The organism is Nocardioides sp. NBC_00368, from assembly GCF_036090055.1.
Lineage (GTDB): Bacteria > Actinomycetota > Actinomycetes > Propionibacteriales > Nocardioidaceae > Nocardioides.
Genome location: NZ_CP107970.1, coordinates 1,645,071 through 1,699,517, shown reverse-complemented (window position 1 = coordinate 1,699,517; position 54,447 = coordinate 1,645,071). Strand labels below are relative to the sequence as shown.

At 69.8% G+C, this 54,447-nt stretch carries 59 protein-coding genes (2 of these 59 running past the window's edge); 31 read left to right on the top strand and 28 right to left on the bottom strand.

From position 1 onward, the window contains the following. The 4 genes in view from OG984_RS08145 to OG984_RS08130 are tightly spaced (at most 31 nt apart) and all read left to right on the top strand, a layout consistent with a single transcriptional unit that may run on beyond the window. Window positions 1-279, top strand: the 3' end of a protein-coding gene (locus OG984_RS08145; RefSeq protein WP_328531083.1) for a universal stress protein. It extends 672 nt beyond the left edge of the window; only the last 279 of its 951 coding nucleotides appear in the window; its start codon lies off the left edge, out of view; it ends in the stop codon at window positions 277-279. A 31-nt stretch (window positions 280-310) separates the two neighbouring features. After that, a complete protein-coding gene (locus OG984_RS08140) occupies window positions 311-1,792 on the top strand; it encodes a CYTH and CHAD domain-containing protein (RefSeq protein WP_328531082.1) in 1,482 nt (493 codons plus the stop codon). Continuing rightward, window positions 1,789-2,502 (top strand): hypothetical protein, encoded by a 714-nt coding sequence (locus OG984_RS08135; RefSeq protein ID WP_328531081.1) that lies wholly within the window; start codon window positions 1,789-1,791, stop codon window positions 2,500-2,502. Before OG984_RS08140 ends, OG984_RS08135 begins: the two co-directional genes overlap by 4 nt. After that, window positions 2,492-2,956 carry a GyrI-like domain-containing protein gene (locus OG984_RS08130; RefSeq protein ID WP_328531080.1) on the top strand — a complete coding sequence of 155 codons (465 nt, stop codon included), beginning with the start codon at window positions 2,492-2,494 and terminating at the stop codon, window positions 2,954-2,956. The genes OG984_RS08135 and OG984_RS08130 overlap by 11 nt, the downstream gene beginning before the upstream one ends. A 12-nt stretch (window positions 2,957-2,968) precedes the next feature. Here OG984_RS08130 and OG984_RS08125 read toward each other — a convergent pair whose 3' ends face one another. Then, entirely contained in the window at window positions 2,969-3,784 is an 816-nt protein-coding gene (locus OG984_RS08125; RefSeq protein ID WP_328531079.1) for an SDR family NAD(P)-dependent oxidoreductase, read from the bottom strand. Between the two features lie 166 nt (window positions 3,785-3,950). Here OG984_RS08125 and OG984_RS08120 point away from each other — a divergent pair, with 166 nt between their 5' ends. From OG984_RS08120 to OG984_RS08080, 9 genes are all read left to right on the top strand, one after another. After that, entirely contained in the window at window positions 3,951-4,643 is a 693-nt protein-coding gene (locus OG984_RS08120; RefSeq protein WP_328531078.1) for a hypothetical protein, read from the top strand. Between the two features lie 169 nt (window positions 4,644-4,812). Then, window positions 4,813-5,709 (top strand): universal stress protein, encoded by an 897-nt coding sequence (locus OG984_RS08115; RefSeq protein WP_328531077.1) that lies wholly within the window; start codon window positions 4,813-4,815, stop codon window positions 5,707-5,709. 171 nt (window positions 5,710-5,880) lie between these two features. After that, entirely contained in the window at window positions 5,881-6,819 is a 939-nt protein-coding gene (locus OG984_RS08110; RefSeq protein WP_328531076.1) for a universal stress protein, read from the top strand. A gap of 239 nt (window positions 6,820-7,058) precedes the next feature. Further along, complete coding sequence (locus tag OG984_RS08105) at window positions 7,059-8,003, top strand: universal stress protein (protein WP_328531075.1); 945 nt, start codon at window positions 7,059-7,061, stop codon at window positions 8,001-8,003. A gap of 138 nt (window positions 8,004-8,141) precedes the next feature. Further along, on the top strand, window positions 8,142-8,729 hold the full coding sequence (locus OG984_RS08100; RefSeq protein ID WP_328531074.1) for a hypothetical protein: 588 nt from the start codon (window positions 8,142-8,144) through the stop codon (window positions 8,727-8,729). A 51-nt stretch (window positions 8,730-8,780) separates the two neighbouring features. Further along, window positions 8,781-11,150, top strand: a complete 2,370-nt coding sequence (ppsA, locus tag OG984_RS08095; protein ID WP_328531073.1) for a phosphoenolpyruvate synthase — start codon at window positions 8,781-8,783, stop codon at window positions 11,148-11,150. 74 nt (window positions 11,151-11,224) lie between these two features. Further along, the gene (locus OG984_RS08090; protein ID WP_328531072.1) at window positions 11,225-12,199 is read left to right on the top strand and encodes a universal stress protein; all 975 of its coding nucleotides are present in this window, start codon (window positions 11,225-11,227) and stop codon (window positions 12,197-12,199) included. 14 nt (window positions 12,200-12,213) lie between these two features. Beyond that, window positions 12,214-12,630, top strand: a complete 417-nt coding sequence (locus tag OG984_RS08085; RefSeq protein ID WP_328531071.1) for a pyridoxamine 5'-phosphate oxidase family protein — start codon at window positions 12,214-12,216, stop codon at window positions 12,628-12,630. A 38-nt stretch (window positions 12,631-12,668) separates the two neighbouring features. Continuing rightward, the gene (locus OG984_RS08080) at window positions 12,669-13,565 is read left to right on the top strand and encodes a universal stress protein (protein WP_328531070.1); all 897 of its coding nucleotides are present in this window, start codon (window positions 12,669-12,671) and stop codon (window positions 13,563-13,565) included. Here the strand turns inward: OG984_RS08080 and OG984_RS08075 are convergent. The 6 genes from OG984_RS08075 to OG984_RS08045 form a co-directional block, all read right to left on the bottom strand. Continuing rightward, window positions 13,514-14,719 (bottom strand): NAD(P)/FAD-dependent oxidoreductase, encoded by a 1,206-nt coding sequence (locus OG984_RS08075; protein WP_328531069.1) that lies wholly within the window; start codon window positions 14,717-14,719, stop codon window positions 13,514-13,516. The genes OG984_RS08080 and OG984_RS08075 overlap by 52 nt on opposite strands. A gap of 2 nt (window positions 14,720-14,721) precedes the next feature. Then, window positions 14,722-14,916, bottom strand: a complete 195-nt coding sequence (locus OG984_RS08070) for a ferredoxin (RefSeq protein ID WP_328531068.1) — start codon at window positions 14,914-14,916, stop codon at window positions 14,722-14,724. Then, on the bottom strand, window positions 14,913-16,328 hold the full coding sequence (locus tag OG984_RS29505; protein WP_442940973.1) for a fatty acid desaturase: 1,416 nt from the start codon (window positions 16,326-16,328) through the stop codon (window positions 14,913-14,915). Before OG984_RS29505 ends, OG984_RS08070 begins: the two co-directional genes overlap by 4 nt. Window positions 16,329-16,415: 87 nt before the next feature. Next, window positions 16,416-17,633, bottom strand: a complete 1,218-nt coding sequence (locus tag OG984_RS08055) for a PucR family transcriptional regulator (protein WP_328531067.1) — start codon at window positions 17,631-17,633, stop codon at window positions 16,416-16,418. A gap of 79 nt (window positions 17,634-17,712) precedes the next feature. After that, entirely contained in the window at window positions 17,713-18,228 is a 516-nt protein-coding gene (locus tag OG984_RS08050; protein WP_328531066.1) for a GNAT family N-acetyltransferase, read from the bottom strand. A 73-nt stretch (window positions 18,229-18,301) separates the two neighbouring features. After that, window positions 18,302-18,940, bottom strand: a complete 639-nt coding sequence (locus tag OG984_RS08045; protein ID WP_328531065.1) for a TetR/AcrR family transcriptional regulator — start codon at window positions 18,938-18,940, stop codon at window positions 18,302-18,304. Window positions 18,941-19,022: 82 nt separating this feature from the next. On the opposite strand from OG984_RS08045, the gene OG984_RS08040 reads away from it, so the two are divergent. Continuing rightward, window positions 19,023-19,982 (top strand): zinc-binding dehydrogenase, encoded by a 960-nt coding sequence (locus tag OG984_RS08040; RefSeq protein ID WP_328531064.1) that lies wholly within the window; start codon window positions 19,023-19,025, stop codon window positions 19,980-19,982. A 122-nt stretch (window positions 19,983-20,104) separates the two neighbouring features. On the opposite strand, the gene OG984_RS08035 is transcribed toward OG984_RS08040, so the two are convergent. Genes OG984_RS08035 through OG984_RS08020 form a run of 4 tightly spaced genes read right to left on the bottom strand, consistent with a single transcriptional unit; the run spans window position 20,105 to window position 22,305 of the window. Then, a complete protein-coding gene (locus OG984_RS08035) occupies window positions 20,105-20,542 on the bottom strand; it encodes a DoxX family protein (RefSeq protein WP_328531063.1) in 438 nt (145 codons plus the stop codon). 30 nt (window positions 20,543-20,572) lie between these two features. Then, window positions 20,573-21,199 carry an alpha/beta hydrolase gene (locus OG984_RS08030; RefSeq protein WP_328531062.1) on the bottom strand — a complete coding sequence of 209 codons (627 nt, stop codon included), beginning with the start codon at window positions 21,197-21,199 and terminating at the stop codon, window positions 20,573-20,575. Further along, on the bottom strand, window positions 21,196-21,705 hold the full coding sequence (locus OG984_RS08025) for a VOC family protein (RefSeq protein ID WP_328531061.1): 510 nt from the start codon (window positions 21,703-21,705) through the stop codon (window positions 21,196-21,198). Before OG984_RS08025 ends, OG984_RS08030 begins: the two co-directional genes overlap by 4 nt. A 24-nt stretch (window positions 21,706-21,729) precedes the next feature. Continuing rightward, a complete protein-coding gene (locus tag OG984_RS08020; RefSeq protein ID WP_328531060.1) occupies window positions 21,730-22,305 on the bottom strand; it encodes an NADPH-dependent F420 reductase in 576 nt (191 codons plus the stop codon). Window positions 22,306-22,412: 107 nt separating this feature from the next. Here OG984_RS08020 and OG984_RS08015 point away from each other — a divergent pair, with 107 nt between their 5' ends. The 4 genes from OG984_RS08015 to OG984_RS08000 all read left to right on the top strand — a co-directional run bounded on the left by OG984_RS08015 (window position 22,413) and on the right by OG984_RS08000 (window position 24,412). Continuing rightward, complete coding sequence (locus OG984_RS08015; RefSeq protein ID WP_328531059.1) at window positions 22,413-22,904, top strand: MarR family winged helix-turn-helix transcriptional regulator; 492 nt, start codon at window positions 22,413-22,415, stop codon at window positions 22,902-22,904. A 73-nt stretch (window positions 22,905-22,977) separates the two neighbouring features. After that, window positions 22,978-23,736, top strand: coding sequence for an ArsR/SmtB family transcription factor (locus tag OG984_RS08010; RefSeq protein ID WP_328531058.1), 759 nt, complete (start codon window positions 22,978-22,980; stop codon window positions 23,734-23,736). Between the two features lie 35 nt (window positions 23,737-23,771). Next, window positions 23,772-24,140 (top strand): VOC family protein, encoded by a 369-nt coding sequence (locus OG984_RS08005; protein ID WP_196874397.1) that lies wholly within the window; start codon window positions 23,772-23,774, stop codon window positions 24,138-24,140. Beyond that, window positions 24,137-24,412: a DUF1905 domain-containing protein gene (locus tag OG984_RS08000; RefSeq protein ID WP_196874396.1), complete on the top strand. Its 276-nt coding sequence runs from the start codon at window positions 24,137-24,139 to the stop codon at window positions 24,410-24,412. Before OG984_RS08005 ends, OG984_RS08000 begins: the two co-directional genes overlap by 4 nt. On the opposite strand, the gene OG984_RS07995 is transcribed toward OG984_RS08000, so the two are convergent. Then, window positions 24,396-25,007: a TetR/AcrR family transcriptional regulator gene (locus OG984_RS07995; protein ID WP_328531057.1), complete on the bottom strand. Its 612-nt coding sequence runs from the start codon at window positions 25,005-25,007 to the stop codon at window positions 24,396-24,398. The genes OG984_RS08000 and OG984_RS07995 overlap by 17 nt on opposite strands. A gap of 61 nt (window positions 25,008-25,068) precedes the next feature. On the opposite strand from OG984_RS07995, the gene OG984_RS07990 reads away from it, so the two are divergent. Beyond that, a complete protein-coding gene (locus OG984_RS07990; RefSeq protein ID WP_328531056.1) occupies window positions 25,069-26,337 on the top strand; it encodes an oxygenase MpaB family protein in 1,269 nt (422 codons plus the stop codon). 5 nt (window positions 26,338-26,342) lie between these two features. Here OG984_RS07990 and OG984_RS07985 read toward each other — a convergent pair whose 3' ends face one another. The 4 genes from OG984_RS07985 to OG984_RS07970 form a co-directional block, all read right to left on the bottom strand. Continuing rightward, the gene (locus tag OG984_RS07985; RefSeq protein WP_328531055.1) at window positions 26,343-26,924 is read right to left on the bottom strand and encodes a TetR/AcrR family transcriptional regulator; all 582 of its coding nucleotides are present in this window, start codon (window positions 26,922-26,924) and stop codon (window positions 26,343-26,345) included. A gap of 62 nt (window positions 26,925-26,986) precedes the next feature. Next, window positions 26,987-27,451: a GNAT family N-acetyltransferase gene (locus OG984_RS07980; protein WP_328531054.1), complete on the bottom strand. Its 465-nt coding sequence runs from the start codon at window positions 27,449-27,451 to the stop codon at window positions 26,987-26,989. An 8-nt stretch (window positions 27,452-27,459) separates the two neighbouring features. Beyond that, on the bottom strand, window positions 27,460-27,918 hold the full coding sequence (locus tag OG984_RS07975) for a hypothetical protein (protein ID WP_328531053.1): 459 nt from the start codon (window positions 27,916-27,918) through the stop codon (window positions 27,460-27,462). Further along, on the bottom strand, window positions 27,915-29,333 hold the full coding sequence (locus tag OG984_RS07970) for an MFS transporter (protein WP_328531052.1): 1,419 nt from the start codon (window positions 29,331-29,333) through the stop codon (window positions 27,915-27,917). Before OG984_RS07970 ends, OG984_RS07975 begins: the two co-directional genes overlap by 4 nt. A gap of 89 nt (window positions 29,334-29,422) precedes the next feature. Between OG984_RS07970 and OG984_RS07965 the strand changes: the two genes are divergently transcribed. Continuing rightward, on the top strand, window positions 29,423-29,992 hold the full coding sequence (locus OG984_RS07965) for a hypothetical protein (protein ID WP_328531051.1): 570 nt from the start codon (window positions 29,423-29,425) through the stop codon (window positions 29,990-29,992). A gap of 138 nt (window positions 29,993-30,130) precedes the next feature. Continuing rightward, complete coding sequence (locus tag OG984_RS07960; protein WP_328531050.1) at window positions 30,131-30,529, top strand: hypothetical protein; 399 nt, start codon at window positions 30,131-30,133, stop codon at window positions 30,527-30,529. On the opposite strand, the gene OG984_RS07955 is transcribed toward OG984_RS07960, so the two are convergent. Beyond that, complete coding sequence (locus OG984_RS07955) at window positions 30,474-31,385, bottom strand: helix-turn-helix domain-containing protein (protein ID WP_328531049.1); 912 nt, start codon at window positions 31,383-31,385, stop codon at window positions 30,474-30,476. The two genes, OG984_RS07960 and OG984_RS07955, sit on opposite strands and share 56 nt — an antisense overlap. A 77-nt stretch (window positions 31,386-31,462) precedes the next feature. Between OG984_RS07955 and OG984_RS07950 the strand changes: the two genes are divergently transcribed. Next, window positions 31,463-32,263 carry an alpha/beta fold hydrolase gene (locus OG984_RS07950; RefSeq protein ID WP_328531048.1) on the top strand — a complete coding sequence of 267 codons (801 nt, stop codon included), beginning with the start codon at window positions 31,463-31,465 and terminating at the stop codon, window positions 32,261-32,263. 11 nt (window positions 32,264-32,274) lie between these two features. Here the strand turns inward: OG984_RS07950 and OG984_RS07945 are convergent, their stop codons facing one another. After that, window positions 32,275-32,766 (bottom strand): Lrp/AsnC family transcriptional regulator, encoded by a 492-nt coding sequence (locus OG984_RS07945; protein WP_328531047.1) that lies wholly within the window; start codon window positions 32,764-32,766, stop codon window positions 32,275-32,277. A 105-nt stretch (window positions 32,767-32,871) separates the two neighbouring features. Here OG984_RS07945 and OG984_RS07940 point away from each other — a divergent pair, with 105 nt between their 5' ends. Next, entirely contained in the window at window positions 32,872-34,107 is a 1,236-nt protein-coding gene (locus tag OG984_RS07940; protein ID WP_328531046.1) for a trans-sulfuration enzyme family protein, read from the top strand. Between the two features lie 120 nt (window positions 34,108-34,227). Beyond that, on the top strand, window positions 34,228-34,938 hold the full coding sequence (locus OG984_RS07935; RefSeq protein WP_328531045.1) for a hypothetical protein: 711 nt from the start codon (window positions 34,228-34,230) through the stop codon (window positions 34,936-34,938). A 155-nt stretch (window positions 34,939-35,093) separates the two neighbouring features. Here OG984_RS07935 and OG984_RS07930 read toward each other — a convergent pair whose 3' ends face one another. The 7 genes from OG984_RS07930 to zwf all read right to left on the bottom strand — a co-directional run bounded on the left by OG984_RS07930 (window position 35,094) and on the right by zwf (window position 44,182). Then, window positions 35,094-35,276 (bottom strand): hypothetical protein, encoded by a 183-nt coding sequence (locus tag OG984_RS07930; protein ID WP_328531044.1) that lies wholly within the window; start codon window positions 35,274-35,276, stop codon window positions 35,094-35,096. A gap of 36 nt (window positions 35,277-35,312) precedes the next feature. Further along, a complete protein-coding gene (locus tag OG984_RS07925; protein ID WP_328531043.1) occupies window positions 35,313-35,801 on the bottom strand; it encodes a barstar family protein in 489 nt (162 codons plus the stop codon). Next, window positions 35,801-40,513: a putative T7SS-secreted protein gene (locus OG984_RS07920; RefSeq protein ID WP_328531042.1), complete on the bottom strand. Its 4,713-nt coding sequence runs from the start codon at window positions 40,511-40,513 to the stop codon at window positions 35,801-35,803. Before OG984_RS07920 ends, OG984_RS07925 begins: the two co-directional genes overlap by 1 nt. Continuing rightward, window positions 40,513-41,157: a hypothetical protein gene (locus tag OG984_RS07915; RefSeq protein ID WP_328531041.1), complete on the bottom strand. Its 645-nt coding sequence runs from the start codon at window positions 41,155-41,157 to the stop codon at window positions 40,513-40,515. The genes OG984_RS07920 and OG984_RS07915 overlap by 1 nt, the downstream gene beginning before the upstream one ends. After that, window positions 41,157-41,615 (bottom strand): hypothetical protein, encoded by a 459-nt coding sequence (locus OG984_RS07910; protein ID WP_328531040.1) that lies wholly within the window; start codon window positions 41,613-41,615, stop codon window positions 41,157-41,159. Before OG984_RS07910 ends, OG984_RS07915 begins: the two co-directional genes overlap by 1 nt. 132 nt (window positions 41,616-41,747) lie before the next feature. Beyond that, the gene (locus OG984_RS07905) at window positions 41,748-42,740 is read right to left on the bottom strand and encodes a 5'-3' exonuclease (RefSeq protein WP_328531039.1); all 993 of its coding nucleotides are present in this window, start codon (window positions 42,738-42,740) and stop codon (window positions 41,748-41,750) included. After that, complete coding sequence (zwf, locus tag OG984_RS07900; RefSeq protein WP_328531038.1) at window positions 42,737-44,182, bottom strand: glucose-6-phosphate dehydrogenase; 1,446 nt, start codon at window positions 44,180-44,182, stop codon at window positions 42,737-42,739. Before zwf ends, OG984_RS07905 begins: the two co-directional genes overlap by 4 nt. A 110-nt stretch (window positions 44,183-44,292) precedes the next feature. On the opposite strand from zwf, the gene OG984_RS07895 reads away from it, so the two are divergent. Further along, on the top strand, window positions 44,293-44,505 hold the full coding sequence (locus OG984_RS07895; RefSeq protein ID WP_328531037.1) for a dodecin: 213 nt from the start codon (window positions 44,293-44,295) through the stop codon (window positions 44,503-44,505). Here the strand turns inward: OG984_RS07895 and OG984_RS29500 are convergent. After that, window positions 44,474-44,653, bottom strand: a complete 180-nt coding sequence (locus OG984_RS29500; protein WP_442940972.1) for an HAD hydrolase family protein — start codon at window positions 44,651-44,653, stop codon at window positions 44,474-44,476. The two genes, OG984_RS07895 and OG984_RS29500, sit on opposite strands and share 32 nt — an antisense overlap. A gap of 195 nt (window positions 44,654-44,848) precedes the next feature. Then, entirely contained in the window at window positions 44,849-47,290 is a 2,442-nt protein-coding gene (locus OG984_RS07885) for a GmrSD restriction endonuclease domain-containing protein (RefSeq protein ID WP_328531035.1), read from the bottom strand. 250 nt (window positions 47,291-47,540) lie between these two features. Between OG984_RS07885 and OG984_RS07880 the strand changes: the two genes are divergently transcribed. The 3 genes from OG984_RS07880 (at window position 47,541) to OG984_RS07870 (ending at window position 51,601) form a co-directional block, all read left to right on the top strand. Continuing rightward, window positions 47,541-48,614 (top strand): class I SAM-dependent methyltransferase, encoded by a 1,074-nt coding sequence (locus OG984_RS07880; protein ID WP_328531034.1) that lies wholly within the window; start codon window positions 47,541-47,543, stop codon window positions 48,612-48,614. 169 nt (window positions 48,615-48,783) lie between these two features. Further along, window positions 48,784-50,700: an LVIVD repeat-containing protein gene (locus OG984_RS07875; protein WP_328531033.1), complete on the top strand. Its 1,917-nt coding sequence runs from the start codon at window positions 48,784-48,786 to the stop codon at window positions 50,698-50,700. A gap of 208 nt (window positions 50,701-50,908) precedes the next feature. Further along, on the top strand, window positions 50,909-51,601 hold the full coding sequence (locus OG984_RS07870) for a class E sortase (RefSeq protein WP_328531032.1): 693 nt from the start codon (window positions 50,909-50,911) through the stop codon (window positions 51,599-51,601). A gap of 3 nt (window positions 51,602-51,604) precedes the next feature. Here the strand turns inward: OG984_RS07870 and OG984_RS07865 are convergent, their stop codons facing one another. Beyond that, the gene (locus OG984_RS07865; protein WP_328531031.1) at window positions 51,605-52,345 is read right to left on the bottom strand and encodes a nucleotidyltransferase domain-containing protein; all 741 of its coding nucleotides are present in this window, start codon (window positions 52,343-52,345) and stop codon (window positions 51,605-51,607) included. 116 nt (window positions 52,346-52,461) lie between these two features. Between OG984_RS07865 and OG984_RS07860 the strand changes: the two genes are divergently transcribed. The 3 genes in view from OG984_RS07860 to OG984_RS07850 are tightly spaced (at most 18 nt apart) and all read left to right on the top strand, a layout consistent with a single transcriptional unit that may run on beyond the window. After that, on the top strand, window positions 52,462-53,115 hold the full coding sequence (locus tag OG984_RS07860; protein WP_328531030.1) for a TetR/AcrR family transcriptional regulator: 654 nt from the start codon (window positions 52,462-52,464) through the stop codon (window positions 53,113-53,115). Then, window positions 53,112-54,347: an NADH:flavin oxidoreductase/NADH oxidase family protein gene (locus OG984_RS07855; RefSeq protein WP_328531029.1), complete on the top strand. Its 1,236-nt coding sequence runs from the start codon at window positions 53,112-53,114 to the stop codon at window positions 54,345-54,347. Before OG984_RS07860 ends, OG984_RS07855 begins: the two co-directional genes overlap by 4 nt. Before the next feature lie 18 nt (window positions 54,348-54,365). After that, a protein-coding gene (locus OG984_RS07850; RefSeq protein WP_328531028.1) for an enoyl-CoA hydratase-related protein crosses the window boundary here: on the top strand, window positions 54,366-54,447 show its beginning. 578 nt of this gene lie beyond the right edge of the window; the window shows 82 of its 660 coding nt (coding positions 1-82); it begins with the start codon at window positions 54,366-54,368; the stop codon falls past the right edge of the window.

The following is a 54,447-nucleotide window of genomic DNA, read 5'->3' as shown; positions in this document are numbered from 1 at the left end:
CCGCGCGCGTCCGGTGTGGAGGTCAGCGTCGACGTCCGCCACGGGCAGCCCGCTCGGGTGATCGTGAACGCGGCGGCGAACGCCGATCTCCTGGTCATCGGCCGTCGTCGCCACTCGTTCCCGCTGGGTCGCCTGGGCAGCACGGGTCGTGCGCTGCTGCGCGAGAGCCGCTGCCCGGTCGAGATCCAGCCTCCCGTTCCCGACGTCATCACCATCGACGACCTCGTCCTCGAGCACGAGGGCCGGATCGAGAAGGCCGAGGAGGCACCCGCCCTCTGACATCCGGAGGCGGAGAACGAGGGAGACGGCGATGGCGACCACGGTGATCGAGATCGAGCGGAAGTACGACGTGGACGAGCACGTGCCGCTTCCCGACCTGATCGGTCTGCCCGATGCCACCCGGGTCGACCCGCAGACGCCCTTCACGTTGTCGGCGACCTACTACGACACCGAGGATCTCGACCTGATCCGGGCCGGGATCACGCTGCGCCGCCGCACCGGTGGCGAGGACGCGGGCTGGCATCTCAAGCTCCCGGTCGGCGGGGATCGACACGAGCTGCAGGTGCCTCTCGACGGCGTGAGCGAGGAGCCACCGCCGGAGCTGACGGGGATCCTGCGCGGTGTGGTGCGCGACCGGCCGCTCATCCGTGTCGGGGCGGTCGACACCCGACGTACGTCGACGCTGCTTCGGGCAGCCGACGGTCGCCTGCTCGCCGAGGTGTCCGACGACCGGGTGACCGCGCGGCGCCTCGGCGCCGATCGGCGCGAGCCCGAGGACTGGCGGGAGTGGGAGGTCGAGTTCGACGTGGAGCGCGACGGGCTCGCCGACGAGCTCGAGCGCCGCCTGCTGGCCGCCGGCGCACAGCCGTCGGCACGGCGCGCGAAGCTGGCTCGGATCCTCACCGCACCCGCGCCGGTCGATGCCGCCGGCGTCGCCCCGAAGCCGAAGCACGCGACCGCGGGAGAGGTGCTGGCTCCGTACCTTGCGACGCAGGTGGCCGAGCTCGCCCGGCTCGATCCCCTGGTCCGGGCCGACGTCCCCGACGCGGTCCACAGGATGCGCGTGGCCGGCCGCCGGGTCCGTGCCGTCCTGGGCACCTATCGCGGCTTGTTCGACCGTGCGCGAACCGCACCGCTGCGGGTCGAGGTCAAGTGGTTGGTCGACGAGCTCGGCCGTCCCCGAGACCTGGAGGTCCTGCGCGATCGTCTCGATCTTCTGCTGAACGGGGAGGACTCGCGGATCGGTGCCGACATCGTCGCCGAGCACGAGGCCGCGCACCGTGCGGCGGTCGAGGCGATGACCTCTCCCCGATACTTCTCGCTCGTCGACTCGCTGCACGACCTCGTCGAGAGGCCGCCGTGGTCCCCGAGGGCAGGCAGGCCCGCGCGCAAGCAGCTGCGAGCCGCGCTCCTCCAGGACATCCGCCGCCTGCAACGTGCGGTGACCGAGGCGGCGCGGACCAGCGAGGACCACGACCGCGCGCTGCGTCTGCACGACGTGCGCAAGGCCGCCAAGCGGATCCGTTACTCGGTCGAGGCGGTCGTGCCGGTCTTCGGCGCGGGGGCCGAGCGGTTTGCCGCCGACCTCGCCGATCTGCAGGACATCCTGGGAGACCATCACGACGCCGTCGTCGCTCACCGCGAGGTTCGGCGCATCGCCGAACGTCGTCCCGAGCTCCCGGTCGCCTCGGCGTTGTCCGAGCTCGACGCTGCCACGGCAGCCGGTGAGCGCGCGTACGACCGTATGGTGCGCCGGCTGTCGAAGCCGAAGTCGCTGCGCTGGCTGCGATGATCCGCGACCCGGTATGGCAGCGGCTGCACCGAGCGGGTGCGGTCTCGGCCGGCCTGGCCGTGGTCCTGTACGTCGCGGCCCTGGTGATCTTCGCCGTCGTGGCGCCGCCGCCGACGGCAGGTGGCGCGGCCATGCTCGAGTACGTCGACGCCCATCGAACGGTCTACATCGTGCGCCAGGTGCTATGGCTGACTCCGAGTCTGCTGCTGATGGTGGTCTTCCTCGCCCTCGCGGTGGCGCTGCGGCACCTGGACAAGAGCTTCGCCGCGATCGCAGGGATGATCTCGGTCGCCTCCTGGGCCGTGTCGTCGGCCTGGCCGACGACGGGTGACGGTTCGTTGGCCATGGTGCTGCTGAGCGACGAGTACGCTGCCGCCCCGACGAGCGCGGCTCAGGCGCCCTTCGTCGCGGGGGCGGAGGTTCTGATCGCGCTCAACGACGTGCCCGCCGTGATCGGGGTGCTTCAGACCCTCGGCCTGTTGCTGATCTCCCTGCTGATGCTGAAGGGAGAGTCCTGGCGTGGCCTGGCATGGCTCGGCGTGTCGACGGGCGCCATCGGGATCGTCTCGGAGGTGCTCCGCCCCGTCCTCGGCTGGGCGTACGCGCTCTACGGGGTGCTGCTGTTCGTCTGGCTGATCTGGACGGCGATCGCGTTGTGGCGACTGTCGACGGGCAAACCGAGAATCGGAGGAGCGTCGGATGGACTATGAGATCACTCGGTCGGACGAGCCGGGGCATCACCTCGCGGTGACGCGGTTCACGGCAGAGGCAGCCGAGATCGGCACGAAGATGGCCGCCGCGTTCGGCACGTTCTTCGGCTACCTCGGCCACCACGGCATCGAGCCGCTGGGCCCGCCGATGGCGTACTACGTGATGGGCGACGGGACCTTCGAGGTGCGCCTCGGCTGCGCGGTGGGTGGCCCGATCACGGACGCGGAGATTCTCGAACCGTTCGATGTCCCCGCCGCGACGACGCTGTCGACGGTGCACGTCGGCACCTATGACGAGCTACCCCAGGCGTACGACGCTCTCCGGGTCCGCGCGAGCGAGCTCGGCCTCCGGCTCGACCCGGTGCACATGTGGGAGGAGTACCTGACCGGCCCCGAGGTCCCACCCGAGGAGCAGCGCACCGTGATCCACTGGCCGGTCGACCCCGAGGTCTGACCTCGGCACCGCTCAGGACAGGAGTACGCCGCCGTCCACCACGATCTGGGTGCCGGTCATGTAGGAGGACAGGTCGGAGGCGAGGAAGAGCGCGGCGCGTCCGATGTCGTCCGGCTCCCCGAAGCGACCCATCGGGATCCGGGCGGTGAACCGCTCGATCAGCTCCGCCATGTCGACGCCCTTGGGCAGCTGCGCACCCTCCTGCGCATTCCTGACCCCGGGAGTGGCGATGCCGCCGGGAGCGATCGCGTTCACCCAGATGCCGTGGGGAGCCAGCTCGAGCGCGACGTTCTTCGTGAAGCCCCACTCACCGTGCTTCGAGGCGTCGTAGTGAGCGAGGCCGGCGGAGGACGGGTGCAGCGCGTCGACGGAGGTGACGTTGATGATCCGGCCGCCCTGCCCGCGTTCGATCATCCGCTCGGCCACCAGCTTCGTGCACAGGAAGACGCCGTTCAGGTTGATGTCGAGCACGCGCCGGAAGTCGTCGGCCGTCATGTTCATGACCAGGATGTTGGGATAGATCCCGGCGTTGTTGACCAGGATGTCGATCGCGTCGTACGCGTCGATGACCGTGTCGACCATCTGCCGGACGCTCGTCTCGTCGGAGACGTCGACGGTCACGGGCATCGCCTCGAAGCCGTCGGCGACCAGCTGTTTCGCAGCTGATGCGGCGGCTTCCTCCTCGATGTCAGCCACGGCCACCCGTGCGCCCGCCTCCGCGAGCCGGTAGGCGATGCCGAGACCGATCCCCATCGCGCCACCGGTGACGACGGCGGTCTTTCCTCTCAGGGTGATCAGGTCGTCGATCGGTCGCAGCTCCTGCTTCATCGTGCACTCCCTCTGTTTCTGTTCAGGTCGGTGTATGCCTCGACACTGGGCCCGAGCTGACGGGCGCTGCGAGTGGCCAACGACTGGGGGAGCCGGGGCCTTGGTCCCTCACCGACGGGATCGTCGCCCCTTCGCAGGGCGCGCGCCGGTGGGAAGAGTGACTCTCATGAGACGTTGGGTCTGGTGCGTGGTGGCCGGCATGGTCGGCGTTGGTGGTCTGGTCGCGCTCATGTCGTGGTCGGTGGCGGCGACGGTCGCCTGGTGGCTGGCGGGCTGGCTGGTCGCGGTGGCGCTGTGGGTATGTCAGTGGCCCGAGAAGCAGCCGATCCAGTGGCGTGTGGTGCTCCTCAGGAGCCTGCCGTGGCCGACGGTCCCGCTGGCCGCCGGAGGGCTCGTCGTGGCGCTCGGAGTCGTGACCGCCCTACTGGTGTCGGCGATGGGGCTGGCGGCGGCGTGGGAGGCGGGATGGCTCGACCGACGCGTCCGGGAGGCGGAGCCGCGGGTGAAGACCCCCCGGAGGGCCGGGCGGCGTGCTCGGGCCGGCGACGGCGTCGCACCGGCCGCAGTGATCGGTCCACGGGTCGTGGATCCGGCCGAGGCGGTCCTGGAGATCCCCGACGAGGTGACCGACTCAGATCTGTGCATGGCCTGGCGCTCGAGCTATGTCGCCCTCGACCGGGCCGCCGACCCGGCCGAGAAGCTGCGGGCCGTGCAGATCAGAGAGGTGCTCCTCGACGAGCTCGGGCGCCGCGACGCGCCGGGCCTGGAGGCGTGGTTCCGCTCGGGGGCCCGCGCAGCAGGTTGGCCGGACCGCTATCTCCGGAGCGTACGGCCGCAGCAGCGTCGAGGAGCGTGCTGAGCCGGGACGGCCAGGGACCTTCGCCCCGACCTGTTCGACCTACTGCCCTGGCCCGCACGAGCGCCGGCGGGGTTCGCTGGTGACCACCTGGAGCGACGGATCGCGCGTGGGAGGCGACATGACCGCAACCTCGAGTCCTGGCTCGCCGGACGTAGCGGGCCAAGGGCTTATGGACCGACCCGTCCGGCCGATACCGCCGCTCGAGCCCAGGGTCGTGGTCGGCGTGGACGGCTCCGAGCCCAACCGGGCCGCGGTGGCCTACGCGATCGCCGAAGCGGCGGCCTCGGGCCGGCCGCTCGTCCCGGTCGGCGCCGTTCAGCATCTGGTACGGCACGCCGAGGACGCCTTGGACGGGCGCCACTGGTCCGTGCTGGCCGAGATCGAGCGCCAGGTCGCAGCCGAGCATCCCGAGGTGAGCACGGTGCCGCTGATCGAGTTCGACCATCCGGTACCGGCGCTGCTGGGGTACGCGGACGTGGAGGATCTGCTGGTCGTCGGGAAGCGCGGCCTCGGGGGCGCCCGCCGCTTGCTGGTCGGGTCGACGGCGATGCGGGTCGCCGGACGCTCGCTCGGGACCGTGGTGGTCGTACCGCCGGGATGGAGCACCGCCGAGCATCAGGGCGAGCCGGTCATCGTGGGTGTCGACCCGGACAGTCACTGCGAGCCGGTGCTGCACGTCGGGTTCGAGCGGGCCTTGCGCGACCGGGTCGAGCTGGTCGTGCTGCACGCGGTCAACCTTCGTCCGGTGCTCATCTGGGACCCGACCGTCAACGCACCGCTCGTACGCGACGGCCAGGAGCACAGCAGCGTGGACCTGGAGTCGGTGGTCAAGCCGTTGCGCGAGAAGTATCCGCGGGTCCGGGTCACCATCGAACGAGACCGTGGCCGCGCAGCCGGAATCCTCCTGGCGAGGTCGATCGGCGCACAGCTGATCGTGCTCGGACGACGTCACGACGGGCGCGGCACCTGGGGCCTCGGACCGGTCGCGCGCGAGGTGATCCACCACGCAGAGGTTCCGGTCGCTGTGGTTCCCTGCCCGGCCGATCGCGACGACCGTGATCGCTGAGCGGGCGCGGTCATGGACCTTGATCCCGACGTGTCCGGACCATGGCCTCTCCTGGTGTCTCGTCGGTGAAGGTTGGCTGGAGATGTCCGAGAGAGCGAACCGGAGGATCTCTGTCATGTCTGCCTCTTCGATCAGCAGGTGCCGACGGCGGCACCCGCGTGGAGCGCTGCGATGACGCGCGAGCATGACCGGGCGAAGGTCGTGGTCGGCGTCGACGGTTCCGAGCGCAACCTGGCCGCGATCGACTACGCCGTGAGCTCAGCGCTGACGACGAGCCGGCCGCTGATGCTGGTCGGGGTGGTCGACGTCGGCGTCCCGGAACAGCCGGAGGCCGCTGCGGCGCCGGGCCATGAATGGGTGCTCCTGGAAGACCTCCGCGATCGCCTGCTGGCGGAGCATCCGCGACTGAGCGTGCGTACGCTCGTCCGGTTCGGCCACCCGGTGTCCGCGTTGCTGGCGAGCATCGGTGAGGACGACCTGCTCGTCGTCGGGAAGCGCGGGATGGGCCCGTCCCGCAGCATGCGCATCGGGACCACCGCGCTCCGGCTCGCCGCCCGCGCGTCGTCGCCGATGGTGGTCGTTCCTCCGGCGTGGAGGGCAGGGTCCCGCCACACCGGCGCCATCGTCGTCGGTGTCGATCCGGCGGCGGACGAATCGGAGTCGCTCCGGCTGGCCTTCCTGGAGGCGGTGCGGTCGCAGGCTCCGTTGCACGTCGTGTCCGCAGTGGACCTGCGGCCGATGCTCGTCTGGGACAAGGTCCTCGGTGCCCCGCTCTACCGGCAGTGGGAGCAACGCAGTCTGGCGTCGCTGCAGGAGCTGGTCGACCCGTTCCGAGACGAGTTTCCCGGCGTGGCGGTCACCGTCGTGCGCGACCACGGCCACGCCGCCGACGTGTTGACCGACCGTGCCGGAGACCCCCAGCTGATCGTGCTGGGCCGAGACCATCACAACGGTGACTCCATCGGGTTGGGCGCGGTGGCGCGGGAGGTGCTCAACATCGCCGACGTCCCGGTGCTGGTGGTTCCCGTCACTCGGTCCAAGGACCGCGACCGATCGGTACCGATGTCGACCACCGCGTCGGTCCCAAGCCTCCGGGAGCCGGCCACATAGGGGGTTGGCCGGAGCCGGGGAAGACGCCTGGTGGGGGAGGATTACGCATCAGCCCCCACCAGGCGGTTCCTCGATCGAGCGCGCCGGCCCTGGGCCTGTCGGCAGGAGGCCGGATGATCGCCTGCGCCGTGGACCAAGGTCCCGGAGGTCGGCACCGATGCCCCTGTCCTCGGCATCGCGGTTCCCGTGAGAGTCGGAGCGGGCCGGGCCGGAGGTGCCCGTGCCGAAGGAGGGTGGACATGTCCGAGACAGCACGGATCCTGGTCGGCATCGACGGCGGGGAAGGTGGTCGGGCGGCGCTCAGATATGCGGCTGCCGAGGCCGAGCGCAGGGGGGACGAGCTGTGGCTGGTCCACCTGGTGCCGCCTCCGACCGTCCCCGGGGTCATCGACCCGTACGTCGGGCAGACAGCTATCAGCCACGACCGTGAGATCGGGGCAGGACTGCTGGAGAGGGCGGCGAAGGAGGCGATGACCCTGGTGCCGGCCGACCGCGTCACCTCGACGCTGGTGCGCGGTGACGCCGCCGACGGACTCGTCCAGATGGCGGCGGCGACGCGGCTCGTCGTGCTCGGCGGCCAGCACCGCTCCGTCGTCGAGCGGATCTTCACCGGCTCGGTGGTCAACCGGGTCGCCGGGCACGCACCCGTCGCGGTCACCGTCGTCCCGGAGGTGTGGCCCTCGGGCGCGGGCGCCGACCGTGTCGTCGTCGCGGTCAAGGACTGCGACGACGCCGCCGGGCTGGTCGCGCGGGCGATGAGCGAAGCCGCCGACCGCGGTGCCGAGCTGGTCATCCTGCACGTGTGGCAGGTGCCCACCCCGTACGACGGCTTGTCCATCTCGCCGCGCGAGCTGACCGAGTGGGATGCCGCGCTCCGCAAGGAGCTCGAGCAGACGCTCGACCGGGCCCGAAACCACCGGTCAGCACCAGAGGTGCTGGTCGAGACTCGTGTCGAGGTGCGCCGGGGTCAGCCGGCGCAGGTGATCGCCGCCGCCGCGGCCGAGTCCGACCTGCTGGTCATCGGCCGACGTCGGCACGCGTTCCCTGCCGGTCGCCTGGGGAGCACCGGCCGGGCGCTGCTGCGGGAGAGCCGCTGTCCCGTCGAGGTGCTGCCTCCGGTGCTCGACATCGTCGAGACGGACGAGGCCTCGGCGTCGCGGCCGGCGGAGATGGCCGGCTCGTGACGCACGGTCGACCGTCCCGTCGCCCCGGGGACGAAGGGCCTGCCGCGCGCGGACCCCGTTCCCTCGCTGCGACGGGGGCGGCGGCGGTTGGCTGAAGGTGTCCGGCCAAGACGGGCCGGCGCGACCGATGGAGGGATCATGACCTCAATCTCGACACCCGGCTCCACGACGACGCTGCCCGGGCACTTCCCGTTGCCCGCTGCGCGGCTGCTCGCGACGCTGCGGATCGCCTTCGGGCTCACGTTCCTGTGGGCCTTCTTCGACAAGCTGCTCGCACTGGGCTTCCACACCGGTGCCATCACCAACGAGGCCGGCACCCGTACCGGCATCGACTTCTTCGCCGAGGACGCCGCCTGGATCAACGGCGGCAGCCCCACCGAGGGCTACCTGTCCAACGTGCCCGAGAACAACTGGCTGCAGGGCATGTGGAACGACATGGCCGGTCAGTGGTGGGTCGACGGGCTGTTCATGCTCGGCCTGCTGGGAGTGGGGCTCACGCTCACGTTCGGCGTCGGGATGCGGGTCGGCGCCATCGCCGGCGCGGCGATGTACGCGCTGATGTGGTTCGCCAGCTTCCCGCTCGAGAACAACCCGATCATCGACGAGCACCTGCTCGGTGCGCTCACCGTGGGCGTCCTGGCGATGACGTACGCCGGTGACACCTGGGGCTTCGGCAAGCAGTGGGCCCGCAGGCCGGTCGTCATGCACCACCCGTGGCTGCGGTGACCCGCGCCGAGCCGTGAGCCGTATCCAACCCCGGACAGTGAAGGTCTGAACATGAGCTACACACGTACGTTCGGGGAGGTCGGCATCGCCGATGTCCCCCTGGTCGGCGGCAAGAACGCCTCTCTCGGTGAGATGTATCGCCGCCTTCACGACCGCGACATCCGCGTGCCCGACGGGTTCGCCGTCACGGCCGACGGCTATCGCCACTTCCTGCGTGCCTCGGGCACCGACTCGGCTCTCGCGACGGTCTTCGCCGACCTCGATGTCGACGACCGCGAGAACCTCGCCGAGCGGGCCGCCCGGGCACGCAGTCTGCTGCTCTCCACGGAGCTGCCCCTGGACCTGGCCGACGAGATCCGGGCGGGCTACCAGGCCCTTCGGGAGGAGTACGGCAGTGACGTCACGCTCGCGGTCCGGTCCTCCGCCACGGCCGAGGACCTGCCGGACGCGAGCTTCGCCGGTCAGCACGAGTCGTTCCTCCACATCCAGGGCGAGGAGGCGCTGCTCGACGCCGTGCACCGCTGCTTCGCCTCGATCTTCACCGACCGGGCGGTCGACTACCGCGCCCGGCACGGTTACGACCAGCTCTCGGTGGCGCTGTCGGTCGGAGTGATGAAGATGGTGCGCTCCGACATCGCCTGCTCCGGGGTCTCGTTCACGCTCGACACCGAGTCGGGCTTCCGGGACGTCGTCTTCGTGACCGGCTCCTACGGCCTCGGGGAGAACGTCGTCCAGGGGCTGGTCGAGCCCGACGAGTTCTACGTGCACAAACCGACGTACGCAGCCGGCCACCGTGCCGTGCTGAGCCGCCGCCTGGGGAGCAAGGCGGTGCGGATGGTGCTGGGGGAGACGGCGCTGGTGGGGCCGGTGCAGAACGAGCCCACACCGCCGGAGGACCGCGGCCGCTACTGCCTCACCGACGAGGAGGTGCTCGAGCTGGCCGGCGCGGCGATGACCATCGAGCGCCACTACGGCAAGCCCATGGACATCGAGTGGGCCAAGGACGGCACCGACGGTCTGCTGTACGTCGTCCAGGCACGCCCCGAGACGGTCGCTGCCCGGCGACGGCCGACCGCGACGACCCGGTACGTGGTCGAGGCGCACGGCGACCTGATCACGACCGGCCGTGCCGTCGGTGCGAGGGTCGCGGCGGGCCGCGCCCGGATCGTCCGCGGGATCGAGGACGACGGCGGCTTCGCCCCCGGCGACGTGCTGGTCGCGCCCAGCACCAGTCCCGACTGGGAGCCCCTGATGAAGATCGCCTCCGCGGTCGTCACCGAGCACGGCGGCCGCACCTGTCACGCCGCCATCGTCGCCCGCGAGCTGGGCATCCCGGCCGTGGTCGGCACCGGCGACGCGACCAGCACGATCACCGAGGGCGAGGAGGTCACCGTCTCCTGCGCCGAGGGCGACGAGGGCCACGTCTATCGCGGGCTCGCCGACTTCCACGCGAACGACGTCGCCACCACGCTGACGACGCGTCCACGGACGCACGTCATGCTCAACCTCGGCAACCCCGGGATCGCGTTCGAGTCGTCCTTCCTGCCCAACGACGGGGTCGGCCTGGCCCGGATGGAGTTCATTCTCGCCGAGCACGTGCGGGTTCACCCGCTCGCCGCTCTCCATCCCGAGCGCATCACCGATGCCGGGCAGCGCGCGGAGGTCGAGCGCCTCGTCGGCGAGGACGGTGCGGCGTACGTCGTCGAGCGGCTGGCCGAGGGCATCGGCACCATCGCCGCCGCCTTTCACCCCAAGCCCGTCGTCGTGCGGCTCTCCGACTTCAAGACCAACGAGTACGCCACCCTCCTCGGCGGATCGGCCTTCGAGCCCGGCGAGGCCAACCCCATGCTCGGCTTCCGCGGTGCCGCCCGCTACGCGCACCCGGCCTACACCGAGGGATTCGCCCTCGAGTGCGCCGCGCTGCGCCGGGTCCGGGAGGAGATGGGTCTGGACAACGTCGTCGTGATGGTGCCGTTCGTGCGCCGCCTCGACGAGGCCGATCGCGTGCTGGCGCGGATGGCCGAGCTCGGTCTGCGGCGCGGCGAGCACGGCCTGAAGGTCTTTGCGATGTGTGAGATCCCCGCGAACGTCATCCTGGTCGACGAGTTCGCCGAGCGGTTCGACGGGTTCTCCATCGGAAGCAACGACCTGACCCAGCTCACCCTCGGCGTCGACCGCGACAGCGAGCTGGTCGCCTTCGACTACGACGAGCGCGACCCGGCGGTGCAACGGATGATCGCCCTCGCCGTCGAGGGCTGCCGGCGCAACGGCATCCACTCCGGCATCTGCGGCCAGGCGCCCTCCGACCATCCGGAGGTCGTCCGTGTCCTGGTCGGACTCGGGATCGACTCGATCAGCGTCACCCCGGACTCGGTGGTCGCCGTGACGCAGACGGTCCTCGCGGCCGAGGAGGAGTCGTGATGAGCGACCAAAGGCCTTTGGCCGGGGCCGACGGTCCCTGTCGCGGGAGGGCCCTGCAGAGCGACGCTGGAGCCATGGCTGAAGTAATCAAGGGAACCAGGAACATCGTCCTGGCAGGAGTCGACGGCACCGAGGCCGGGATCGCCGCCGCCCGCTACGCCGCCGCGGAGGCGGTCCGATCGAGCTCCGCGTTGCACCTGGTCTACGTGGTCGACCCGTACGCGCCGCCGCTGCCGACCTGGCCGCCGGCCCACACCGACCCCGACTCGAGGATGGGCAAGCTCGGCCGCGCGATCCTCGCCGAGGCGGAGGAGGCCGTGGCGAACAGCGGCGCGGTCGTGAGCACGTACCTGCTGCTGGGGAAGCCGTCGGCGGTGCTGGCCCAGGAGGCGGCCAAAGCACGTCTCCTCGTGCTCGGTGACCAGCCACGTGCCCGGCTCGACCGGATCATCACCTCCTCGATCATCGGCCCGGTCGCGGCCCACTCGCCGGTGCCCATGGTCGTCGTCCCGGCGGCCTGGCCCCGGGAGGGCTCGCCGCACGAGATCGTCGTGGGGGTCCATGACGCGGCCACATCCATCGCCCTCGTACGCCGCGGGCTGGAGGTGGCGGCCGCGCGCGGCGCCGGGCTGCGCCTCCTGCACGCGTGGCACACGTTCGGGGCGTACCAGGACTACCTCACCGTCGGGAGCGAAGAGCACCAGTGGACGGAGCGGGCCGAGCGGGAGCTCGGCGTCGCCCTCGAGGCGGCTCGGGCCGAGTGCGGCCCGGAGGCGGCAGCGGTCGACGCCCATGTCGAGGTGGTGCACGCCCAGACGGCCTTCGCACTGGTGGAGGCCTCGCGCCGGGCCGAGCTCCTGATCCTGGGTCGTGCCCGCGACTTCCTCGGCTTCGGACACCTGGGCGGCACCGCCCGGGCTGTGCTCCGTGAGAGCACCTGTCCGGTCGAGATCGACCCGCACGTGGCCCCGGCGTTCGAGGGGGGCGCCGGGGCCACGGACGGCCCCACCACAGCGAACAACCGGTCGGCCGGAGCCGGACGACGGTGATGAAGGAGACGACGATGTACCTCGCAGCACGATGGTTCCCCGGTCACCTGACCGATATGGACCGCGCCGAGTGCCTGGACCTGCTGGACCGCTATGAGGTCGGCCGGGTCGCCTTCGGTGACCCGGACGGGCCGCTGGTCCTGCCGGTCAACCACGTCATGGCGGGTGACCGGATCGTGTTCCGCACGGCCCCGCGCACCGCGATCTCCAACCATGTCGGCACCGGGCCGGTGTCCTACCAGATCGACGAGTTCGACACCTACACCTCCTCGGGCTGGAGCGTGCTGGCTCGCGGTACCGCGAAGTTCGTCGACGGCGTCTGGCTCAAGGCGCACGACCTCGACCCGGAGCCATGGGCCAACGGCCACAGGACCTTGTTCGTCTGCATCACGCCGACCGAGATCACCGGCCGGCGCGTGGTGCCGACCTGAGCAGCACGTGGCAGTCGAGCCGAGCCGAAGGAGTCGAGATGACATACGCAGCGATCCCCGAGGGCGCCGTCCTGGTCGGCGTCGAGAACTGGCCGGAAGCGACCGAGAGCGTGTCCTGGGCGGCCGAGCAGGCGTTCCGGGACGGGCGCGACATGTGCCTGTTCCACGTCGTCTCCGCCTCGACCCTGGACACCCCGCCCGGGTTCCGGGCGGGTGCGCCCTCGGAGCCCGAGCAGGACTACGGCGCGACGGTGCTGGCGAGCGCCAGCCGTTACGCCAACCGCCGCCTCGACGAGCTCTCCAGGGCTCCCGGGTTCGTCGGTTTCCGGCGTCCGGAGGTGAGCGTTGAGATGGAGGCCGGGTCCGTGGCACACGTGCTGGACGCCGCCTCCGCCCGCGCGTCGATGCTGGTGCTCGGGTCGCGGGGGAGAGGTCCGATCCGCAGCCGGATCCTCGGCTCGGTCAGCAGGTCGACCGTCAAGGACGCGCGCTGCCCGGTGGTCGTGCTGCGCCCCGGCGGCGGAGGTGTGGGCCGAGGCGTGCTCGTCGGCATCGACGGGACCGGTGGCTCGATCCCCGCCCTCGAGTTCGCCTTCGACCAGGCCGCCCAGCGCAACCTGCCGGTCACGGTGCTGTACTGCTACCACGCAGGCGGCTCGGACGGCACGGACGACGACCGGGCCCTGGTCTCGGAGTGCGTCGCAGGGCTCCGGGAGCGCTACCCGGATCTGAACCCGCGCCTGCGGATCCACTCCGGAGGTCTCGCCCACGTGCTCGCCGAGCAGTCCCGGACCATGCACATGGTCGTGACCGGCGGCCCCGGCGCGGTGGCCGGACATCTCCTGGACCATGCGCACAGCGTGGTCGCGGTGGTGCCGTCCACCTACTCGCGCGACTCGCGCGCCGACACCACGCCTCCGGCCACCGCCGTCTGAGCGCGTCGATCCGGCGGCTGCGCGGCGAGGGCGCGGCGGAGCCGGGCGACGGGACCGGGGCTGTCGATGCCGACGGCCCCCACCTCGTGTCCGTCGCGCCGATAGACGATGAAGCCGGGCCCGCGCTCCTCCTCGTCGGCCGCCGTCGTCTCCCCGACGATCTGGATCCGGCGGCCGTGCCAGGTCGACCAGGCGAACGGGACGGAGGAGAACACCTCACCGGCCCCGGCGGCATTGGCGCCGGCCACCCGGCCCTGCTCGCCGGCGGCGGTCCAGTGCTCGTGGCGCTCGCCGTCGACGCACGCCACGTCGCCCGCGGCCCAGACCCCGGGAGCGCTCGTCGCCAGCGTGCGGTCGCAGAGAACGCCGGCGGTGCCTACGTCCAGGGCGACGTTGCTGCCGGCAAGCCACGCCGTCGCCGGGCGGGCGCCGATGCCCAGGACGACGGCATCGGCGGTCAAGGTCTCACCGGTGCTCAGCTCGACCGCGTCGAGGCCACGGTCGGAGGTGCGTACGCCGGACACGGTGGTCCTGGTGAGCAGCCGGACGCCGGCCTCGGCATGCAGCTCCATCAGTTGCCCGGCGGCACGCGGACCGACCGCCCGCTCCAGCGGCCGGCCGCTCGCCTCCAGGACGGTGACCTCGATGCCGCGGGCGCGGGCCGCCGAGGCGATCTCGGAGCCGATGAAGCCGGCCCCGACGATCATCACCCGGCGTGAGCGGGCCAGCGAGTGGCGTACCTCGAGCGCGTCGTCGTAGCTGCGGAGCACGTGGACACCGGGGAGACCGGTCAGCCCGGGCAGCGTCGTCGCGGTGCTGCCGGTGGCGATGACGAGCGCGTCGTAGCCGAGCTCCCCGGCGCTGGTGGCCACCGTGCGGCGCTCGGCGTCGAGGCCGTGGACCCGCACCCCGGCGAGATGCTGGACCCGCAGCTCCTCGATCACCTCGCTCGACCGCAGCACCGGCACGGCCGGCTGCTCCTCGCCGGAGAGCGCCGCCTTCGACAGGGGTGGCCGGTCGTAGGGCGGGTGCGGCTCGTCGCCGACGATCGTGATCGGTCCGGTCCAGCCGGCTTGCCGTGCGCCCTCGACCGCACGGAGACCGGCCAGGCCGGCTCCGACGACCAGGAGATGACGGTCGTGGTCGGAGGACATGCTCATTCCTTCAGGCGGAGGGCGGAGACCGGGCAGGAGTCGACGGCGGCCTTGACGTACGCACGGTCCGGGTCGGGCACCTCGTCGCTGAGCACCTCGACGAGGCCGTCGTCGCCGATCTGGAAGTAGGTGTCGGCCTGGGCCTCGCACATGCCGATGCCCTCGCACACCGTCTTGTCCGCTTCGATGGCACTCACAGTGTGGACTCCTTCAGCGGGATGAAGTCGACCTTCTCGCGTACGCCGCAGTCCGGGCAGCACCAGTCGTCGGGGATGTCTCGCCAGGCGGTGCCGGCGGCAAAGCCCTCCAGTTCGTTGCCGGCCGCGACCTCGTAGACGTAGCCGCATCCCGGGCACCGGCCGGCGGCGACCTCGTCGTCGAAGGTCTGCCGGGTGACGTCGTCGAGCGCCCCGATCTCCTCGTGACCAGGATCGGCGGGAGGCGGGAACTTCGCGAGCAGCTTGTCGAGCCGGCCGGGACGTACGTTGGCCAGCCGGACGTCGCCGTCGAAGTGCGCGACCACGCGCCTGTCCATCACCCGGCGCCACAGCGGCGGGATCAGGGCCAGGACGATCATCCCGGCGTAGCCGGTCGGCAGGACCGGGGACTCGCGATAGTCACGCAGCGTCTGGTAGCGCCGGGTCGGGTTGGCATGGTGGTCGCTGTGCCGTTGCAGGTGGTAGAGGAGCACGTTGGTGGCGATGTTGTTGGAGTTCCACGAATGCATCGGCAGCACCCGCTCGTAGCGCCCGGATGTGGTCTTCTGCCGCAGCATCCCGTAGTGCTCCAGGTAGTTGACGATCTCCAGCAGGGAGAACCCGATGACGGCCTGGAGGATCAGGTAGGGCAGGATCCCGACGCCCAGCCAGAGCGTCATCGCGGTCCACAGGGCCACGCTCATCAACCAGGCGTTGAGGACGTCGTTGCCGAGGTGGAACGGGTGAGTGCCCTTGCGCCGGTAGCGCTTGGCCTCCAGCCCCCAGGCGCTCTCGAGCGACCCGAGCACGGTGCGGAACCAGAACCCGTAGAGGCTCTCGCCCATCCGGGAGGAGGCCGGGTCCTCCGGTGTCGCGACGCGTACGTGGTGGCCGCGGTTGTGCTCGATGTAGAAGTGTCCGTAGAAGCTCTGCGCGAGCGCGATCTTGGACAGCCAGCGCTCGTGGCTCTCCTTCTTGTGGCCGAGCTCGTGGGCGGTGTTGATGCCGATGCCGCCGATGAACCCGATGGTGAGGGCCAGGCCGATCTTGTGCGCCAACGGCCAGTCCTGGGTCGCGATCAGATACATCGCGAAGGCGAACCCGGCGTACTGGATCGGAAGGAACGCGAAGGTGATGTAGCGGTAGTACCTGTCCTCCTCGAGCTCCTCGATGATGTCGTCGGGCGGGTTGGAGCGGTCCAGACCCGCCGCGAAGTCGATGGCCGGGACCACGAGGAGGACGACGATCGGCCCCGTCCACAGGAAGGCGCCCCACCCGGTCAGGACGTAGCCACCCACGGCGATGAAGGCGAACGACGGGACCACGAGGCCGAGGAGCCACAGATAGCGCTTCCGGTCGCGCCACCTCTCGGTGGAGCCCCTGTCGACGGTGCCGCTGGCGCCGAGTGTCATCTGTTGCCTCCTGTGATGCCGGTTACGTCTCTTGTCAGAATGGACGTAGGCAGCCACCGGAGTCTTTGGTCGATCAGGCCGAATCCCTCACGAGTTCCTGTGCATTTTCACAGTCGGGTTCGCGAGGAAGGCGTCGTGGTAGTCGAGCGCCAGCAGCAGGTCGCCGGCCCGTTCGCGCAACGGGCGTCCCAGGAGCCGCTCGGCCTGGGCCACGCGGTAGCGGATGGTGTTCTTGTGGACGCCGAGCCGTTCGGCGAGTCTGTCGGCCGTCTCTGCCGAGGTGAGCACCTCGCGTACGGTCTCGCGGAGCCGGCTTTGGGGCGGGTCGGCCAGACCGCGCAGGGTCGTGCGGGCGAACCGCTCGGCGGCGTCTTGGTCCTGGGAGACGAGGACCAGGGCGGCCACGTCGTCGTAGGCCGTCACCGGTTCGTGCCGTCCTGGCGCCAGTGCGACCCGCTGGGCTGCCTGTGCGTCCAGATGCGCCGCGACGAAGCCGTCCAGACCGCTTCCGCCGACGCCCATCGTCACCCGGACGGCCGTCGGGTCGATCCCGGTGTCGGTCACGGCGTCCGGCAGGTCGCCCAGCGCCAGCCAGGCCCACACGTCCCTGCCGCCGGGGCGGACCAGCACCGACCGGACATGGCCCGCGCGGCGGGTCACGGCGTTGAGGGCCGGCTCCAGCTGCTCGATGGAGTCGGCGGTGAGGGCGTGCGCGACCAGAGCGACGTGGCCGGGGATGTTGACCGGATGACCGGCGAGCGCGGCGGAAAGCTCGGCAGGGGAGACGCTCCGGGTGTCCAGCGCCTCCGAGACCACCTCGAACCGACGGGCGTCCCCACGTTGCCGGATCCGGTTCGTCTCGTTCTGGTGGATCAGCACGGACTGCTCGACCGAGGAGCCGAACCAGACGTTGGCCTTCGTCCAGAACCAGACCAGCAGGGCCTCGTGGTCGAGGTCGTCAGGTGCCTGCCTGACGACCTGCACCGCGAAGTCCCAGCTGGCCTCCTGCGCTCGCTGATAGACCTTGAGCAGCAGCGGGAGGCCGATATGGCGGCGGGCGGCCTCGAGTGCCACGGCCTGCGCCGACGGGACCAGCTCGAACGGGGCCTCCGGCAAGGTGATGCGGTCGAGGAAGGCGTACCAGTGCTGCTCGACGGCCTCAAGGATCAGCGGTCTGAGGTCGGCGACGTCGACCTCGCCGTCGGCGAGGATCGCGTCGGCGGTCGCCGCGGCCCAGCGGGCCACCTCCTCGGGCCGGCGTTGGTCCTCGGCGAATGCCGCCAACCAGGCACTGATCTCGGTCATCGCCTCCACCCCTCTCGCCCGCGTGGGCTTCGGGCAGTTTACAAAAGCCGGTCCCGCGTCCGTGGCTCGGAGACGACGCTCAGATGTCCATCCGCAGCACCGCGCCGGGCCAGGGCTCGGCCTGCCCGGTGTCGACGGTGAACCGTCGCTCGAGCGTGAACCCGAACCGCTCGTAGACGCCGACCAGCGCCTGGTCGTCGCCGGCGTAGCAGTCGAGCCTCATCTGCTCCACACCCCGGTGCCGGGCGATCTCGACGGCGTCGTCGACCAGCACCCGGCCGATCCCGGAACCGGTCCGCTCGCGGTCGGTGACCAGGAGCTGCAGGTAGAGCTCGGGGATCGGTGCGGGCTCGACGTACGGCAGTGGCTCGTCGGCCAGCACGCAGACCCCGACGACCTCTCCGTCCTCCTCCGCGATCCGCGCGATCCGCTCGGACAGCATCTGCCGGATCTGCTCGACCCGGGCCTCGACCGAGGAGAACGGCTCCGCGCCCCACTGCCCGGTGCGACCCTGCGAGGCGAGCCAGGCGACGGCGGCGTCGAGGAGGCTCATGGCGGCGGGGAGGTCGCTGACGGAACCGTCTCTGAGGTGCATGGACGGAACCTGTCACGACCGCGATCGCCTGTCGAACGCTTTCAGGCGTGTCGCGGACGAGAGGAATTCGTGGTCATCCGTCGAAGCGGCGCGAAACCAGATAGGAAGGGACCACGGTGCCGTGCGGCAGCCGGTCGTTCGCCTCGGAGGACCGGAACGCGTCGATGGCCAGAGCGGCGAAGCGGCGCGCCGCCGGGACGGTACGGGCGGCAGGGGTGGCGGCGAGGCCGCGGCCGGCGAGGAGGACGAGGACGAGATCGTCGATGACGAAGTCGCGTCGGAGCCTGCCGTCGGCCTTGGCACGCCGGGCGAGATCGGTGAGCTTTGCGAGGGCAGCGGTGCGATGTTCGGTGAACGAGTCGCGCGGCTTCTCCGCCATGAAGGCGTCGACGAACCCCTGGTTCCCGACGTTGAGCACGCTGATCCGCTCGATGACCGAGGAGAAGCCACGCCACGGATCAGGGTCGGCGCAGCCGTCGTCCACGATCTTTTCGCATGCGCGCAGCTCGTCGGCGAAGACGGCGTCGAGGAGCGCCTGCCGAGTGGGAAAGCGACGGTAGAGCGTCGCCGGCCCGACTCCGGCGCGCCGCGCGACGTCGCGCATGGTGACCTCCAGCCCGCGCTCGGCGTAGAGCGACCTGGCCGCCGCGAGGATCCTGTTGCGGTTGTCCCGGGCGTCGGAGCGGAGCTTGTGAGGCAACGTCTCGGACATGTCTCTCACTTTCTGGAAGTGGACGCAGGCGTCCGTTAGCTTCGCCAGCGTACGCCTCACACGAGCCAGACGGAGATGACGAATGAGAGCAGTGCGGGTCGAGCGGTTCGGGGATCCCGGCGGAATGGTGGTGACCGAGGTCGGCGTGCCGACGCCGGGGGCGGACGAGATGGTGATCGAGACCGAGGCGATCGGCGTCGGCGGGGTCGATGCCGTCATCCGACGGGGGACCATCACCGGCATGGGGTTCGAGCCGGGGCTGGTCCCCGGCAGCGAGGTCGCGGGCACGGTGACGGCAGTCGGCGCAGGTGTGGACGCATCGTGGGTCGGGCGCCGGGTCTGGGCGTTCACGCTGCTCGGCGGCTACGCCGAGCGTGCCCTCGCCCGGGCCGAGCACGTCAGCCCCCTGCCCGAGAACATCGCCCCGGTGGATGCTGTGACGATCGGTAGCTCCGGTCCCGTGGCTCACTTCGCGCTCGCCCACGCCCACTTCGCGCCGGGAGAGTCCGTGCTCGTACGCGGCGCCGCCGGGAGCATCGGTATCGCCGCCGTCGAGATCGCGGCACGTCGCGGCGCGAGCGCTGTCGCGGTGACCACCTCCTCGCCCGAACGGGGCGAACGCCTGCATGAGCTCGGTGCGACCCATGTGCTCGACCGCTCCGGGCACGGCACCCAGGACGCTCCGGCCGCCTATGACGTGATCGTCGACATCGTCGGGGGTCCGGAGACGCCGGACTTCGTCGATCGCCTCGCGCCCAACGGCCGCTTCGTGGTGGTCGGCGCGGTCGCGGGGATGCCGCCCACGGACGTCTCCGCGCGGCTGATCGGCGCCTTCCAGCAGTCCCGCAGCTTCGCCACGTTCAGCCTCGACACCATCCCGGTCCCGGCCCGCGACGTCGTCCGTACCGAGCAGTTCGCCGCGCTCGGCCGAGGTGACCTGCATGCGGTCGTTCATGACGTACTGCCCCTCGAGAAGGCCGCCGAAGCGCACCGACAGATGGACGACGGCACGGTGTTCGGGCGGATCGTGCTGGTTCCCTGACCCAGAGGGGGCTGCACCGAGCGCGTTCCGGGTCGACGCGATGGTCACGGGAACCGCCGTGCCTCCGCGGCGCGACGAGCGCGTATGACGGAGGCACGGCGGAGACGGTCAGCGGGTGATCCTCAGGCCTCGGCCCGGACCCTGCCGCCGATGGCGTGATCGATGCTGGCGCGACCGGGACCGGCGACGGCGAGGGCGATCGCGATGGCCGAGACGACCGCGACCAGCTCCCAGCCGCCCTGGTCGACGAACACACCGGAGCTGCGGTGGGCGAACCAGAACGCGCCGATCATGTCGATGACGACGAGGGCAGCGGCGAGTGGCGTGAGCAGGCCCAGCAGAAGCAGCGCACCCCCGGCGAGCTCGACGAGTGCGGCGAAGGTCGCGGCCGCCTGGGCTGCCGGCACCCCCATCGCCTCGAACGACTGCGCGGTCCCGTCGAGCGTGTAGGTGGCGAACTTCTGCCAGCCGTGGGCGATCAGGACGGTGCCGACGAGGAGCCGGGCGGCGAGCAGGCCCAGGTCGGTGGCGGGAGCAGGGAGCGACTGTCCGAGTTTCATGATGTTCCTTCTCTCGTTGTGCAGGGGTGTTCAGGCGTGAGGTACGCGGGCGGCGACCCACGATGCGAGCTCGTGGAGCGCAGTGGCGGTGATGCCGTGCCCACCGGGGTCGCGGTGCGCCACGGTCGGCGCGCCCGACTCCTCGAGCAGGTAGTGCCAGGTGCGGTCCAGCAGCTCGCGGGGGATGACCTGGTCGGAGTCGCCCTGGGCGACCATGACCGGCAGGTCCGCGAGGCGACCGGCCTCGACGGGGACGCCGGCGTCGAAGGGAAGCGTGCCGTGGAGGACGGCGACGCCGGCGTACCGTCCGGGCTCCCGAAGCGCCAACCCGCCGGCGAACGCGGCGCCGCCGCTGAAGCCGACGAGGACGACCGGACGGCTCTGAGGCGCGATGGCGTCGAGCCACTTCCGGAACCAGCTCATGGTCTCCGCCAGGGAGGCGGCGACCGGGCGGCCGATCCCGCGGTTGGCGAACCAGGCGTACCCGCCGCCCTCGGCGATCGGAGCCCGCACGGCTATGTAGGCTTTCCCTTCGGGAAGGTGCCTGGCCAGCTCGATGATCTCGTGCTCGTGGGAGCCGCGGCCGTGCAGCAGGACGACCAGGGGAGCCTCGGGATCGGTGCTGCCGTGGGTCGCGGTGTGCACTTGGGTGCTCAACGGTCCTCCGTGCGGTTCAGCTCGCCGGCCGTACGGACCCCGCTCCAGCGGGCGACGTCCTTGGCGAGGTCGAGCCGGTCGACGGGAGCGGCGTTCTCGAAGTCGCCCCACTCGGCCCGCGGCAGCATCCACATCACCTCGAACTCGTTGCCGTCGGGGTCGGCGCCGTAGACGCTCTTGGTGGCGCCGTGGCTGGACTCTCCGGTGAAGGCGCCGAGCTCGGCCAGGGTCATCCGCGCCTGCTCCAGCTCGTCGATCGTGTCGACCTGCCAGGCGAGGTGGTAGAGACCGATGGAGCCGCGTGGTCGCGGCGGCTGGGCGCCGACCCCGAACAGGCCGAGGTCGTGGTGGTTGCCCGACCGGCGCAGGCGCAGGAACGCGGCGTCGGCGCGCGGCTCGCGAGCCATGACCGTCATCCCGAACGCAGCCTCGTAGAAGGCGATGCTGCGTTCGAGATCGGCGACGAACAGGACGGCGTGGTTGAGACGTACCGGGTTGACGGTCATCGTGGCCTCCTCGGGTGAGGGTGATCAGGCGACGACGCCGAAGCCGCCGGTCCACGGGATCTGCTCGGCGGCGGCCAGGGAGATCTGCAGGAAGCCGAGCGCCTCGAGCTCGCGGGCCCGCTTGAGCGCACCGGCGTCGACGGCACGGAGGCCGGCGGAGGTGACGACCTCGGACAGCGTCGCTTTGGCGTCGGCGTCGTCGCCGGCGATCTGGACTGCCGTCGCCAGGTCACCGACGGTGCCCTCGGCCAGGGTGGCGGCGAAGGTCGTGTTGAACGCCTTCAGGACGCGGGAGTCCGGCAGCGCCGCGGCGATCTCCGCGGTGGCGGAGCTGTCGGCTGGGACGGTGAGGGAGTCGAAGGTCTCGAAGTCCACCGGGTTGGTGATGTCGACGACGATCTTGCCGGCCAGTTCGGCGCCGCGCTGGCCGAGGACGTCGCCGAGGGCGGGGTAGGGGACGGCGAGGACGACGATGTCGCCGGTCGCGGGGGTGGCGGCGTCCGCCTTGCCGAGCAGCTGGGTCGGGTGCCCGCCGCGCGCGGCGACCGTCGCGATGGCCTGACCCATGTTGCCGGTGCCGATGATCGAGATGTCTGTCATGTCGCACTCCTCAGATGGAAGGTTGTTGCTACAACAAAACTCTCACGGAATGGTTGTAGCGTCAAGTTTTTGGTTGTAGCGACAAGCTCGAGAGCTACCATGGAGCTGTGGACGATGTCTGGCTGGATGACGAGGAGATGGCCGCCTGGCTGCGGCTGATCGCGATCGTGGAGCTGCTGCCCGGGGTGCTCGACTCCCAGCTGCGCCGAGATGCCGGCCTGACCCACTTCGAATACTTCGTCCTGGCGGTGCTGTCCGAGGCCGACGACCGGACGCTGCGGATGACCGCCCTGGCTCATCGCACCAATGCGACCCTGGCGCGGCTCTCGCATGTGGTGCGTCGGCTCGAGGAGCGGGGCCTCGTGGAGCGGTTCCCGTGCCCCGAGGATGCGCGCGCGACGAACGCCCGGCTCACCACCAACGGCTGGGACGCCGTCGTCGCGGCTGCGCCCGGTCATGTCGCCAACGTACGCAGTCACGTGCTCGACGCACTGACCGCGGAGCAGGTCCGGCAGTTGACGGAGGTCGGGGACGCCCTGCTCGCGCGCCTCGACCCGAAGGGCAAGATGACGGCCCTGTATCGGCCTGAGGGGTCGTAGGCGCTGCGGTTCTGTGTCGGCGGGATCGTCGCCTCCCTTGACATGAAACCAAATGGTTTCCTATTGTGGAGCTGTGGAACAGGTGTTTCGAGCTCTTGGTGACCCGACTCGGCGGGCGCTGCTCGACGCCTTGCTCCAGGAGGACGGGCAGACGCTGTCCTCGCTGGTGAGCCGGCATTCCATGACTCGCCCGGCAGTCGCCAAGCACCTGGCGATCCTCGAGGAGGCGGGCCTGGTCGTCGTCGCCCGCAGGGGACGCGAGAAGCACCACTTCCTCAACGTGGTGCCGATCCGCGAGATCCATGACCGCTGGGTGACGAAATACACCGAGACCTGGGCGAGCGGCCTCGCCGACCTGAAACGAGACCTGGAGCGCACGATGGAGAAAGTCTTCGAGATCTACATCCGCACCACCCCGGAGCGACTGTGGGAGGCGATCACCGACCCGCAGATCCGCGCGAAGTATCACTTCGGCGCCGGCGTCCACTCCGACTGGACGCCGGGGTCGGGCTTCACCATGGTGCACCCCGGCTCGGAGCGGCCGCTCGCGGAGGGCGAGAACGTCGTCGTCGAGCCGCCGAGGCGACTCGTGCAGTCGATGCGCACGCTCTGGTCCGACGCTGCCGAGGAGCAGGGCACCACGCGCGTGACCTGGGAGATCGAGCCCGTCGGCGACTCCTGCCGCCTCACCGTGACCCATGACCAGCTGCGCGGCGACGCGCCCCCGGAGCTCTACGGCGGCTGGCCGATGATCCTGTCCGGCCTCAAGACGTGGCTGGAGACGGGGGAGACCCTGACCACCCCGGGATCGCAGATGTACGGACCCAGCTGACCCGCTATCGACGTCATCGACCGAGAGGAACCCTGATGAGCACCATCACCGATATCCGCACCGTCGGCATCACCACCGCCGACCAGGACAAGGCCATCGCCTTCTACCGCGACACCCTGGGCTTCGACGTACGACTCGACGTCGACGGACCGACCCGCTGGATCGAGGTTGCACCCCCGGGTGGCGGTGTCTCGCTCGCTCTCGAGGCCGGGGACCGCCCGGCGGGGGAGATCAGCGAGACCGGGATCCGCTTCACCGTCCCCGACGCGGCCGCCGAGCGGGATGCACTCAGCTCTGGCGGGGTGAGCGTCGGGGAGCTGCTGAGGTGGCCGGGCGTACCGCCGATGTTCACCTTCGACGACCCCGACGGGAACCGCTTCGTGATCATCGAGCAGGCGTCATGAGCACCCCGATCGACAAGACGTTCACCGCGACGCTGACCCGGAGCGGGGCGAAGGGCGGCTGGACCTACGTGGTCACCGACTGGACCGCGGAGTTCTTCGGCACCCGCGGCCTCGTCAGGGTCGCCGGGACGATCGACGCCCACCCCTTCGAGGCCTCCTTCATGGCTCTCGGCGACGGCACCCACAAGCTGCCGCTCAAGGCCGAGCTCCGGGAGGCGCTCGGCAAGTCCGCCGGTGACCCCGTCACGATCCATCTTACCGAACGTCGCTGAGATCGGTCTGGCTCAGGTAGCCCGCGGTGAGCGCGACCATCTCCTCCAGTACGGCCTCGCGAGGGTAGGGCGGTCGGTCGAGCACCCAGCGCAGCGCGACGTTCTCCATGGCCACCACCAGCACCCACGCGGTGAGCTGCGCGTCGGGGCGGGTCCTCGCGACCGCCCCGGCGTGCAGATAGGCGGCGGTGAGGTCGCGTACGCGGGTGACGAGGGCCGCGTGGCGATCCCGGTTGCGGGAGGCAGGGAGCTCTTCGGTCAGGACGCGCAGCAGGGTCGGATCCTGCTCCAGTCCGGCGAGCAGCGCGTCGGCGACCGACCGGATCGCCGCCGTGCCGACGGTGTTCGCCTGGAGGGCGAGCGCCGAGGCGGTGCGCTCGGAGACGTCCTCCCAGTAGCGGCTGATCACGATGTCGAGGATCGAGGCCTTGTCGGAGAAGTACTGGTAGAGCGAGCCGGGACTGATTCCGGCGGCGGCCGCCACCCGGTTGGTCGAGAACGACTCGTAGCCGTCGTCGACCAGCACCTGGCGTCCGGCTGCCAGGATGCGCTCGACCGTCGCCTTCGAGCGGGCCTGGGTGGGTGTCTTGCGCACGCCCCAACACTAGGCAGAACGCGAATTGAAAGCGAGCTCCTGCTCGCATCACGCTGGAGGTATGACCACACTCGCGGAGCAGGGCACCCAACCCACCGGATTCCCCACACGTTTTCGTGAAGGCGAGGCGCGCGGGCGCCGTCTCGGGCGGCCGTTGCGCCTCCTGGGGCGCATCGACGAGGTCGACGAGGAGCTGATGGAGCGGATCGGGCGGGCCTTCTGCGAGCGGGACGAGGCCGGCGCGCGGCTGGCGGAGGCGATCCGGATGCGAGCCGGGACCGCCGGCAAGGTCACGATGACCCAGCTGCGTACGGCCCTGGAGAACGGTGTCGCGGCGGTGGAGTCCCCGCCTCCGGCGCTCGCCGAGTTCTTCGCGCAGGTCGAGGCGACCCCGGAGTGGGTCGACTGGGACCTCGTCGACGAGGGCGGGCGCGTGTTCAACCGACTCGGCCAGAACGCGGCCGACGTGCTCCTGCAGCTCTCGCTGATCAGCGGCTACCGGTTCGGCGGCCCGCCGGACCTTCTCGTGGCCACCGGCGGCCTGACCGGCAGCACCACCCGCCGGCGCCTGGCCGAGACCCAGCACTGGGCGGTGAGCCTGCGCCGGCCCGGTGCGCTCCGACCGCCGGAGCCGGGTTCGGGTTCGAGCTCGGGGGAGGCGTGGCGGCTGACGGTCCACGTACGGGCCATGCATGCGCTGGTCAACGCCGGGTTCGAGCAGCGGTGGGACACCGCCAGATGGGGGCTGCCGATCAACCAGGCCGACCAGGCGGCCACGCTGGGCCTGTTCGACGGCGTGCTCATCATCGGGTGCCGGGCACTGGGCGTGCCCCTCTCGAGGCGGGACGCGCAAGCCCTGATGCATCGGTGGAAGTACGTCGGCTGGCTGATGGGCGTCGACGAGGACTTCCTCGTCGACGACGAGTGGGAGCGGCACCGGATCAACTACCACGTGCTGCTCTCCCAGGCGGAGATCTCCGAGGCCGGACCGCAGCTGGCGCAGGCGGCGGTGGAGGCTCAGCGCGAGCGCCACTACCCGGGCTGGCCGGGACCCTTGCGGCGGGTGCGTGGCTGGTACGAGACGGAGCGGCTCCTCTCGATGCTGACCGTCTTCCTCGGGCCCAGGTCGATGCGCGAGCTCGGTCTGCCGACGAGGCCGCCCTGGGCGCACGCGTACGTGGTGCCGCTGAACCTGGTCAGGTACCGGATCCTCGGCCGGACCGCGAAGGGTCGCGCTCGCCTGGAGAGGCGAGGGGATCGCCATGCCGAGACACTGCTGGCCGGCTACTTCGGCGATGAGCGAGCGGCGGTCGGCAACCTGCCGGAGTGAGCGGGTCAGTCGCGGGTGGCGCCGGGAGGGGCGAGGGCGGCCTGCAGGGTGCCGTCGATCAGTCCGGCGGCGTCGGCAGCCTTCACCTCGCCCCGGTAGACGGCACCGGACGCGGCGTGGAGGACGCTCTGGAGCAGGGTCAGCTGCCACTCGAGCGGCTGGTCGTCGCGGAAGCTGCCGTCGCTGCGGCCACGCTCCATGAGCGGCTTCCAGCGGTCTACCAGACCGACGTGGACCTCTTGGAACCGCTCGTGGGGCATGCTCTGCTCGGCGGCGACGATGAGCGCGCCGTACTGCTGGGTCAGCCGCCAGGACGCCTCGAGGAGCCGGGTCAGGGCCGCGCGGGGATCACCGTCGAGATCGACGGCGGCGAGCGCCTCGTCGGACTGCTGGATCGCCCGCTCGACGACCTGGGTGACCAGCGTGGCCCGGGACTCGAAGTGGCCGTAGAGGGTCACCCGCCCGACGCCCGCCGCCTTGGCGATGTCGGCCACGCTCACGTCGGGATCGCGCGCGAGGCAGGCCGTCGCCGCCTCCATGATCGACTCGATGTTCTTGCGCGCGTCGGCGCGCTTCAGGGTCGTCATCGGCCAGAACCTTCCACGAGATGATGAACATCAGAGTACAGGTTAGGTGCCGCCGGATCGGATCAGGTTCGTTGCCGCGCCGTCCAGACGCACACCACCTTGGCGCGGACGGTGGCGCCGAGGCGGCGGTAGAACCGGATCGCGGCGTCGTTGTCGGGTTGTACGCCCCAGGTGATCGTGAGGCCCTCGGAGCGGGCCGCCAGCTCGCTCATCAGCAGCCGGCCGACGCCCGTGTCTCGATGTCCGGGACGGACGTAGAGGTCGTCGAGAGCGACGATGTCTTCGCCCGACCACAGGTGCAGGCGGCGTACGGCTGAGACGTAGCCCACGGCGTCCCCGTCGATCTCGGCGAGCAGGACGGTGATGTCCGGACGCTCGAGGTAGCCGGCCCACTGCTCGGCGGTCACGGTGACCGAGGCGGACTGCGCCTGGTGGGCGGCGATCTCGCCGATGAGCGTGCGTACGGTCCCAGCGTCGTCGGGGGTGGCTTCGCGGATCACGGTCCGTGATCGGGTCGGTGCGGTCATGGTGGCTCCTAGTCGGTCACGGAGGGAGCGGGGGCGGGGGCGTGGGCATGGCCGTGGTGTGCGTGGCCGGAGTACTCACCGGGGCGCGCGAGCATGGCGGCGAGCATGAGGAGCAGCATCAGGACGTGGCCGAGCAGCATCAGGCCGTCGGCGTCGATGGCCCCCAGCCACAGGAACGGGAACAGGACCACGAATCCTGCGTACATCGCGGCCGACATCTCCACGACCGGGCGCCGGCCGTGTCCGCGAAAGCGCATCCAGGCGGCCATCGGGATCACCATCGTGGTGGCCATGACCAGCGACTCGACGTCGGTGCGATGTGCCCAGGAGTCCGTGGGCAGGCCGGCGGTGGCGAGCATCCAGAGCGGGTAGAGCACCATCATCCCGACGAGCATCGCGATGATCATCTGCAGGTAGTGGAGCGCGAAGGTGAGTGCGCGCGATCTCGCTCGGCGGGTCGTCGTCATGACGCGGTCTCCTGGTGGGTCTCGAGGGTTGCCGAAGGTCGGCCGGGGATGAGCGCTCCGGCGAGGACGGCGGCGAGCGCTGCGATCACGGCTGCGACCAGGTAGGCCCTCTCGAAGCCGGTGGTGGTGCCCTCGACGAGGCTGGCCGCGGCGACGCCCGACATCACCGCGGCGCCCAGCGAGGCGCCCAGCTCGTGGAAGGTGCTCAGGATGCCGGAGGCCACGCCGGCGAGATGAGGTTCGACCTGGCCCAGCGCGGTGGCCGAGGCGACCACGAAGAGGGCCCCGAGACCGGCCGATCCGATGCTGACCGCGATCACGGTCGTGAGGGTGCTCATGCTGATCGCGGGTACGACGAGGCCGGCGCCGGCGATGAGCAACCCGACGACGCCGAGGGGGCGCGCGCCGACGCGACCGATGAACCTGCCGGCCAGCTGTGCGCCGACCATCGTCGCCGCAGCGACGGGCAGGAACAGCAGCCCGGTCGTCAGGGGGCCGTGCCCGGCGGAGCTCTGCAGGTAGAAGGTGCCGAGGAAGAACACCGCCACCATCAGCGCGGTCGCGACGAACAGCACGAACGTGCCGGACAGGACGGGTCGCCGCGAGACCAGCGCCGGGTCGATCAGCGGGTGTCGCGTACGCCTCAGCCAGCCGGCCAGCAGGACGTAGCCGACGATGCCGGCGAGCACGAGTCCGGCCGTGCGGGCTGAGGTCCAGCCGCCGTCGCCGGCCTCGATGAAGCCGAGGATCAGGAGCCCGGTGGCGGCGGTGACGATCAGTGCGCCGACGAGGTCGAGACGTACGTTGCCTCCCCATGCGGGCAGCGCCGGCAGCAGTCGGGCCAGCAGGACCACGACGACCACGCCGACGGGCACGTTGATCAGGAACACCCACTCCCATCCCGGTCCAGCGGTCAGGGCTCCACCGAGGAGCACGCCGATCGCCGCGCCGCCGGCGCCCAGTGCCGACCAGATGCCGAGCGCTCGGTTGCGCTCGTCGCCGTCGAAGAGCCGGACCACGGTCGACAGGGCGGCGGGGGAGAGCATCGCCGCCCCGACCCCTTGGGCGACCCGTCCGCCGATCGCCAGCTCCGCGCTGGTGGCGAGGCCCGTGGCCAAGGAGGCCACGGTGAACACGGTCAGCCCGGCCAGCACCACCGGCTTCGGGCCGAACAGGTCGGCGGACCGGCCGCCGAGCAGCATCAGGCCGCCGAAGGCGAGCGTGTACGCGCTCACCACCCAGGTCAGCGCATCGCGCCCGAGCCCGAGGTCGGCGCCCATGTGCGGCAGCGCGATCGCCACCACCGTGACGTCGAGGATGAGCATGAACTGGGCCAGTCCCAGCAGCCCGAGCAGCCGCCATCGGCGGGGGTCTGCGGGCTGCTCCGTGGTGGGGTCGTGCGTCGTGTCGGTCATGGGGTCTCCTCGGCTAACATGAACATTGCTGTTCGAGATTATCTCGAACATCGCTGTTCGACAACCGACGTTACGACTGCGGGAGACCCATGAACTCGACAACGACCGCCCTTGCTGCGCCTGCGTTCCTGAAACGCCCTCTCTGGACACACTGGTCGGCCGCGCTCGGGCTCGCGGCGGCGACGTTCCAGATCGTGACGGGGGTTGCGACCGAAGCCGTCGCCCTCACCGTCGCCGTCGCTGCGAGCTGCTACCTGGCCGCGGCCGCCTTCGGTCTGCGCTGGATCGCCTGGGCGTGCATCCTCGTCGGCTCGATCGTGGCCATCCTGAGCGAGCTGGCCGGTGCCCCGTGGTGGCTCGGCCTCGCGGTCTTCGCCGCGGTCCTCGTCGTGGTCGGTCTGCTGCGGCGAACATCCGTCGGGTGGCTCTCCGCCGAGGGGTTCGCGATGGTCGGGTTCGGCGGCCTCGCTGTCACAGCCGTGCTGATCTCGCCTCGATTCGGCCTGGCCGTGGCAGGGATCGCGCTCGCCGGCCATGCGGCCTGGGACTACCTCCACTGGCGGCGCGACGCGGTGGTCCCGCGGTCCATGGCCGAGTTCTGCATCGCCCTGGACGTCCTCTTCGGTGGTGCCGCCATCACCCTGGCGATCATCGGATGACGCCGTAGGCGCCCGCCGCGTGGAGCGACCGGGTCCTTACCTGGCCGTTACCCGCCCTCAACGGCGCAGTCATCGCTGCCGGGCATGCTGGATACCGAGGATCCTTCAGTCCCTGCAGCTCCAGTGAAGGAGGCGAAGATGGCAGTCGAAACACGCCCCGCTCGGAACACCGACGTCCCGCCCACGGCCCACCGTGAGACTCGCATGGCTCGATTCATCCGCTGGGCGGATGACTACACGCTCTGGGCCTTCAACCCGCCGGCAGTGCTGGCCCCGGGTGCGTCCCCGACGCGCCGGTGGGAAGCGCCGGTGCCCGTGGACACCGGCGTCGACGACCCGGTGGCCGCCCTCCGAGACCTCGAGCGCCTCCGTTGCACGGTCGACAAGCGCCTCGAGGACCTGCACGAGGAGAGTGCGCAGGCGGTCCGGCTGCTGCGACGTCGCGGCTGGTCGTTCGGCCGGATCGCGGCAGAGACGGGCATCAGCAACGTACGGGTGGCCCAGCTCGCCCGTGCCTCGCTCGGCCGGGGGCGGTGAGGCGCTGGGCCGGGGCGGGAACGCCCACGGCTCGGCGCATGAGCGTCGGCCAGGCCTCCTGGTCGACCGCGAGCCAGGGCCTGGTGGCGACGTCTCGGGGCGTCGCGTCCACGATCGAGCGGACCTCGCGACTGAGATGGGGCTGATCGGCGTATCCCGCCCGAGCTGCCGCCTCGGCGGGAGGGGTGCCCACGGCGAGGAACCTCGCGGCGCGGTCGAAGCGTACGAGCCGGGCGGCCTGCTTGGGGGAGAGCCCGACCTGGGCCCGGAAACGGGACCAGAGCCGCTGGCGGGACCAGCCTGTCTCCTCGGCGAGGGTGTGGATGTCGGACCGGCCGTGTCGGAGGTGGATCTGCTGCCAGACGTACGCGACCTCGCGGTCGACAGCGCGAGGGACATCGAGGCGGCTGGCGAGGAAGCGGAACGTCAGTGCGAACCGCTCCTCCCACGAGCTGGTGCTTCGCAGATCGGCGCCGAGCCGCCTCGCCGCGGGCCCGAGGACGTCCTCGAGCCGGGTGACGGTGCCGACGAGCGCGGAGGTGTCCACGATCTGGGCGGCGAGAACCGGCGACAACCGCACCTGGAGGCACTCGCCGGCGTCTGAGCCCGTGAACCTCACCTTGCCGGGGAGCAGCCCGATCGCGGCATCGCCCGGCGCACGTGGTCCCGTGCTGTCGTGGACGGCCCAGCCATGGTCGCCGAGGTCGAAGAGCAGCGTGACCGCCGGGTGGGCGACCATCTCGATGTCGACGCGATCGGTGCCGCCGTAGCGGAACCCGGCCATGTGGACGCCCGGGATCGGTGCGGCGAAGCGCGACCCGCGGGGTATGGCGACATCGACCTGCGACCAGTCCATGGCTTTCAGGTTAGGGCGGCAGGCAAGGCCGACATTCGTTCAAGACGCCCTGTCGATCCGTGGGAGATCGTCGGCGCATGACTTCGTACGAGACCCCGACCGTCCACGGTGTCCACCTCGTCCACGACGGGCCGGTGACGGCGCCACCTCTGCTGCTCATCCATGGCTCCGGCGCCAGCGGGTCGACCTGGGAGCCGATGGTCCCGGCGCTCGCGGAGCGGTTCCATGTGCTCCGGATCGACCTGCCGGGTTGCGGTAGGTCGAGTACGGCGGCGACCTATGCCGTCCCCGACCAGGCCGATCGGGTGGCCGCGGTGCTGGACGAGCTCGGCCTCGGGAAGGTGGCGGTCGTCGGCCACTCCAGCGGCGGGTACGTCGCCACCTCGTTGGCCGAGCGGCGACCGGACCTGGTGGGGCCGCTGGTGCTGATCAGTACGGGACCGACCATGGAAGCGCTGCGTCCGGAGCCTGCTCTGGTCAAGCTGCTCACCGGGGCCGTGCTCGGTGCGGTGATCTGGCCGCTGCGCACCGACGCGCTGCTCCGGAAGGGAGTGGCCGCCACCGCGGCGAAGCCCGTGACGATCAGCGACGAAGCCGTCGAGGACCTGAGGCGCACGTCGTTCAAGACGTTCCGGGCGATCATGCGGGCGAACCGCGCCTATCTCGCCGAGCAGAGCATCTCCGAGCGGCTGAACCGGAGCGGACGGCGGCCCCTCGTGATCTTCGGGGACGCCGACCCGCGGTGGGACCCGGCGTCCGCGCAGGCGTACGACACGGTGTCGGGCAGCCGCGTCGCCTACCTCGCGGGCGTCGGGCACGTCGCCATGCTGGAGGCTCCGGCCGAGACGGCCCGGCTCTTGTTCGAGTTCCTCGGCTGAGTGCGGCGCCCCTACTCGGTCCCGCGAGGCAGCACGCCCGGGCCCTCGCGGAGCTCGAAGACGAGCTGGGTCTCGGTCTGTCGTACGACGCGATGGACGGTCACGTGCTGCAGCACGAAGTCACGCAGCGCCTCGGCGTCCTCGACGGCGACGTGGAGGTGGAAGTCGTCGGCGCCGGCGACGTGGAAGGCCTGGATCACGCCGGGCGTCGTGGCCAGGTCGTCGTAGAGCTTCTCGACGTGCTCCTTGCTGTGGCTGCCGAGACGGACCTTGATGACCGCCTGCAGCGGGTAGCCGAGCGAGCGGACATCGAGGTCGAGGCGGCGGCCGGTGATGACGCCGTTGTCGCGCAGGGCACGCACGCGGTAGGCGCAGGTCGACTCGGCGAGGCCGAGACGCGCGGCGAGGGCCTTGTTGGTGAGCTCGGGATTGTCGCCGAGCTCGCTCAGGATGCGGCGGTCGACGGAGTCGAGGGACGGTTGCGCTTTCGCCAACTGGGTCACCCTTGATCGTTGGTCGTGTTGCTCGAAAGCGGCAAGATCGCGGGTTCACCAGGATCTTCAGCAATCGATGTGGTCGGAACTTGTGATTCTCGCCACCATCTTGGCATGCCGCTTGAGAACCCACACCTCGACTCACTCGCCGTCCACGCCGGTCGGGAGGACCTGGCGATGCTCGGCGTCCACGCCCTGCCGCTCGACCTGTCTTCGACCAATCCGCTGCCCGACATCGAGCGCGGCGGCGAGTCCTACGAAGCGATGGCGACCGGCGGTCACCCCAACCCCGAGGGTGGGTACGTCTACCAGCGGCTGTGGAACCCCACCGTCGCACGGTTCGAGTCGGCGCTGGCGCGGCTGGAGCGGGCCGAGACGTCGGTCGCGTACGCGTCGGGCATGGCGGCGATGACCGCGGCGATCATCGCCAGCACGTCCTTCAGCGGGAAGCGGCACGTCGTTGCCGTCCGTCCGCTCTACGGCGGCACCGACCACCTGCTCGCCTCCGGTCTGTTGGGCGTGGAGGTGACGTTCTGCGCCGAGCACGAGGTCGCCGCCGCCGTCCGGTCCGACACGGCGCTGGTGGTGCTGGAGACGCCGGCCAACCCGACCCTCGACCTCGTCGACATCACGGGCGTCGTCGCGGCCGCGGGGGACGTACCGGTGCTCGTGGACAACACCTTCGCGACCCCGGTCTTGCAGAACCCGCTCACGCTGGGAGCGGCGATGTCGCTGCACAGTGCCACCAAGTACATCGGCGGCCACGGCGACGTCGTCGGCGGCGTGATCGCCTGCGACGAGGAGACCGCTGCACGGTTGCGTCAGGTCCGGGCCGTCACCGGCGGCCTCCTGCATCCACTGGGTGCCTACCTCCTGCACCGCGGCCTCGCCACCCTGCCCACCCGCGTCCGCGCCCAGCAGGCCGGGGCGGTCTCGATCGCAGCCTGGTTGCGATCTCACCAGGCGGTCGAGCAGGTCTACTTCCCGGGCCTCGATGACGACCGCGGCCTGGTCGGGAAGCAGATGAGCGGCCCCGGTGCCATGGTCACGATCGCGCTGCGCGGCGGGTACGAAGCCGCTGCCCGGCTCACCTCCTCGGTCGAGCTCTTCACCCATGCCGTCTCCCTCGGCGGCGTCGACTCCCTCATCCAGCACCCCGCCGGCCTCACCCACCGCCCCGTCGCCGCCCACGCCAAGCCGTCCGCGAACCTCGTACGTCTCTCGATCGGGTTGGAGAGTCCGGAGGACCTGATGGCCGATCTCGACCGCGCACTCTCGACCGCGCACTTGCCCGCCGCTCGCGCCGCTGTTTCCGAGGTCGGCGGCGTGCTGTCGCCCGAGTTCGCCTGATCCACTGGGAGCCGCGGGTGCCGGGTGCCGAAAACTCGGTACCTACCCTCGCGGTCCCCGCCTGGAGGTCTACCGGGGAGGAACGTCGGCGCCACTTCGTCCACAGCTCAGGGAGGCACGATGACGCAGGACGCGAACGTCGACGGCGAGGCAGCTGCCCCGACCGAGCTCCGTGAGCCGGAGCCGGTCGAGGAGAGCCCGGACGTGCAGAACCCTCCGGCGGTCGGCAAGTGGCCATGGCAGGTGTCGGCAGCCATCGCCGCGGTCGCTCTGATCGCGGTGCTGGTGGTCCTGGCGCTGGGCTGGGTCTATATCGTCCAGCACAACGAGGCACAGGAGCGGGCCGACTGGGAGCAGCTGCTCGGCATCATCGACCGGGTGCAGAACATCGCGCTGTTCGTGCTCGGCGCGCTCCTCGGGGTCTCGGTGACGGGAGCCGCGGCGAAGAGCGCCGCCAACGCCGCCGACCAGAACAAGAAGGAAGCCGAGAAACAGCACGTCGCAGCCATGCAGAACATGCAGGCGGCGGAGAACAACATGAAGGTCGCAGAGCTCGCCGCCCAGGACGCGCGCGCCGCCGTGACCCAGCTCGCCGCTCAGATCGACCAGGTGAAGTCCGCCTCCGGCCAAGACGTCCTCGATCAGATCGGCGAGGGTATCCAGGTCATCGACCTGTCCCGGGCCGACTCGCTCGACGCACTGAGCGAGCTCGACCTGAACGGGGGCGGCCGATACGTGATGTTCCCGCAGTCCAGCCTCGACGCCGTACGTGCACCCGACACGAGCGAAGCCGAGAAGCTCGTCGCCGACCTCCAAGAGCGGTGGGCGTGAGCCAGTCAGCTCATGAGGATCGAACCTCGCCACGTGGTCAGGTCACATAGCGCGCTCATTCGGTTGCGTCAGCTGGAAAGCAACTTCGCTCGAGCAATGCGCTCAGGAATCTGGTCGTAGGTCGGGTAGCACTCGGTGAAGTCTCGCGTCAGGCTTCATCGTCGGTGACGACGGGAATAGCGGGGTAGACGAGGTCGAAATAGCAGCACCCGTTTGAGCCGAGCTTTGGAATCTGGGGTGATGCTGCCCTCTGTAGCTTCCCACACGACGTCATGCAGCATGCCCCAGTCGTCGGCGCCGGAGTCGATCAGGTAGGCGACGATCTCGTCGTCGTTCATTCGATGTGTACCTTCAAGCGCCGACCACTCCTGGGATCACGAGAGCTGTTGTTTCCTCCAATGTCCTCCGAGTCCGTCTGGCAGTTGAAGGACGAAGTGGAATGGTGTCGCCGGTCGGTCCCAGGACTCTCCATCGTCGATAGGTTCACCGAACTCATCGCAGGCGCGATGGACCACCTTCTCGAATGTGGCGAAAGTTCGGGGAGGGGCATCCGCGAGCACTTGCTCGGCTTCGTAGACGACGAAGACGAACCCCGAGCCTCTAGGGAGCCATTCAAGATCGGCGAGGCACTCATCGAAGGCGGGCCAGTTCTCACCGAAGTAGTACGGGAACTGGAGTGCAGCGGAGACCTCGGTGAAGAGCTGGTCCTCCGTCCGCATCTTCGAGCCGCGAACAGCCCGAACCGTCAACCCTGCTTCGGCCCAGCCATACGAAGCCACAGCCAACTCTCGGGATGCAAGATCAGACCTGATGAACGGGTTGGCACGAGTTACGCGCTGCAGCGCAGTGAGAATGTCGGTCATCATCTCATCCGTATGAAGTGCTTGTAGTGGTCAGTGGTGTAGTACGCCGATCCGTCGCTACCGGTAACCAAGCGCTCGCCGTCGCGCGGCACGCCTTTGACCTTCGGGTTCAGGTCCCATTCCTTGTAGGTGATCGGATCGCCTGAGCCATTGGTGCGAGGCAGGATCTGAGCGTCTTGAGAGCCATCGTTACCCCAGTCGCGCCCGCCCTTGTAGCCAGCGAGCGGCGAGCCCTTCTCGTCAACCCGATCAAGCACCTTCCAGGCGTTCTCTGGGGCTGGGCCGTGGGGGATGTTCGATGGGTCTGGGTCACACGGCGAAAGGCCAAGTGGGTCAATGACCGTCGTCGGGTTGTGAACGTAGGTGGTTGGGTTCGGCGCTGGCTCAAGGCCGAGCGGATCCTGGGAGACGTAACGGCCAGTTGACGGGTCGTAGTAACGGTTGAGGTTGTAGCTAAGCCCGGTTTCTGGATCGGCGTACTGTCCCGGGAAGCGAAGAGGGGTCAGCGCAGCCGTCGTTCGGACCGGGGCGCCCCAGAGGGTGCGCCTGGCGTGCCATGCCAGGTCGCCGTCGGGGGTGACGAGTTCAGTGGGAGTGCCGACGAGGTCGGTGATGATGGAGTAGAAGCGGGTGTCGACCTCGTCGTCGGCCAGGTCGAGCTGGGCGATGGGACGGAGGCCGTCGTGGGTCCACGACCGTGAGCCGACCGAGGTGGTCTCTTCGACGAGGGTGGTTCCGTCCCAGGCGAAGAGGATCTCTTCGGTGACATCGCCGCTCTCGTTGAGGCGGCGTTTGGCGACGCGTCGGCCGAGGATGTCGTAGAGATAGCGCCAGCGGGTGCCGTCGGGGGTGCGTACGCCGGTGAGGCGGTCGTCGGCGTCCCATTCGTAGGCCCAGGTCTCGGGCTTGTGGGAGAGGCGGGTGGTGGTGCGGCCGACGAGGCGGCCCTGGGCGTCGTAGCGGTAGCGGTTGCGGCCGGAGCGGGTGAGCAGACTCCCGGCGTACTCGCGACGTTCGCCATCGGCGTTGCCGGTCATCGATCGGGTGATGTTGCCCATCGGATCGTAGGTGTAGGCCTCGGACCAGTCGGGACCGGTGACCGACGTGATCCGGTTGGCGAGGTCGAGCTCGAAGCGGCGGACACCGGTGAGTTGGTCGTCGATGCTGATGAGGTCACCCCCCGCGGCGTAGGTGTAGCCGCGTTGCTGCAAGAAGCGCGGGCCGCCCTCGACCGTCGGCGCCGTTCCGGCGCCGCCGAGGCGGTCGGCAAGGGCGCTGCCGGCGGTGGCCGGGGGAGCGACGGTGACCGTCTGAGCGGTGAGCTGGCCGAGGGCGTCCCAGGTCTGGTCGAGCGCGGCGTTGCCGACGCGTCGACTGGTCTCGCGGCCGAGGAGGTCTCGGTCGATGCCGATGTGATGGCCGTCGACCGTGATCGCGGTCGGTCGGGCTGAAGCCTCGTAGGCCCAGACGGTTTCGACACCGGCAGGGGTGGTTCGGGCGACGCGGCGGCCCAGCTGGTCAAAGCTGGAGGTCACGGTGCGGCCGTTGAGGATCTCGGCAGTGATCCGGCCGAGCCGATCGCGTTGGAGGACGAGCTCAACTTCTGGGCCGGTCGCGCGCAGGAGTCGTCCGAGCGGGTCGTAGGTCATGCCGGTGGCGGCCTGACCGACCCGTTGGGTGGTGATGTTGCCGAGCTGGTCGCGCTCGTAGGCGACGATTTCGTCGGCGCCGTTGATGCGGCGAGTGAGCTGGCCGGCGCGGTCGTAGTCGTAACGCAGGGTTCGGCCGTTGTAGTCGGTCTCGGTGACCAGCCGGCCGGCCGGGTCGTAGTCGTAGGACCAGGTGCCACCCTGAGGGTTGGTGACCTGCCGCAGACGCAGCTCGGGGTCGTACGAGTAGCGGGTGGTGGTGCCATCGGGTGCGGTGACCGCCGACGGGAGGTCGAAGTGGGTGAACTCCGTGCGCGTGATGCGGCCTGCCGGGTCGACGTGTTCGACAGGGTTGCCCTCGCCGTCGTACGTCCAGGTCTCGGTGGTCCCGTCGGGCAGCGTGCGGGAGGCGAGCTGGCTGTCCGGGGTCCAGGTGAGGGTGACGGTTGCCGCGAGCGCATCGGTGATGGTCGTGACCCGGCCGAAGGCGTCGCGCTCGAGTCGCGTGGTGTTGCCGTCGGCCTCGGTGATGACGAGCGGGAGGCCGGCTGGATCCGTCTCGATGGTGCGTACGTTGCCGAGCGCATCGCTCACCGCGGCCAGGTGCCCATGCTGGTCGTAGGTGAAGGCGGTAGTCGCACCGAGCGGGTCGGTGGCAGCGGTGCGGTTCCCGTTCTCGTCATATTCGAAGACCCACTCGGCTCCATCCGGTAGCACCGTCCGGGTCGGCTGCGGGCGGCCACCGGAGGAGGCGTACGCCACCGTCTGCTGCAGCCCGTCGGGCCGGGTGACGGCGACCAACATGCCGTCGGCGTCGTAAGAGAACGACGTCGTCCGACCCAGGGGGTCGGTTCGGGACAGCAACCGGTTGCGCTCGTCCCAGACCGAACGGGTCTCACCACCCAGGGGGTCGGTGACCGACAGGACCTGGGACCGTTCGTTGATGAGGAAGCGCGTCGAGTGCCCGGCCGAGTCGGTGACGACGGTCTCGCGCAACGCGGGGCTGATGACGCTGTAGGCGAAGGTGTTGGCCATGACACCGTCGGTCCCGGCCTGGTCGACACAGCGTCCGGCTTCGTCGTAGCGGTAGGTGTAGACGGTGTCGTTGCGGTCGGCCCACTCGACCAGCCGCCCGATGTCGTCGTAGCCGAACCTGAGCGGGTGACCGGACGCGTTGATGACGCCGACCAGGTGCCCGGCATCGGTGTCGCCGAGCCCGTAGACGTACTCGGCGACCTTGACGGGCTCGGTGCCGTCGTCGCGGACCACGGTGAGCGCGGTGATGCGCGAGCCCTGGGTGTCGATGAGGACGCGGTAGCCGCCGGTGTGGCGGATCTCGACCGGTGCGCCGTAGGGGTCGCGCGCGATCATGTAGCGGTGACCCGTCGGGTCGGTCAGGGCCGCCAGCATCGACCGGCCTTCGACCGGGGCCAGGTAGTGACGTTGTTGTCCCGTGGTCAGATCGGTGAGCGTGTAACCGCCGACCTCGGTGACGCTCAACCGGGTCCCGCCGCCCGCGACAGGTTCGGTGGGCTCCTCAGGCGTGGGTCGGGGGAAGACCTGTGCGGTCGCGTCGGCCCGAACCACGACGACGTGCTCGCCGTCGTCGTCGAGGTCGATGCGCTCGTCGAAGGTGGAGGCCCAGGTGCGGCCGAACCAGAGCCCGTAGGTCCAGTCCGAGGAGTGCTTCCGCGTCACCACGAGAGGGAGCACACCCGGGAGATGAAGATCGGTCTGCTCGAGGAACACCGCGCCGGTGGCGACGTCGACCGGGTCACCACACACGTTCTTGCACTCGTCCGGAACGCCCCGTCGAGCGGCATCGGCGGCGTCGTCGCCGATGCGGGCGGCGTCATCGGCGAACCGGCTCGCGTCATCGCCCAACCGCGCGAGGTCGTCGAGGGCGCCGGCCCCCTTCGCCGCGGCGCCACCACCGGCAGTGAGCGCGGTGATGATCGCATCCGGTGCCAGCCGGCCCAGGGCTTCGGCGGGGTCGGTGGTCCAGCCGCTGCCCACCAGGGCCGAGGCGAGCTCGCCGGGGTGGGCGGTGGCGTAGACGAGCCCGGCAGCAGTGTTGGACAGGGTCTCGGTGTACTCCGCCGGGTGGAGCAGGTTGTAGGGATCGGTCGGGTTGATCGACCGTGCGAACCGGGCCATTCCAGCCAGGCCCTTGAGTGCGCCGCCGGTGAGGTGCATCTGCTGCGTCTGACCCCATGCGGCCAGGTCGGTGGCGTTCGCGCCCATCCGCCCCACGAAGTCGGGCGACTCCGGCGCGGCCGCCGTCGCCGAGCTGATCGTTGAGGCGGCCTGGTCGCCGGCCTCGTTCCGCTGACGCCGTGCCTCTTTGAGCGTCTCCTGCGCGGCCTCGAACAAGGCCGGACCCGGATCGACGAACTCTCCCGGCGCGATCGGCTTCGCGCCCGGGTCGCCACCTGAGGCCGCCGTCGAGTTGTAGCGGTCCACGGCCGAGTTGTAGTCGGAGACCTTCGCGTTGTGGGCATCCAGAGCCGCCTTCTGCTTGGTCTCGGCCTCCTTCCACTGCCGAATGGCCTCCGTCGCCTGGTCCTGCGCCCACGTCACCGTCGAGGAGAACGACTTCAGCGCACCCGAGGCTTTCTCGCACGCGGCCTGCGCTCGGGCCCAGTCGGCCGGCGTCTTCGACCATCGCGACTCGTACGCGTCGCCGGCCTGGCCCTGCCAGTTGCCGGTGTCGATGCTCGACATGCCCGCCGAGACTTCGCCGAACGCCTTGGCCAGGTCGGTGAGGTGGGACACTGCCTCGTCGATCTTGCCGGCGTCGCCGTGGACGAGCTGCTTGGGATCCTCGGTCTCACCCAGCTGCATCTCGCCGACATCGGCCCCGAGCTGGTCGGCCAGCTGGTCTCCGTGCTCACGGACCCAGTCCGCTGCCGACTCGGCGCCGATCGCGTCCAGACCGTCCTCGGCGACGTGGGAGAGCTGCTCGACACCCTCGCCGAGAAGCTCGGCGCCATCATCGATCGCGCCTTCGACCGCCTCGCCGACGTCGTTGGCGCGGTCACGCAGCCAGCCTCCGATCCCCATCAGCGAGCGCCGCCGTCGACGTCGCCGCCGGACTGTCCGTCACCGGACTCCTCGACCGGTTCGGTGCCCTCGGCCGGTCCGGTCACGCCGTCCCAGGCCGACTCCACCTCTTCCCGGGCATAGCCCATCGGGTCGGTGAACTTCTCCTGCTGGGTCTCGACCCAGTCGTTTCCGACCGTTCTCCAGGTCTCGCCCATGCGCTCGTTTGCCGCGACCTGGGACTCGACGGAGTAGTCCGGCTTCCAGTCGTCGAAGTTCTCGCCCCACGACTGCGAGGTGATCTCGGCCTCCGACAGGTGCGGGTTGCCGGCGACCGAGGTCGCGATGATCTTGCCGGCATCCGCGACGTACTGGTCCTGCTCGTGGAAGAGTCCCGCGGCCATACCCAGCGCCTGCGCCATCTGGTTCGCGTCCTGCACCAGAGCCCGTACGCCCCAACCCCACCGGTCACAGAACCCGCCGAACGCATCGGCGAGCCCGGAGTGCCCGGCCTCCATCCCCGACAGCGCCATCGACCCGAACCCGCGACCGTGGCTGCCGGAGCCGAGCATGCCCATGTCGTTGAGCTCACCGATGGTCGCGTTGATCCCGGACTCGGCGCGCTTGAGCGCCTCCGGGTCGACGTTGAGGTTCTTGCCACCCATCAGAGCGCCTCGTCCACGCCGTCAGCGACAGCGGGGACCAGCATCGGTGAGCTGCTGCCGACGTCGATGGCGAGACCGACAGGCATTCCCGCCGTAGCCGCCAGCTCCGGCAGAGCCACCTCCAGAAGTCGGTCCGCGCGCACGGTCATGAAGTCGACATCGACGGACTCGTCCGCGCCTCGCACCGCGGCATACCTCGCCAGGTCTCGAACGCTGGTGAACGCATACACCCACCGCACACCGTCCTGGTCGCCGGTGAGCAGGGCGGTCTCGCTCCACCGCAGCACGTAGAGCACGCTCTCGCGCAGCGAACGATCGAAGCTCGCGGCATCGCCCACCCCGCCGCGTACGAGCTGGATCTCGGTCCGCAGCGGCGCATTCCGCCGGTCGATCTCGCGGTTCGCCGCGTCTGCGGGGTCGCTGATCGCGGGCTCCTGCTCCAGCAGATCGAACGTCATCGTGGGCTCCCTCCCGGATCGGGGCATACGACGGGTGAAGGACAACTACACAGGGGTTCTACCCCGAAATCAGATTTCCAAACCACCCAAACGGTGAAATCTCGACGGCGTACGTCTGACGGAGCTCTCGGCCTACGAGCCCGTCGAGGCGGGGTTGGTGCTCAGCACGCGCTGCGCGACAGCCGTGGTTGCCTCGACACCGAGGAAGCCGACGACCCGGGTGACCCGGTCGATGTCGAGGGGGAGGAGGCCGGGGGTGCCGGGGATGTCGGGGGTGAGGCGGAGGTCGAGGTCGTCGTGGCAGGTCATCATCCGCAGGTTGAAGTCGTAGCGCTCGCGCGCGCCGGGGGCGGAGAGGGCGCGGACGACGCGCGAGCCGATGCGGCGTACGCCGGCGGAAGCCGCCCACGCGTCGAGGACCTCCGTCACCTTCTGCCCGTCGTTGTCCGAGATGTCGGCCCAGACGCCGTCCATCGGGCCGAACTGGTCCAGGAGCGCGGCGGCGGTCTTCTCCCCGATGCCGCTCACGCCCGGCAGGTTGTCGCTGGCGTCGCCGCGGAGGGCGGCGTACTCGAGGTAGCGAGAGGCGGGAACGCCGTACATCGCATATAGGCGGGCGGGGTTGAGCAGGGGAGAGCCGTTGATCCCGCCGTTGATCAGCCGTAGGACCTGGGTGTGCTCGCTGATCAGCGCGAACGCGTCGCGGTCGGAGGTGATCACGACGCAGTTCCACCCGTTGCGGACCGCCCACGCCGCGCCGGAGGCGTTGACGTCGTCGGCTTCCAGGCCCGGGGGAGTGAGGGTCGCGAGCCCGAGGGCGTCGAGCATCGCACCGGCGCGACCGAGCTGCTCGACGAGCATCGGGTCCTTCTCGGCGCGCCCGGCCTTGTAGTCGGGATAGGCGTCGCGGCGTACGGACGCGGTGCGGTCGTCGAGGCCGAAGAGCACCGCGTCCGGAGCGAAGGCGTCGATCGAGTCGAGGATCTGCCGCAGCATGCCGTGCAGCGCCCAGGAGGGCCGGCCGGCACGGTCGACCATCCGGGTGTGTGCGCGAGCGTGATGGTTGCGGTGGAGCAGCGAGGGTGCGTCGACGACGAGCAGGAGGCGGCGAGGCGAGCTGTTCATCGAGTCGGGCGGCTCCGTCCCAGCCGCCAGCCGCCCTCCGGCAGCTCGAGCGCCGTCTCCGGGCCCCAGGATCCCTGCGGGTAGCTGTGCACCGCGGGCCGATGCTCGAGGACCGGCTGGCAGATCTCCCACAGCCGCTCCACCTCGCGCGCGCTGGTGAAGAGGGTGCGGTCGCCGTTCATGACGTCGAGCAGCAGCCGCTCATAGGCCTCCAGCGGCCCGGCGTCCGGGGCGTCGCACGCGAGGTCGAGGCGGAAGACGCCCTCGGTCAGCGCCATCCCGGGTCCGGGCCGCTTGGCCCGGACCTCGATCTCGATGCGGGCGTCGTCGCTGAGCTCGATCACCAGCTCGTTCGGCTCCGCCGAGCCAGGATCCACCGGCTGCAGCCAGCGGTGTCGCGGGTCGATGAACCGAATCGTGATCGTCCGCCGGCCGGCGGCGAGCGCCTTGCCGGTGCGCAGGTAGAACGGCACCCCGCGCCAGCGGTCGTTGTCGATCCACGTCTCGATGGCGACGTACGTCTCCACGTCGGAGTCGGCGGCGACGTCGGGCTCCTCGCGATAGCCGTCGTACTGCCCGAAGACCACGCGCTCGGGGTCCAGCGGCCGCACGGCCGCGAAGGCGGCGGCCTTCGCCGCGCGGATCGCGCCTTCCCGAAAGGCGTGCGGGTCCTCCATCGCCACGAACCCGAGGAGCTGGCACAGGTGGGTGGTGACCATGTCGCGCAGGCAGCCGGTGCCCTCGTAGAAGCTGCCGCGCCCGGTGACGGTGAGCTTCTCCGGGACGTCGATCTGCACCGACTCGATGCTGTGTCGGTTCCAGGCGGGCTCGAAGAGGCCGTTGGCGAAGCGCAGCGCCAGCAGGTTCTGCACGGCCTCCTTGCCGATGAAGTGGTCGATCCGGAAGATCTGCGGCTCGTCGAACGCCTCGCCGAGCACGGCGTCGAGCTCGCGCGCCGAGGCGAGGTCGGTGCCGAACGGCTTCTCCGCGACCAGCCGGCTGCGGACGTTCAGCCGTTCGCGCGCGAGCATCCCGACCATCGGCTCGACCGCCTGCGGCGGCACGGAGAGATAGAGGAGACGCTGTACGTCGCCCACCGTCTGCCCGCTCTCCAACGCGAGCCGGTCCTCGGCGTCGTGCACCGCCTCGGCCAGCGCGGCGCCGTCGTCGGCGGAGGAGGCGACGAAGCGGATCCGCTCCAGCAGCGGCCCGGCGACGGCCTCGTCGATGTCTCCGACGAACTCCTTCAGCGCCTGGCGTACCCGGTCACGGAACTCGTCGTCGGTGCCGGGCGAGCGCCGCCCGCTGCCGATGACCGCGAGCTGGTCGGGGAGGCGTTTGGCGAGCGCAAGCCGGTACAGCCCGGGGAACAGCTTGCGCGCGGCCAGGTCGCCGGTCGCGCCGAAGAGAACGAGTACGTGCGGGGCTGGTTTCGAGGACACGTGCTCAGTCTCCCACTCGGGGTCACGCGCGCAGGTCAGCGCGCCGGGCCCTTGCGTGGTGCCGACCTCGGATCCATGGTGGGTACATCCACCAACACGAGAGGCACGCCATGTCTGCGCACACCTACCGCGTCACCGAGATCGTCGGAACCTCCGAGGTCGGGCTCGAGGACGCCATCCGCAGCGGTCTCGGTCGCGCCGCCCAGACCCTGCGTCACCTGGACTGGTTCGAGGTCACCCAGATCCGCGGCCACCTCGAGGAGGGCGAGATCCAGCACTTCCAGGTCGGGCTCAAGGTCGGCTTCCGCATGGAAGACGACTGACGAGCGCGTCTTCTCCCTGGGGCCAGGAAGCGGTGAGATGGCGTACGACACCGTCCTCCCGGTTCGAGCCGATCACCTTGGTCGCGGCACCTCGGGCCTCCGGGGCGGCGTTGGCGCCGGCGTACGCCTCACCGGCTGTCCCGAACATCGCCAGCTCGTCGAGGCTGTCGCCGTAGGCGAAGACCCGATCGACGCTCAGGTGGTCGCGCAGCCAGGCGAACGCTGAAGTCCCGGCTCAGACATGAGGGCGCCCGCCCGTTTCTACGTAAGGAAAGGTAGCGACCTGCCAATCCGCCGCGAGTGACTTGGGGAGACCCGCCAAGCTGTACCGATACAGGGCCACTCAGACCTTCAAGGTCGGCTCCTCGATGAGGCTGGCGAGTTGGTCACTACGCAGCAACTGGGCTGGATCTGCCTTGCCGTCGAATAGGCGCACCCCGTCGGCAAGAAGCATGGCCTGAGGGTCGCGAGTGTCGCTCGGGTCTACCCACGCGAAGTACGGTGCGATCCGGCCGTCCCAGGTTAGAACCCGCCACGCGTTTGCGCAGTGAGTACACGCAGCGATGTGGTTGCCGACGGGCTGTGGTGCAGTGCCTACTGCGTCTGCGAGTTCGGAGTAGGACGTCCAATGACCTGTGGGAAGGGCTTCGAGGATTGCGTGCATCGGAGACCAGTCGAAGCGTCCGGCGCGGGGGCTCGGTTTCTCGCCTCGTAGCGAGGCGCGCACGTCCGCGAGGAGCCGGCCGTCCTCGAGCCGCCAGAACTTCCACCCGTTGGTGTTGCCTCCACGGACCGCCGACGCTGCGGCTGATGGTGATTCATAGAGAGCACCCGTTATGTCGAGCTGACCGGTTTCTGTGACTGTCGCGGTCGTTGTCGCCCAGTTGCCTGGCCGAGCGACCAAGACTGTTCCAGCGCTTAGAAGCCCGGCAGCCAGCAGGTGCTTGATCTCCACCCACTTCTCTGCTGCGGGAGCGCTGTCTGCGACGGCGCCTATGTGGCCCGGCGGTACCGGCCATGCTGATAGGAGGGCCTCCGCCATTATCGCGGTGCGATCATCGATGCTGGCCTCGTTCCACTCATCAACGTGCTTGACCGCACGATTGAGGAGAAATACATCGGCGCTGTCGAGCTTCGAGCGTTTCGTCGACCACGATCCATTCGACACAGTGCTGTTGAGACTCGATGTGAGCAGCGTGAGATTTCCGAGGCGGTGCACATGCTCGCCCCGATCGACCTCCGCCTCGAGCCCCTCGACAGACCAGTGCTGCTGCCAGGACTGGGGGAGAATGTGCTCAATCGGAAAACCGTTGCGGGGGACATTCGGCGACCGGTGGGTTGCACGCAGTTGGTCCTCGACGGTCTCCAGGAACATCCGAAGTCGGGCTCGCGGGTACCGACGGTAGGCCTGTTCGTCTGCTAGGTGTTGACGGATCTCTTCATCTCCGGGCCAGTAGTTCGAGGCGGCGTTGAGCGTGGTCAGGTAGTCCCGGATGTGAGCGGCCAACCCGTCGGCCGGGGATGTGCGGAACGCCTTGATGATCTCGGCGACCGTTCGGCCGAGGTTGGCAGAGGTCAGCCGGAGAATCTGCCGGCGCACGACCCACGACTCGACCATGTTGGTGACCTCATCGGCCGTTTCCGCCGGAATGGCGAGGGACGGGTCGTGGAGCCAGATCACGATGGGCTTGAGAATCTCGACGCCAGCCGCCTGCATGCGATAGAAGGCACGCTCGGGCACCGTCAGTGGGCGTGTGGGATCGCCGGCGTTGGTCTGCCAGCCCGCATAGGATTCGGCCTGCTTCTTAATGAGCTGCAGGAGCTCGCTTACCGATGAACCGGCCTCGTGGTCGACGTGATGCTTGAACCGGACGAAGGTCTGACGAGGGCTGATCTCTTCTCCGATCCGCGACTGCAGCCACTGGGTGAGGAAGAGCGAACTGCGGCTGATGAGGTATCGACCCGCGCTGACCTCGGCCTCCCAGAACGGTGTTTCGAACGGCCAGTCCTCGGCGTACGCCTTCGCGACGTCTCCTCCTTCGGCATCCAGCTTCTGGAAGACGAAGTTCTTGATGAGGTCAGCTGCAGTCAGGGGCGTACCACGCGCGTTGAGCGTCTCGAAGATCTCCTGAGAGTTCTCATCGGCCTTGAGGTCGATGACCACCAGTTGAAGGCCCTGCGCGATGACGCCAGTCAAGGCAGTAGCCCTCTGATCCATCGCGCCAAGTGTGTCGCCGTCTTCATCGAGCCATCTGGCGACTTGGTCTGAGAAAAACGCATGAGCTTTAGTAATCAGTGCGCCTGAGTGCGACAACGCTGTGTAGTCGACCGGTGGCTCAGCCTCCATCACCTCCGCGAACGCGGATCCGTCTCGATTCGTGTGGACGAGTTTTCGAGAACGACCATCTTCGCCGAAGTGTGGTCGATTATGTGTCAGGTCACCTAGCTGTTGCGCGAGTACGTCGATCCCGCGGCTCTTGAAGACTAACGCCGCAGCATCGGTCAGTACCTGGAGCGTCGTGATCCGCTGCTGCCCGTCGATGATGTTCCAGGTCGGCACCGTGCCGACGATCGGAATGCCGGCCTGCAACACCACCGCTCCGAGGAAATGACGAGCCGGCGTGTGTGGGTCCTTGATCCGCAGCTCGGCCATACGGACAACGTCGGTCCAAAGCGGTAGCCACTGGTCGGTCTCGGTCCACACGTACGGACGCTGGAACAGTGGCACGACTAAATGCTGCGGCAGGTAGAAGACTTCTTGAGGCGTCCGCACGTTGGTGTCCACGTCACAATCGTAGGTAACGAGCCGGCGCATCGTGGGAAGACGGGATTCCCGCCCGGCCTATAGCTTCTTACGCCCTTCTCTGCACCGGTTGGCGGACTCTGGCGTCAGCCGTGAATATCGCCGGGACGGCCATGCTGTGGGAGGGGGGCGACGTAGGTGTCACACCGGTGGTCCAAGTGCTCTACCTCAAACCAAGTACGACTGGAAACCGGACTGCCGAGGTGACGTTGATGCGGCTGATGGTGGATCGATGGATGCATCGCAGCAGACGGCGGATGAGGTTGCCGAGCGGCTCTTCGGGTCGCTCCTCGGCACGGTGGAGATCGTCTCGGTGTTCATCGGGGATCGGCTCGGTTGGTATCGGTCGCTGGCGGATGAGGGGCCGGCGAGTGCGGTCGAGCTGGCGGAGCGTACGGAGACACAGGTTCGGTTCGCACGGGAGTGGCTCGAGCAGCAGGCGGTGAGCGGTCTGTTGGTGGTCGAGGCCGACGGCAGCCCCGATGAGCGGCGGTTCGCGATACCGGCCAGCACGGCGGAGGTGATGACGGACTCGACGAGCCTGGCCTATCTGGCGCCCATAGCCCGGATGTTCGGGGCGGTGGGACCGGCGCTGCCGAGGCTCATGGAGGCGTACCGGAATGGTGGTGGGGTGAGCTGGGACGAGCTGGGCGATGACGCTCGGCAGTCGCAGGCGGATGCCAATCGGCCGTGGTACGAGAAACAGCTCGGGCCGGCGCTGGCCGGCGTGCCGGTCGTCCATGACGCACTGTCCGCAGAAGGCTGTCGGATCCTCGACGTGGGCTGCGGTGGGGGATGGTCGAGCATCGCCTTGGCTCGTGCCTACCCCGAGGCCACCGTGCTCGGCATCGACATCGACCAGCCGTCGGTCGACATGGCGGTGGCGAACGCCCGCGAGGCAGGGGTCGAAGATCGGGTGCGGTTCCTGTGCCAGGACGCAGCGACGATCCAGGAGGGGACGGTCGACGTGGCGTTCGCGTTCGAGTGTGTGCATGACATGCCGCGGCCGGTCGACGTCCTCAGCGCAGTCAGGAAGACGCTCGCGCCTGGGGGCTCCATGGTGGTGATGGACGAGGCCGTGGCGGACAGCTTCGCTCCGGACGGCGACGAGCTGGAGCGGATCATGTACGGCTTCAGCCTGCTGGTGTGTCTGCCGGACGGGCTCTCGTCGCCTCCGAGCGTCGGGACCGGAACGGTCATGCGGCCGTCCACCTTGAAGAGCTACGGCGAGGCGGCGGGCTTCAGCGGGTTCGAGGTGCTCCCGATCGAAGACTTCGGATTCTGGCGCTTCTACCGGCTGTCTTGACCGCATCGCCGCGGCGGCGTGATCGAGATTGCCCGACCCGCGCTCGTTCCGGCCCGGGGCGCGGATATACCGAAAATGTATGGGGATCGATTCCCGCGCGCGGTGGCATATTTGAGGACGGGCGTCTCTCGGGAGATCGGCGCTCGATCGGCACCGAGAGGAGCCCGAAATGGGTCGCAAGGGTCGTCTTTCGTCAGCGTTCGTCGCCGCAGCCCTACTGCTCGGCGGACAGCTGTGGGCAGCGGGGTCAGTGAGCTCGCACCCCGGTCAGCACGGCCCGACCGAGGGGCACCTGACCGGCAGCGGGGCGTTCGGCACCATCGACCTGTTGTCGGTCGAGCGTCTCACCACCACGCCCGAGCTCGTCGCCGACGTGGCCGTCAGCCCGGACGGGCAGTGGGCGTACCTCGCGAACTGGGGCGAGCCTGACTGTGCAGGACCAGAGGTCGGCGGCCAGACCTCGCCGGACGCAGGCGCATGGGTCGTCGACATCAGCGATCTCGAGGATCCGAAGAAGGTCGGCTTCATCCCCTCCAGCCAGGACACCCGACCGGGCGAGGGGATGCAGGTGGTCACGATCACCACTCCCAGGTTCAGTGGCGAGGTCCTCGTGATGAACAACGAGCAGTGCGGCAAGAACGGCCGCGGTGGGATCTCCCTGTATGACGTCACCAACCCGAGGAAGCCGGTAAAGCTCTCCGAGCACTTCGGCGACCGCGCCAACATCTCGCGCGGGGACGCGAACGACATCCACAGCGCGTTCGCCTGGGACACCGGAGACAAGGCCTACGTGGTCATGGTCGACAACTTCGAGACGACCGACGTCGACATCCTCGACATCACCAACCCCAAGCGCCCGCGACTCGTCCGCGAGCTCGACCTCGACTCCATGTTCCCCGGGGTCACCCAGGTCCAGCTCGGGCTCGTGCAGATCAACTTGCACGACGTCGTCGTCAAGAAGATCGACGGCCGGTGGGTGATGCTGCTGTCGTACTGGGACGGCGGGTACATCCAGCTCGACGTCGACGATCCGGCCAACCCGACCCTGATCGGTGACACGGACTTCACCAACCCCGATCCCGAGCTGCTGGAGTCGACGGGGACCGCCTTGCTGCCGGAAGGCAACGGGCACCAGGCGGAGTTCACGGCGGACAACCAGTACTTCATCGGCACCGACGAGGACTTCGCCCCCTACGGCGCCACCGACTTCGGGATCTCCAGCGGCGCGTTCGCCGGCGACTACCCGTCCGTGCCGGTGCCCGGATCCGCCCCGATCGTGGTCCTCCCCGACGAGCGTCTGAACGGACCTGTCGTCTACGGCGGCTACGGCTGTCCGGACTCGGCGCCGATCCCGTCGCCGAGCTCGATCCCCGGCTACGAGACCTCGCTCGCAGCGGGTGAGGAGAGCATCGTGGTGCTGCAGCGCGGGCCGACCGGCGACCCGAGTGCGCCGGGGGCGGCGTGCTTCCCGGGCGAGAAGGCGCACCAGGCCGTACAAGCCGGCTGGGACGCGGTGGTCTTCGTCCAGCGGCACGGCGGCACCGAGAACCCGCCGTTCTGCGGATCGGGTGCCTTCGTCGACGCGGTGGTCGGTGTCTGCACCAACCACGAGGCTTACCACAAGATGTTCAACACCGGCCCGTTCGCGCCGCCGTGGACCTATCCCGACGGACCGCCGATCGGGACCGTCGGCGAGCGCATCGATGCGACAGCTGCCTTCGACGGCTGGGGCTACGTCCACCTGTTCAGCAACACGGCGACCGACGGCAAGTTCGCCGAGCTCGACACCTACGCGATCGACGAGGCTCACGAGGAGGCGTACGCGACGGGGCACGGCGACCTGTCGGTGCACGAGGTCGCCACCCACCCGGACGATCCGGCTCGGTCGTACCTGTCGTACTACGCCGGAGGGCTCCGAGCACTCGAGATCCAGGGCACCGAGCTGGTGGAGGTCGGCGGCTACCTCGACGAGAGCGGCAACAACTTCTGGGGCGTCGAGGTGTTCGTCCGCGACGGTCGGACGATCATCCTCGGAAGCGACCGCGACAGTGGTCTGTGGATCTTCGAGGACACCGGCCAGGGTTGAGGTCAACGGCAGTGACCGCGCCGGCCCCTGAATGCAGCACAGTGGGGTCGACGCGGTCGTCGCGGTCACAGAGCTACGGGGAAGCGGTGGGCTTCACCGGGTTCGAGGTCCTGCCGATCGAGGAGTTCGGGTTCTGGCGCTCCTACCGGCTGTTCTGACCTGCGGCGTACGGTGGGTCTCCCACCAGCAGCTCGCCCGAGGCGGCGCCATGAAGATCACATCGTTCCGGGCCGTCGCCGCGGTCCTCGGGGCCCTGGCGTTCGGCGGGTGCGGCACCGAGACCCCCTCGGTGCAGAGCACGCCCACTCCGTCGGCCTCGCCGTCGGCGACGGCATCGCCGAGTCCCACCGCGTCACCGACCGCTACCGAGACCGCACCGCTGTCCTCGGAAGGCACCCCGATGCGCGGCGAGCTGTCGATCCCCAAGATCGGCGTCACCGACCTCGAGGTCGTGCCCTACCGCGGCTGGACCGACGACGCTCCCGGCACCGAGATCCAGAACGGCGGCGTGGCGGCCAGCCCGTACGGTCCTCGCGGCGGCACCGGGCCGGGCGGGATCGGCAACTACCAGGTGACCGCCCACCGGCTCTCCTCCACGCAGGCGTTCCTCAGGCTGCCGGAGCTCGAACCGGGTGACCGGGTCCGAGTGCGCACCGAGGAGGCGACGTACGTCTATCGCATCAGCAGCACCCGGGAGACGTCGTTCCGGTCGGTGGCTTCGCTGCGGGCGCAGCGGGCGCCGGTCCCGGGGAAGCCGGGCGAGGAGCCCACCCGCGCGATGATCACGCTGTCGACGTGCGCGACGCCCGAGGATCACGCGGCCGGCAACTACTGGGCCGACGAGTTCGACAACCCGGAGCACCGGATCGACAAGATCGGCGTCCTGGTCGCCATCCGCTGAGGGTCACCGACACTGGTCGATCGAGGCCGCCTGGTGGAAACCCTCCCAGAGGCGACCGCCGGCCAGGGCGAGGCATTCCTCGGCAGCCTGCTCGAGCAGGACCGTGTCGCCGGCGAGAGCCGAGGCGAGGCCGGCGTCGAGGCTGGCTGTCCAGGTGGTCTCGGCTGCAACGTCGAAGGCGATCAGCTCGCGCACCAGCCACTTCCCGCCGCCGTGCCAGCAGCCGTTGACGTCGAGGACCAGCTCGGCCGTACGCCGCCACGTCTCGACAGCGATCGCGGTGCGCTCCGGCCCCGCGCCGGCGCCTTGCAGGTCGTCGACGAGATCGCTCAGCGCATACCTGGCGCTCGCCAGCGCCGAGGCCGGCAGGGGAGTGGGGCCGGCCTGGAGGACGTCGTCGCAGTAGCGACGTACCTCCGTTCCGCCGTCACCTGGAAGAAGGGGGACGCCTCGAGCGACGAGCCGCGCCATCGTGGGCTTGCGGTCGGTCAGATCCCGCCCGACGAAGTGGCGGATGCTCGCCTCGGTGTGCACGAAGAGCTCGACCGGCCAGCCCAGATGACGCAGCGACTCGCGGTGGGCCGTCGCGGTCGGGTCGAGCACGGTGACGTCGAGATCTGACATGGGCGTCGCGCCGCCGAGGACCACCGACCCGCCGAGCCACGCCTGCTCCGCACGCGGGAAGCGGGCGAGGACCAGGTCTTGCGCGGCCGCGACCGGGTCCGGGCGGTTCGGAGAATCCATGCGTAGAGCGTGCCGGTTCGATGGGCGCAGAGTCATCCGGTTATCACCCGGAATGTGACGCCGAACACAGCCGAGAACCGTTGATCTAGAGCATTCGCTCTATTTAGAGTCTCCGCATGTCCCGACAGCGGCTTCACACGCTCGACGACCTCCTCGACGTCGCCGAGCAGATCGTGACCAGCGGTGACCCCTCCGGTCTGACGCTGCGCTCGCTGGCCGCTGCGGCGGGGGCGTCGAACGGGACGATCTATCACGCGTTCGGCTCGAAGGACGTGCTCCTCGCGCGGCTGTGGCTGCGGTCCTGGTGCCGGCTGGGCGACCTGATGGCGGAGGCGATGGCCGAGGGCGCCACCGGCGCGGATGCGGTCGTGGCGGTTGCGTTGAGCCCCGTCGAGTTCGTACGCCGCTTCCCGGCCAGCGCCCGATTGTTCTTCGTCCAACGCCGCGACCAGCTCTTCTCCGCCGACCTTCCGCCCGAGATCGAGACCGAGCTGAGCTCCGTGCAGGAGAAGTTCGTCGAGGTGCTGATCGCGCTGGCGCGCGGGGTGTGGGACCGCGGCGACCGGATCGCGGTCGAGGCGATCGCGGTCTGTGTCGTCGACCTGCCCGGCGGCATCCTGCGCCGCTGCCTCCTCGAGGACCGCGAGGCCGACGCGGCGACCGCCGCCCGCCTGGAGGCCGCCGTCCGCGCCATCCTCGCCGTCCCGCTCGAACCGCGTCCGGCCAAGGCATCACCCGCAGATCCGTCCACACCGAGGAGCAACCCGTGACCCGAGACCAGTCGATCCTGGCGCAGCCGCTCGAGCTGCCGAACGGGTTCGTGATCCCGAACCGGCTCGCCAAGGCCGCCCTCAGCGAGGGCCTCGGGCGTCGCGACTTCACGCCCGGAAGCCGGATCAAGAACCTCTACCGGCGCTGGGCCGACAGCGGCGTCGGGCTCTCGATCACCGGCAACGTGATGGTCGACCGCACCGCGATCGGCGAGCCGGGCAACGTCGTTGTCGAGGACGACCGCCACGCCGACGACCTCGCCGAGTGGGCGCAGATCGCGAAGTCGGGCGGCTCCAAGGTGTGGGTGCAGATCAACCACCCGGGCCGGCAGACGCCGCGTACGCTCACCGCCCATCCGGTGGCACCCTCGGCCGTCGCCGTGCCCGGCACGGGCGGGCTCTTCGCGGAGCCCCGCGCGCTGACCGAAGCCGAGATCGAGGACCTGATCCGCCGCTTCGCCACCACCGCGAGGGTCGTGACCGGGGCGGGCTTCGACGGCGTACAGATCCACGGCGCGCACGGCTATCTGATCAGCCAGTTCCTCTCGCCGCTGTCCAACCAGCGCACCGACGCCTGGGGTGGCACGCCGGAGAAGCGCCGCCGCTTCGTGCTCGAGGTGCTCCGTGCGATCCGCGCCGAGGTCGGAGCAGACACCCCGGTCGCGATCAAGCTCAACTCCGCCGACTTCCAGAAGGGCGGCTTCGGTGAGGAGGAGTCCCTGGAAGTCGTCCACGCGCTCGCCGAGGAGGGCCTGGATCTGCTGGAGATCTCCGGCGGCACCTACACCTCGGCCGCCATGCTCGGCGTGGACCCGTCGCTGAAGGCGAGCACCCGGCGCCGGGACGCGTACTTCCTCGCGTACGCCGAACGAGTCCGTGCCGAGCTCCCGAGGCTGCCGCTGATGCTGACCGGCGGGTTCCGTACGGCCGCCGGGATGGTCGACGCGGTCGAGTCCGGTGCCGTGGACCTCGTCGGCCTGGGAAGGCCGCTCACCGTGCAGCCCGACTTCCCGGCCCAGCTCCTCGCCGGCCGCGCCGACGAGAGCGTCGTCAACCCCCGCCGCAGCGGGATCCGGATGCTCGACAGCCTCACCGAGCTGACCTACTACAGCGTCCAGATGTGGCGGATGGCCAAGGGCAAGGAGCCGGCACCCGACCGGCACGCCGCCCTCAACGTGACTCAGTACCTCCTCAACAACGGCCTCGAGAGCCTGCGCTCCCCGCGCGGCTGAACCCCGGAAGGAACGACAATGACGACGACCCTGACCCAGACGGACGGCGTGTACGTCCTCGACATCGGCGACACCGAGAACCGGTTCAGCCCCGACTGGA

Excerpts from the sequence above, each read along its gene's own strand:
- OG984_RS07975 (WP_328531053.1), bottom strand. The coding sequence starts at position 27,918 with ATGACGACGACCCGCCGAGCGAGATCGCGCGCACTCACCTTCGCGCTC.
- OG984_RS07980 (WP_328531054.1), bottom strand. The coding sequence starts at position 27,451 with ATGACCGCACCGACCCGATCACGGACCGTGATCCGCGAAGCCACCCCC.
- OG984_RS07895 (WP_328531037.1), top strand. The coding sequence starts at position 44,293 with ATGTCTGCGCACACCTACCGCGTCACCGAGATCGTCGGAACCTCCGAG.
- OG984_RS08100 (WP_328531074.1), top strand. The coding sequence starts at position 8,142 with ATGACCTCAATCTCGACACCCGGCTCCACGACGACGCTGCCCGGGCAC.
- OG984_RS07925 (WP_328531043.1), bottom strand. The coding sequence starts at position 35,801 with ATGACCGACATTCTCACTGCGCTGCAGCGCGTAACTCGTGCCAACCCG.
- OG984_RS08115 (WP_328531077.1), top strand. The coding sequence starts at position 4,813 with ATGGACCGACCCGTCCGGCCGATACCGCCGCTCGAGCCCAGGGTCGTG.
- OG984_RS08135 (WP_328531081.1), top strand. The coding sequence starts at position 1,789 with ATGATCCGCGACCCGGTATGGCAGCGGCTGCACCGAGCGGGTGCGGTC.
- OG984_RS07910 (WP_328531040.1), bottom strand. The coding sequence starts at position 41,615 with ATGACGTTCGATCTGCTGGAGCAGGAGCCCGCGATCAGCGACCCCGCA.
- OG984_RS08035 (WP_328531063.1), bottom strand. The coding sequence starts at position 20,542 with ATGAAACTCGGACAGTCGCTCCCTGCTCCCGCCACCGACCTGGGCCTG.
- OG984_RS08110 (WP_328531076.1), top strand. The coding sequence starts at position 5,881 with ATGACGCGCGAGCATGACCGGGCGAAGGTCGTGGTCGGCGTCGACGGT.
- OG984_RS07875 (WP_328531033.1), top strand. The coding sequence starts at position 48,784 with ATGGGTCGCAAGGGTCGTCTTTCGTCAGCGTTCGTCGCCGCAGCCCTA.
- ppsA (WP_328531073.1), top strand. The coding sequence starts at position 8,781 with ATGAGCTACACACGTACGTTCGGGGAGGTCGGCATCGCCGATGTCCCC.
- OG984_RS08050 (WP_328531066.1), bottom strand. The coding sequence starts at position 18,228 with ATGCACCTCAGAGACGGTTCCGTCAGCGACCTCCCCGCCGCCATGAGC.
- OG984_RS07860 (WP_328531030.1), top strand. The coding sequence starts at position 52,462 with ATGTCCCGACAGCGGCTTCACACGCTCGACGACCTCCTCGACGTCGCC.
- OG984_RS08055 (WP_328531067.1), bottom strand. The coding sequence starts at position 17,633 with ATGACCGAGATCAGTGCCTGGTTGGCGGCATTCGCCGAGGACCAACGC.
- OG984_RS08130 (WP_328531080.1), top strand. The coding sequence starts at position 2,492 with ATGGACTATGAGATCACTCGGTCGGACGAGCCGGGGCATCACCTCGCG.
- OG984_RS07985 (WP_328531055.1), bottom strand. The coding sequence starts at position 26,924 with ATGACGACCCTGAAGCGCGCCGACGCGCGCAAGAACATCGAGTCGATC.
- OG984_RS07965 (WP_328531051.1), top strand. The coding sequence starts at position 29,423 with ATGAACTCGACAACGACCGCCCTTGCTGCGCCTGCGTTCCTGAAACGC.
- OG984_RS08085 (WP_328531071.1), top strand. The coding sequence starts at position 12,214 with ATGTACCTCGCAGCACGATGGTTCCCCGGTCACCTGACCGATATGGAC.
- OG984_RS08000 (WP_196874396.1), top strand. The coding sequence starts at position 24,137 with ATGAGCACCCCGATCGACAAGACGTTCACCGCGACGCTGACCCGGAGC.
- OG984_RS07990 (WP_328531056.1), top strand. The coding sequence starts at position 25,069 with ATGACCACACTCGCGGAGCAGGGCACCCAACCCACCGGATTCCCCACA.
- OG984_RS08005 (WP_196874397.1), top strand. The coding sequence starts at position 23,772 with ATGAGCACCATCACCGATATCCGCACCGTCGGCATCACCACCGCCGAC.
- OG984_RS29505 (WP_442940973.1), bottom strand. The coding sequence starts at position 16,328 with ATGACACTCGGCGCCAGCGGCACCGTCGACAGGGGCTCCACCGAGAGG.
- OG984_RS07960 (WP_328531050.1), top strand. The coding sequence starts at position 30,131 with ATGGCAGTCGAAACACGCCCCGCTCGGAACACCGACGTCCCGCCCACG.
- OG984_RS07920 (WP_328531042.1), bottom strand. The coding sequence starts at position 40,513 with ATGGGGATCGGAGGCTGGCTGCGTGACCGCGCCAACGACGTCGGCGAG.
- OG984_RS07915 (WP_328531041.1), bottom strand. The coding sequence starts at position 41,157 with ATGGGTGGCAAGAACCTCAACGTCGACCCGGAGGCGCTCAAGCGCGCC.
- OG984_RS08020 (WP_328531060.1), bottom strand. The coding sequence starts at position 22,305 with ATGACAGACATCTCGATCATCGGCACCGGCAACATGGGTCAGGCCATC.
- OG984_RS07865 (WP_328531031.1), bottom strand. The coding sequence starts at position 52,345 with ATGGATTCTCCGAACCGCCCGGACCCGGTCGCGGCCGCGCAAGACCTG.
- OG984_RS08080 (WP_328531070.1), top strand. The coding sequence starts at position 12,669 with ATGACATACGCAGCGATCCCCGAGGGCGCCGTCCTGGTCGGCGTCGAG.
- OG984_RS08040 (WP_328531064.1), top strand. The coding sequence starts at position 19,023 with ATGAGAGCAGTGCGGGTCGAGCGGTTCGGGGATCCCGGCGGAATGGTG.
- OG984_RS07905 (WP_328531039.1), bottom strand. The coding sequence starts at position 42,740 with ATGAACAGCTCGCCTCGCCGCCTCCTGCTCGTCGTCGACGCACCCTCG.
- OG984_RS07970 (WP_328531052.1), bottom strand. The coding sequence starts at position 29,333 with ATGACCGACACGACGCACGACCCCACCACGGAGCAGCCCGCAGACCCC.
- OG984_RS07870 (WP_328531032.1), top strand. The coding sequence starts at position 50,909 with ATGAAGATCACATCGTTCCGGGCCGTCGCCGCGGTCCTCGGGGCCCTG.
- OG984_RS07950 (WP_328531048.1), top strand. The coding sequence starts at position 31,463 with ATGACTTCGTACGAGACCCCGACCGTCCACGGTGTCCACCTCGTCCAC.
- OG984_RS07930 (WP_328531044.1), bottom strand. The coding sequence starts at position 35,276 with ATGAACGACGACGAGATCGTCGCCTACCTGATCGACTCCGGCGCCGAC.
- OG984_RS29500 (WP_442940972.1), bottom strand. The coding sequence starts at position 44,653 with ATGTTCGGGACAGCCGGTGAGGCGTACGCCGGCGCCAACGCCGCCCCG.
- OG984_RS08120 (WP_328531078.1), top strand. The coding sequence starts at position 3,951 with ATGAGACGTTGGGTCTGGTGCGTGGTGGCCGGCATGGTCGGCGTTGGT.
- OG984_RS08075 (WP_328531069.1), bottom strand. The coding sequence starts at position 14,719 with ATGTCCTCCGACCACGACCGTCATCTCCTGGTCGTCGGAGCCGGCCTG.
- OG984_RS07955 (WP_328531049.1), bottom strand. The coding sequence starts at position 31,385 with ATGGACTGGTCGCAGGTCGATGTCGCCATACCCCGCGGGTCGCGCTTC.
- OG984_RS07880 (WP_328531034.1), top strand. The coding sequence starts at position 47,541 with ATGGATGCATCGCAGCAGACGGCGGATGAGGTTGCCGAGCGGCTCTTC.
- OG984_RS08125 (WP_328531079.1), bottom strand. The coding sequence starts at position 3,784 with ATGAAGCAGGAGCTGCGACCGATCGACGACCTGATCACCCTGAGAGGA.
- OG984_RS07935 (WP_328531045.1), top strand. The coding sequence starts at position 34,228 with ATGACGCAGGACGCGAACGTCGACGGCGAGGCAGCTGCCCCGACCGAG.
- OG984_RS08105 (WP_328531075.1), top strand. The coding sequence starts at position 7,059 with ATGTCCGAGACAGCACGGATCCTGGTCGGCATCGACGGCGGGGAAGGT.
- OG984_RS08045 (WP_328531065.1), bottom strand. The coding sequence starts at position 18,940 with ATGTCCGAGACGTTGCCTCACAAGCTCCGCTCCGACGCCCGGGACAAC.
- OG984_RS08140 (WP_328531082.1), top strand. The coding sequence starts at position 311 with ATGGCGACCACGGTGATCGAGATCGAGCGGAAGTACGACGTGGACGAG.
- OG984_RS08090 (WP_328531072.1), top strand. The coding sequence starts at position 11,225 with ATGGCTGAAGTAATCAAGGGAACCAGGAACATCGTCCTGGCAGGAGTC.
- OG984_RS08025 (WP_328531061.1), bottom strand. The coding sequence starts at position 21,705 with ATGACCGTCAACCCGGTACGTCTCAACCACGCCGTCCTGTTCGTCGCC.
- OG984_RS07940 (WP_328531046.1), top strand. The coding sequence starts at position 32,872 with ATGCCGCTTGAGAACCCACACCTCGACTCACTCGCCGTCCACGCCGGT.